This window comes from Candidatus Limnocylindrales bacterium (assembly GCA_035571835.1).
Taxonomy (GTDB): Bacteria; Desulfobacterota; Binatia; order UBA1149; family CAITLU01; genus DATNBU01.
This window is the reverse complement of the sequence record DATNBU010000026.1, coordinates 1-57671: the sequence shown is the minus strand read 5'-3', so window position 1 is coordinate 57671 and position 57671 is coordinate 1. Positions and strand designations below refer to the sequence as shown.

At 66.1% G+C, this 57671-nt stretch carries 45 protein-coding genes (1 of these 45 running past the window's edge); 18 read left to right on the top strand and 27 right to left on the bottom strand.

Going from position 1 to position 57671, the window contains the following annotated elements; genetic code table 11:
• The 5 genes from VN634_10715 to VN634_10695 form a co-directional block, all read right to left on the bottom strand.
• Positions 1-393, bottom strand: partial view of a hypothetical protein gene (locus VN634_10715; protein HXC51346.1) — the 5' portion only. 2769 nt of this gene lie to the left of the window's left edge; 393 of the gene's 3162 nt are visible here — the first part of the coding sequence; the start codon lies at positions 391-393; its stop codon lies off the left edge, out of view.
• 103 nt (positions 394-496) lie between these two features.
• A complete protein-coding gene (locus VN634_10710; GenBank protein ID HXC51345.1) occupies positions 497-1606 on the bottom strand; it encodes an S-(hydroxymethyl)glutathione dehydrogenase/class III alcohol dehydrogenase in 1110 nt (369 codons plus the stop codon).
• On the bottom strand, positions 1603-3738 hold the full coding sequence (locus tag VN634_10705; GenBank protein HXC51344.1) for a hypothetical protein: 2136 nt from the start codon (positions 3736-3738) through the stop codon (positions 1603-1605). The genes VN634_10710 and VN634_10705 overlap by 4 nt, the downstream gene beginning before the upstream one ends.
• A 2-nt stretch (positions 3739-3740) precedes the next feature.
• Positions 3741-4853: an acyl-CoA dehydrogenase family protein gene (locus VN634_10700; protein ID HXC51343.1), complete on the bottom strand. Its 1113-nt coding sequence runs from the start codon at positions 4851-4853 to the stop codon at positions 3741-3743.
• 59 nt (positions 4854-4912) lie between these two features.
• The gene (locus VN634_10695) at positions 4913-6130 is read right to left on the bottom strand and encodes an acyl-CoA dehydrogenase family protein (GenBank protein HXC51342.1); all 1218 of its coding nucleotides are present in this window, start codon (positions 6128-6130) and stop codon (positions 4913-4915) included.
• Positions 6131-6246: 116 nt separating this feature from the next.
• Here VN634_10695 and VN634_10690 point away from each other — a divergent pair, with 116 nt between their 5' ends.
• Both VN634_10690 and VN634_10685 read left to right on the top strand, forming a co-directional pair.
• Entirely contained in the window at positions 6247-7125 is an 879-nt protein-coding gene (locus VN634_10690; GenBank protein ID HXC51341.1) for a TIGR03620 family F420-dependent LLM class oxidoreductase, read from the top strand.
• A 46-nt stretch (positions 7126-7171) separates the two neighbouring features.
• Positions 7172-7891: a uracil-DNA glycosylase family protein gene (locus VN634_10685; protein HXC51340.1), complete on the top strand. Its 720-nt coding sequence runs from the start codon at positions 7172-7174 to the stop codon at positions 7889-7891.
• A 111-nt stretch (positions 7892-8002) separates the two neighbouring features.
• On the opposite strand, the gene VN634_10680 is transcribed toward VN634_10685, so the two are convergent.
• The 4 genes from VN634_10680 to rarD form a co-directional block, all read right to left on the bottom strand.
• Positions 8003-8704: an outer membrane beta-barrel protein gene (locus tag VN634_10680; protein ID HXC51339.1), complete on the bottom strand. Its 702-nt coding sequence runs from the start codon at positions 8702-8704 to the stop codon at positions 8003-8005.
• A gap of 596 nt (positions 8705-9300) precedes the next feature.
• Complete coding sequence (locus tag VN634_10675) at positions 9301-10074, bottom strand: hypothetical protein (GenBank protein ID HXC51338.1); 774 nt, start codon at positions 10072-10074, stop codon at positions 9301-9303.
• A gap of 111 nt (positions 10075-10185) precedes the next feature.
• On the bottom strand, positions 10186-10434 hold the full coding sequence (locus VN634_10670) for a hypothetical protein (protein ID HXC51337.1): 249 nt from the start codon (positions 10432-10434) through the stop codon (positions 10186-10188).
• Positions 10435-10561: 127 nt separating this feature from the next.
• The gene (rarD, locus tag VN634_10665; protein ID HXC51336.1) at positions 10562-11461 is read right to left on the bottom strand and encodes an EamA family transporter RarD; all 900 of its coding nucleotides are present in this window, start codon (positions 11459-11461) and stop codon (positions 10562-10564) included.
• 139 nt (positions 11462-11600) lie between these two features.
• Between rarD and VN634_10660 the strand changes: the two genes are divergently transcribed.
• From VN634_10660 to VN634_10650, 3 genes are all read left to right on the top strand, one after another.
• A complete protein-coding gene (locus tag VN634_10660; GenBank protein ID HXC51335.1) occupies positions 11601-12392 on the top strand; it encodes a hypothetical protein in 792 nt (263 codons plus the stop codon).
• Between the two features lie 30 nt (positions 12393-12422).
• A complete protein-coding gene (locus tag VN634_10655) occupies positions 12423-13451 on the top strand; it encodes a DUF2804 domain-containing protein (GenBank protein ID HXC51334.1) in 1029 nt (342 codons plus the stop codon).
• A gap of 79 nt (positions 13452-13530) precedes the next feature.
• Positions 13531-13896 carry a hypothetical protein gene (locus VN634_10650; protein ID HXC51333.1) on the top strand — a complete coding sequence of 122 codons (366 nt, stop codon included), beginning with the start codon at positions 13531-13533 and terminating at the stop codon, positions 13894-13896.
• A 51-nt stretch (positions 13897-13947) separates the two neighbouring features.
• Here VN634_10650 and VN634_10645 read toward each other — a convergent pair whose 3' ends face one another.
• Positions 13948-14328: a hypothetical protein gene (locus tag VN634_10645; protein HXC51332.1), complete on the bottom strand. Its 381-nt coding sequence runs from the start codon at positions 14326-14328 to the stop codon at positions 13948-13950.
• Positions 14329-14769: 441 nt separating this feature from the next.
• Between VN634_10645 and VN634_10640 the strand changes: the two genes are divergently transcribed.
• On the top strand, positions 14770-15948 hold the full coding sequence (locus VN634_10640) for an ATP-binding protein (protein HXC51331.1): 1179 nt from the start codon (positions 14770-14772) through the stop codon (positions 15946-15948).
• Here the strand turns inward: VN634_10640 and VN634_10635 are convergent.
• From VN634_10635 to VN634_10625, 3 genes are all read right to left on the bottom strand, one after another.
• A complete protein-coding gene (locus tag VN634_10635; GenBank protein HXC51330.1) occupies positions 15897-18188 on the bottom strand; it encodes a TonB-dependent receptor in 2292 nt (763 codons plus the stop codon). The genes VN634_10640 and VN634_10635 overlap by 52 nt on opposite strands.
• Entirely contained in the window at positions 18185-20425 is a 2241-nt protein-coding gene (locus tag VN634_10630; GenBank protein HXC51329.1) for a PQQ-dependent dehydrogenase, methanol/ethanol family, read from the bottom strand. The genes VN634_10635 and VN634_10630 overlap by 4 nt, the downstream gene beginning before the upstream one ends.
• An 88-nt stretch (positions 20426-20513) precedes the next feature.
• On the bottom strand, positions 20514-20807 hold the full coding sequence (locus tag VN634_10625) for a TMEM165/GDT1 family protein (protein HXC51328.1): 294 nt from the start codon (positions 20805-20807) through the stop codon (positions 20514-20516).
• 145 nt (positions 20808-20952) lie between these two features.
• Between VN634_10625 and VN634_10620 the strand changes: the two genes are divergently transcribed.
• Positions 20953-22386: a deoxyribodipyrimidine photo-lyase gene (locus VN634_10620; GenBank protein ID HXC51327.1), complete on the top strand. Its 1434-nt coding sequence runs from the start codon at positions 20953-20955 to the stop codon at positions 22384-22386.
• A 402-nt stretch (positions 22387-22788) separates the two neighbouring features.
• Here the strand turns inward: VN634_10620 and rmuC are convergent, their stop codons facing one another.
• From rmuC to VN634_10590, 6 genes are all read right to left on the bottom strand, one after another.
• Complete coding sequence (rmuC, locus tag VN634_10615) at positions 22789-24108, bottom strand: DNA recombination protein RmuC (GenBank protein ID HXC51326.1); 1320 nt, start codon at positions 24106-24108, stop codon at positions 22789-22791.
• Positions 24109-24169: 61 nt separating this feature from the next.
• Positions 24170-26005 carry a translational GTPase TypA gene (gene typA / locus VN634_10610; protein ID HXC51325.1) on the bottom strand — a complete coding sequence of 612 codons (1836 nt, stop codon included), beginning with the start codon at positions 26003-26005 and terminating at the stop codon, positions 24170-24172.
• A 236-nt stretch (positions 26006-26241) separates the two neighbouring features.
• Positions 26242-29523, bottom strand: coding sequence for a CusA/CzcA family heavy metal efflux RND transporter (locus VN634_10605; GenBank protein HXC51324.1), 3282 nt, complete (start codon positions 29521-29523; stop codon positions 26242-26244).
• Positions 29524-29534: 11 nt separating this feature from the next.
• Positions 29535-30494 (bottom strand): efflux RND transporter periplasmic adaptor subunit, encoded by a 960-nt coding sequence (locus VN634_10600; protein HXC51323.1) that lies wholly within the window; start codon positions 30492-30494, stop codon positions 29535-29537.
• Positions 30491-31780: a TolC family protein gene (locus VN634_10595; GenBank protein ID HXC51322.1), complete on the bottom strand. Its 1290-nt coding sequence runs from the start codon at positions 31778-31780 to the stop codon at positions 30491-30493. Before VN634_10595 ends, VN634_10600 begins: the two co-directional genes overlap by 4 nt.
• 209 nt (positions 31781-31989) lie before the next feature.
• Positions 31990-32397 carry a hypothetical protein gene (locus VN634_10590; GenBank protein HXC51321.1) on the bottom strand — a complete coding sequence of 136 codons (408 nt, stop codon included), beginning with the start codon at positions 32395-32397 and terminating at the stop codon, positions 31990-31992.
• Positions 32398-32518: 121 nt separating this feature from the next.
• Between VN634_10590 and VN634_10585 the strand changes: the two genes are divergently transcribed.
• Positions 32519-33763, top strand: a complete 1245-nt coding sequence (locus tag VN634_10585) for an LLM class flavin-dependent oxidoreductase (GenBank protein HXC51320.1) — start codon at positions 32519-32521, stop codon at positions 33761-33763.
• Positions 33764-33797: 34 nt separating this feature from the next.
• Here the strand turns inward: VN634_10585 and VN634_10580 are convergent, their stop codons facing one another.
• From VN634_10580 to VN634_10560, 5 genes are all read right to left on the bottom strand, one after another.
• On the bottom strand, positions 33798-35219 hold the full coding sequence (locus VN634_10580) for a DUF1566 domain-containing protein (protein ID HXC51319.1): 1422 nt from the start codon (positions 35217-35219) through the stop codon (positions 33798-33800).
• Positions 35220-35329: 110 nt separating this feature from the next.
• Entirely contained in the window at positions 35330-35674 is a 345-nt protein-coding gene (locus VN634_10575) for a DUF4267 domain-containing protein (GenBank protein ID HXC51318.1), read from the bottom strand.
• Between the two features lie 156 nt (positions 35675-35830).
• On the bottom strand, positions 35831-36805 hold the full coding sequence (locus VN634_10570) for a quinone oxidoreductase (GenBank protein HXC51317.1): 975 nt from the start codon (positions 36803-36805) through the stop codon (positions 35831-35833).
• A gap of 11 nt (positions 36806-36816) precedes the next feature.
• Positions 36817-37656 carry an SDR family oxidoreductase gene (locus VN634_10565; protein ID HXC51316.1) on the bottom strand — a complete coding sequence of 280 codons (840 nt, stop codon included), beginning with the start codon at positions 37654-37656 and terminating at the stop codon, positions 36817-36819.
• A gap of 151 nt (positions 37657-37807) precedes the next feature.
• A complete protein-coding gene (locus VN634_10560; protein HXC51315.1) occupies positions 37808-41119 on the bottom strand; it encodes a hypothetical protein in 3312 nt (1103 codons plus the stop codon).
• Positions 41120-41831: 712 nt separating this feature from the next.
• Here VN634_10560 and VN634_10555 point away from each other — a divergent pair.
• The 4 genes from VN634_10555 (at position 41832) to VN634_10540 (ending at position 46664) form a co-directional block, all read left to right on the top strand.
• A complete protein-coding gene (locus VN634_10555; GenBank protein HXC51314.1) occupies positions 41832-42593 on the top strand; it encodes a glucose 1-dehydrogenase in 762 nt (253 codons plus the stop codon).
• On the top strand, positions 42594-43259 hold the full coding sequence (locus tag VN634_10550; GenBank protein ID HXC51313.1) for an HAD family phosphatase: 666 nt from the start codon (positions 42594-42596) through the stop codon (positions 43257-43259).
• 91 nt (positions 43260-43350) lie between these two features.
• A complete protein-coding gene (locus VN634_10545; protein ID HXC51312.1) occupies positions 43351-44976 on the top strand; it encodes a pentapeptide repeat-containing protein in 1626 nt (541 codons plus the stop codon).
• A 269-nt stretch (positions 44977-45245) separates the two neighbouring features.
• Positions 45246-46664 (top strand): phospholipase D family protein, encoded by a 1419-nt coding sequence (locus tag VN634_10540; protein HXC51311.1) that lies wholly within the window; start codon positions 45246-45248, stop codon positions 46662-46664.
• A gap of 103 nt (positions 46665-46767) precedes the next feature.
• On the opposite strand, the gene VN634_10535 is transcribed toward VN634_10540, so the two are convergent.
• Complete coding sequence (locus VN634_10535; GenBank protein HXC51310.1) at positions 46768-47190, bottom strand: HIT family protein; 423 nt, start codon at positions 47188-47190, stop codon at positions 46768-46770.
• A gap of 161 nt (positions 47191-47351) precedes the next feature.
• Here VN634_10535 and VN634_10530 point away from each other — a divergent pair, with 161 nt between their 5' ends.
• On the top strand, positions 47352-48407 hold the full coding sequence (locus VN634_10530) for a hypothetical protein (GenBank protein HXC51309.1): 1056 nt from the start codon (positions 47352-47354) through the stop codon (positions 48405-48407).
• A gap of 4 nt (positions 48408-48411) precedes the next feature.
• Here VN634_10530 and VN634_10525 read toward each other — a convergent pair whose 3' ends face one another.
• Entirely contained in the window at positions 48412-49536 is a 1125-nt protein-coding gene (locus VN634_10525) for a hypothetical protein (protein ID HXC51308.1), read from the bottom strand.
• 143 nt (positions 49537-49679) lie between these two features.
• Between VN634_10525 and VN634_10520 the strand changes: the two genes are divergently transcribed.
• Entirely contained in the window at positions 49680-51614 is a 1935-nt protein-coding gene (locus VN634_10520; protein HXC51307.1) for a glucoamylase family protein, read from the top strand.
• A gap of 4 nt (positions 51615-51618) precedes the next feature.
• The gene (locus tag VN634_10515; protein HXC51306.1) at positions 51619-52773 is read left to right on the top strand and encodes an ABC transporter ATP-binding protein; all 1155 of its coding nucleotides are present in this window, start codon (positions 51619-51621) and stop codon (positions 52771-52773) included.
• Between the two features lie 31 nt (positions 52774-52804).
• Here the strand turns inward: VN634_10515 and VN634_10510 are convergent, their stop codons facing one another.
• Positions 52805-53299 (bottom strand): hypothetical protein, encoded by a 495-nt coding sequence (locus VN634_10510; GenBank protein HXC51305.1) that lies wholly within the window; start codon positions 53297-53299, stop codon positions 52805-52807.
• A gap of 112 nt (positions 53300-53411) precedes the next feature.
• Here VN634_10510 and VN634_10505 point away from each other — a divergent pair, with 112 nt between their 5' ends.
• The 3 genes from VN634_10505 to VN634_10495 form a co-directional block, all read left to right on the top strand.
• Complete coding sequence (locus tag VN634_10505) at positions 53412-53675, top strand: BolA family protein (protein ID HXC51304.1); 264 nt, start codon at positions 53412-53414, stop codon at positions 53673-53675.
• 10 nt (positions 53676-53685) lie between these two features.
• Complete coding sequence (locus VN634_10500) at positions 53686-55281, top strand: YdiU family protein (protein ID HXC51303.1); 1596 nt, start codon at positions 53686-53688, stop codon at positions 55279-55281.
• A 282-nt stretch (positions 55282-55563) separates the two neighbouring features.
• Positions 55564-57671 (top strand): hypothetical protein (locus VN634_10495; GenBank protein ID HXC51302.1); only part of this gene is annotated, 2108 nt, incomplete at its 3' end.

Genomic DNA, 57671 nt, shown 5'->3' with positions numbered 1-57671 from the left:
GCCGAAGACGATGTCGCGCGGCTCGTCGCCGACGGTGAGGCTGCGGGTCACGCGCGGCTCGCTGATATCGCTCAGGTCGACGATGCTGACGCTGTCGGACAGGTGGTTGACGACCCAGATCTCGGTGTTGGTGCGCGCTGCGACCGCAACCGGCTCGAGGCCGACCGGCACCGATGTCACGTGCGTCAGCCCGTCCACACCAATGTCGAAGATCTCGACCCGGTTATCCGGCGTGTTGCAGACGAACAGGCGGTTGCCGTCCGGAGACATCGCAAGCGGACGCACCTGCCCGCTCTCGAACGTCACGAAGGCGTGCGCCGGCGGACTGCCGACGACGAACACGCTGACCAATGCGGCAAGCCCCGCCGCTGCCGCAGCCTTGAGTCGATTCATGGTCTCCTCCCGTGCCGATCTGCACGGAGGTGCAGAAAGCCCGCGCACTATGCCTGCAAATACCCAGCCGACTCAAGGGGAGAATTGTGGGGCTAGTGTGGGACTAGAACGTGACGACGCTGCGGATCGACTCCCCGTGATGCATCAGGTCGAACGCCCGATTGATGTCCGCGAGCGGCATCGTGTGGGTGATCAGGTCGTCGATGTTGATGCGCCCGTCCATGTACCAGTCGACGATGCGCGGTACGTCGGTGCGACCCTTCGCGCCGCCGAACGCGGTTCCTTTCCAGACGCGGCCCGTCACGAGCTGGAACGGGCGCGTCGCGATCTCCTCACCCGCGCCCGCGACGCCGATGATGACGCTGGTTCCCCATCCCTTGTGGCAGCACTCGAGTGCCTGGCGCATCACCGCCACGCTGCCAATGCACTCGAAGCTGAAATCGGCGCCGCCCCGGGTCAGGCTGACGAGATACGGGACGAGATCGCCTTCGACTTCTTTCGGGTTCACGAAGTGTGTCATGCCGAACTTCTCGGCGAGCGCCTTGCGTGCGGGATTCACGTCGACGCCGACGATCATCGCGGCGCCGGCAAGCCTCGCTCCCTGCACGACGTTGAGCCCGATGCCGCCGAGACCGAACACGACGACGTTGTCGCCGGGACGGACTTTAGCCGTGTTGATCACCGCTCCGATACCGGTCGTGACGCCGCATCCGATGTAGCAGACCTTGTCGAACGGCGCGTCGCTGCGGATCTTCGCGAGCGAGATCTCCGGGACCACGGTGTAATTCGAGAACGTGGACGTGCCCATGTAATGCAGCAGCGGCTTTCCGCCGAGCGAGAACCGGCTGGTTCCGTCCGGCATGAGGCCGCGTCCCTGTGTTTCGCGGATCGACTGGCACAGGTTGGTCCTGCCGCTCGTGCAGTAATCGCACTGGCGGCATTCGGGAACGTACAGCGGGATCACGTGGTCGCCTTTGGCAAGGCTCGTCACTCCGGCGCCGACGTCGACGACGACACCCGCGCCTTCGTGCCCGAGGATGGCGGGGAAAAGTCCTTCCGGGTCCTTGCCGGAGAGTGTGTAGGCATCGGTGTGGCAGACGCCGGTCGCGCGAATCTCGACCAGTACTTCGCCGGCGCGCGGTCCTTCGAGATCGACTGTCTCGATCGCAAGCGGCTCACCGGCCGCATGAGCAACTGCTGCACGTACCTTCATGACATCTCCTCGGGAAGCGATGCGGTCGCAGTCCGGCCGCGGCGGGCGCGCGTGTCGCGCCACCAAAGCACGAGCACCGCGACGAATGTTGCGAGCGACAGCGCGTTCCACACTTTTTCGCGCGTGGTGCGCACGAAATCCAGCGTCACGCGGCTCTTGCCGGCCGGAATGTCGAACTGCACGCGGCGCGACGGCGTCATGCGGGTGCGAGTGGCGACGCCGTCGACGCGCGCGGTCCAGTTCGGATGCCAGTTGAGCGCCGCGGTGGCCGGCCGGACGCCTGACGTGCCTTCGACCGTGACATTCCACGAAAGGTGCTCGGGAAGTTTCTCCAGGCTTTCGGCATGCAGACCCGGACCGCGAAGCCATTCGCCGCCGCCGCGCAGTCGATAGACCGCGACGCCGACCGATTTTTCGTCCTCGTCGTCCTCGTGGTCTTGGCGCGTGCCGTGGCGACGGACATGGCGATCGTCGTGGCGACGGCCGTGCTTCGTGCTGCCTCGCCTGTGCGAGCTCTGGTCGTATTCGAAGACTTGCTCGAGCTCGGGCACGTCGGCGAGTCGCTGGCGCAGGTCGCGGTCGCTCAGGATGACGTACGACACGCCGGCCGCGCGCAGAATGCCGGCATTTCGTGACAGCCCTTTATCGAGGCGGTCGAGGTCGACGCGTCCGGAGTGACGCGATGCACGCGTGAGCTCGGCCTGGTCGCCTTGAAACGTGTACAGGCCAGTGTCGAGATTGAGAAAGCTGATCACGCTGCGCGCGCCGACCGCGCTCTGCGGCAGCAGCGTTCTCGGCACGGCGACGATGGCCGGCGGGTGCACGTTGCTGCGCAGCCATTCGACGAGCTTCAGGTACACGGTGTGATCGCGACGGCTGAGCTCGGACTCGGTTTTGACGAAGCGCCGCTGGTAGTTGAGCTCATCGCGGCCGGCGAGCAGCATCACAGCGAACACCGCAGGAGCCGCGAGCGCCCACCACCGGTACCTCGGCAGGTCGACGTACTTTGCAGCGGCGCTCTCGATGACGGCGAGAACCCGATCGGCCGCGAGTCCCGCGAACACCGCCTGAAGCAGGGCCGCGTACGGCAGCGCTCTCGGCCGCAGCAGGAGCTGGATGATCGATTCGAGCGGAGCAGGCATCCACGGCTGTTCGTTGGCGCCGCCGGCGAGCGCGGTCGTGAAAAAAAGCATGGCCGAGATCGAAAGCATCCGATTGCCGCGAAAGACCGCCCACGCGGCGGCCGCGATGGCCGGCAGCGCGAGCTCGCGGGCGCCGAACAATGTCCCCGCCAGAAGTCTCCAGAAACGATCGCGCTCGGTTCCCCACCCGACGCCTTGCCCCGACATCGAGTGCAGCTCGACACTCGGGAACAGCGAGTGTCCGGCGATCAGCAGCACCAGCGACGTGACCAGCGCGTAGCGCATCAGCGGACGAAGCGAGCGCGTCGTAAGCGCCAGCCAGGCTGCCGCCAGCCCTGCCGCACCGAGCGTGTACGCGCCGCTGATGAAGTGGCAGATGACGACGGCGGCCACCATCAGCACCGCGCGCCATGGCGCGCGCGAGCGATCCACCAGTACGGCCAGGAACTCCGGCCACGCCAGCGCGAAGCAGACGACGCCCGCACCCTGCAGCAGCAGACCGATCCCGAACATCCCCTGCACGCCGTAACCGAGCGGCGACGTGAAGATGAGACTGGCGAGCGCAGCGGCGGCCGCTCCGCGCCGTGCAATGCCGAGCCGCCTCGCGAGCAGCGCGGTTACGCCCGGCAGCAGCAGGATCGGAAGAACATAGTAGAACTTGAAGATCTGGTGGAGCGTCGCGACATGCGCCCATCCAGACAGCACGATCGATGTGATCCCGATCAGGAAGAAGTAGCCGTACGACTGGAACAGGAACAGCTGGGCGCCGAGGTACCACCACGGCGACAACCCGTCGACGTGGCCGCTCGGCAGGAACTGGTTCGTCATCACGAACGCGCGAAGCAGATGCCGTGGCGCATCGAGATTGATGATGCGGCCCGGACGAAACGCCGGCCATACCATCCACAGCGCCAGCGCGCTGAGCGCAAGCACGGCGGCAAGAAAGGCAGCTTTGGCGGTAGCGTCGCGGCTTCCGGAATGAAAGCCCATGCTTACCAGCCGGCCAGCGCGGCAGCGCGGGCGCGGTGGTAATGCGCATCGCCGAAGAATGCACGATCGAACATCGACCGGCGCAGCCACAGGTGCAGGTCGAACTCCCACGTAAAACCGATGCCGCCGTGCAGCTCGGTCGAATCGCGCGCGGCGCGATCGAACAGGTCGCTGGAAAACGCCTTGGCGAGCGCGGCGTGCCGCGGAGCCTGGTCGGGAATGCGGTCGAACGCGTGCGCAGCGTACCACCACAGCGACATCGACGGCTCGATCTCGACGGCAAGGTTGGCAAGCTGATGCTTGACCGCCTGGAAGGCACCGATCGGCTGCCCGAACTGCTCGCGCGTGAGCGCATATTCGCGCGCCATGTCGAGGCAGCGCCGCGCGCCGCCGTACGCGTCGGCGGCCAGCAGGATCAGCGCGGCGTCGCGCATCTTCTCGAACGTACGCCGCCCGCCGATGCGGCGCGCTTCGGCGCCGCGGTACTCGACCGACGACAGGCGACGGGTCAGGTCGTTTCCGGAAAGATCGCTCGCGACCACGGCCGGACGAGCGCGTTCGACGATCCACACGGCCACGTCGTCGCCGTCGCGCGCTGCCACCACGTGCAGATCCGCGAGGCTTCCGTACGGCACCTGCGACTTGGTCCCGCGAAGCTGGCCGGACTGCTTCACGCCGTCGCCGTTGTCGACGTCGACTTTTGCCGCGAGCTCGTCAGCATCCCAGCGGCCCCCGCTCTCGCCGACGGCAGCCGTCGCGAGAGCTTCGCCGGATGCGATACGCGGCAGCCAGCTTGCCGCCGCATCGGCGTCGTCTGCGTTGGCCAATGCAACGACTGCAGTTGCTGCACCGACGAACGGTCCCGGTGCCGCGGCATAACCGATCTGTTCGGAGACGAGCGCAAGGCTGAGCAGCTCGTCGCCCATTCCGCCGAGCGTTTCCGGCACGGCGAGCGCAAGCACTCCGAGATCGCAGAGGCCCTGCCACAGCGCCGCATCGTGGCCGTTCTCCGACTCCATCGCCGTGCGCACGCGTGTCGCGGGACACTCGTCTGCGAGATAGCGCCGCAGGGTTTCCGCCAGGGCTCGTTGTTCGTCGGTCAGTCCGAAATCCATGTCATCCTCTGATCTGGCGCCGGCCGCTTGCCGTCCCGCCGAAAGCGGCGCTGTACGGTTCAGCGTTTCTGTGATGCGTCGCGCGGCATGCCGAGGCCGCGTTCGGCGATGATGTTGCGCTGGATATTGGCCGTACCGCCGGCAATCAGGATCCCGAGCGACCACAGATACGCGTTGACGAACATTCCCATTGCCGGCGCTTCCGGCTCGCCCGGCGCGAGCGCGGCGCCTTCCGCACAGATGTCCATCGCAAGGCGCGCCATGTCGTAGGTGAGCTGCGTGCCGCAGAGCTTCGGCACCAGGCCGGCAACACCAGGCTCTTCGCCTTTTGCCTGCATCGTCAGCAGGCGCATCGAGTGGAACTCGGCCGCGACGAGGCGCGTTTCGACCTCGACGAGACGGCCGCGCAGAACCGGATCTTCGATCGCAGGCCTCCCACGGCGGTCGATCGCGCGCGCGAGCATGACCATGCCGTCGAGCGTGCGCCGGTTGATGTCGGTGTCGCCGATCAGCGCGCGCTCGTACTTGAGGGTCGAGCGGCTGACGATCCAGCCTTTGCCTCGCTCGCCGACCAGGCCGGTGCGCGGCACGCGCACGTTGTCGAAGAACACTTCGTTGAAGTCGGAATCGCCGGTGATCTGGCGCAGCGGGCGCACGGTGATACCGGGCGTCTTCATGTCGAGAAGAAGGTAGCTGATGCCGTCGTGCTTGGGAGCGTCGGGCTCGGTGCGCACGAGCGCGAACATCCAGTCGGCTTCCTGCGCATTCGACGTCCAGATCTTCTGGCCGTTGAGAACCCACTGGTCGCCGTCGAGCTCGGCCCGCGTTCGCAGCGATGCAAGGTCGCTTCCGGCGCCGGGCTCGGAGTAGCCCTGGCACCACAGGGTTTCGCCGAGAAGCGTGCTCTTTATGAAGCGGCGTTTCTGCTCATCGGTTCCGTGCTCGAGCAGCGTGAACACGAGCATCGACGGTCCCTGCCCGACCATCTCGCGCGGCGCACGCGCGCGCTTGAATTCCTCGCGGATGATGGCCGAGCGAAGCGGATCGAACGGCTTCTCGCCGCCGCCCCACTGGCGCGGGATGTTGCGGTAGAGATAACCGGCGGCGATGGCCTGTTCGCGAAACTCGGTGACGCGGGCCTCCGGGCGCGCGATGCGGCCGATCAGCTGGTCATTGCCGCCGTGGCGCGCACGGTCTTCGCCTGTCCAGTGCTCGTCGAGGAACGCGCGCACTTCGCCGCGGAACGCTTCGTACTCGGCGCTGTAACTGAGATCCATGGGTCCTCCGCCTGACTGACCCGCGCTGCTATCCGAGGCACCGGGCACCGGCAAGCGGGCAAAAGCTGTTGCCCCGGTTCCGTCGCCGTCATACTTCGGCCGCGGAGGGCTCCAGCATGGAGATCGGAAAACTCGGTGTCTGGTATTTCTTCGACGCAATGGCGGCCGAGGAAGCTGCGGCCGCCGCCAGGCGGATCGAAGCGCTCGGCTACGGCGCGCTGTGGATTCCCGAAGCGCTCGGTCGCGAGGCATTCGCGAGCGCATCGTTCCTGCTGTGCTCGACGTCAAAGCTCGTCGTCGCGACCGGCATTGCCAACATCTGGGCTCGCGACGCGATGACGATGGCGGCCGGCCGTGCGACGCTTGCCGAGCAGTCGGGCGGACGCTTCCTGCTCGGCATCGGAGTCTCCCACCGCCCGCTCGTCTCAGGAGTGCGCGGACACGACTATTCGAAGCCGCTCTCGATGATGCGCAGCTACCTCGACGCAATGGATCGTGCGCCGTATTCGGCCATACCGCCGACCCATGCGGCGCCAACCGTGATCGGCGCGCTGCATCCCCGCATGCTCGCGCTTGCGGCGGAACGGACCGCCGGTGCGCATCCGTATCTCGTTCCGCCCGAGCACACCGAATTCGCCCGGCGCACGATGGGCCCGGATGCGTGGCTGTGCGTCGAGCAGAAGGTGCTGCTGGAGACTGATCCCGAAAAGGCGCGAAGCGTCGCCCGGCACGCGATCGCGATGTACCTCGAGCTGCCGAATTACCGCACGAACCTCGAGCGCTTCGGCTACCACGACGAAGATTTCACGGCCGGCGGCAGCAACCGGCTCGTCGACGCGATCGTCGCGTGGGGCAACGAGGATCAGATCCGCGCGCGCATCAAGGCGCATCACGATGCCGGCGCCAATCACGTCTGCATCCAGCCGCTGCATCCGCTGGCGATGACCAGGCCCGACTGGAACGTGCTCGAAGCGCTCGCACCAGCCGCGAGCTGACCGGATGCCCGGCGCTGGCGCGAACGCGGCGGCAAAAAAACGCCTGATGACGGCCGCCGATCGCCTGTCGGCCGCGTGCGACGAGCTTCGCTTCGGCGAGCACGCGGCGTTCGTCTACAACCCGCTCTCGTATGCGCGCGCCGGATATGCGGCGTACGTGGATCGCTACGGCGGCGCGCCGAAGCAGGTGGTGCTCGTCGGCATGAATCCCGGGCCGTTCGGAATGGTGCAAACGGGAGTTCCGTTCGGACACGTCGGCCTGGTTCGCGACTGGATGGGAATCGACGTGCCGATCGGAAAACCCCTGCGCGAGCATCCGGCGCGACCGGTCACGGGATTCGCGTGCACGCGCTCGGAAGTCAGCGGCGCGCGTCTGTGGGGCTGGGCCCGCGAACGCTTCGTGCGACCCGAGGCGTTCTTCGCCGACTGGTTCGTGCTCAACTTCTGTCCGCTCGCGTTCGTCGAAAAGAGCGGCCGCAACCTTACTCCCGACCGGCTTCCGATGGCCGAGCGCACGCCGCTTCTCGAGGCGTGCGAGCGTGCACTCGCAGAAGCCGTCGAAGCGCTCCAGCCCCGGTGGATCATCGGCATCGGCGGTTTTGCCGGCGCGCGCGTCGCACCTCTCGCGCAGCGTCTTGGAATTCGAAGCGGCCAGATTCCGCATCCGAGCCCGGCAAGCCCTGCCGCCAATCGCGGCTGGAGCGAGGCGGCCGAGCATGCGCTCGCACGCTGCGGGATCGCGTTGCCGTCCTCCGGCACTTCCTGATGATGGCGCTCGAGTCTCCGGCACGATCTGCGGCCGGGAAATGACGAACAAAAAAAGGCCGGCCCCGTTTCCGGAGCCGGCCTTTTACCGTTCGCGACTGGAACGCGTCTCCTAGCGGAACGCGTACCCGATGCTGAGCGCTACGTTCAGGTGATCGTAGTGCTTGACGTCGCTCGTCAGCGGAAGCACGTAGGCCACTTCCGGCGTGATGTAGATGTTGTCGGTCGCGTAGAAGTCCGCGCCGATCCCGAAGCGCATTCCGAAGCCGTAGCCGTCGTCAACGCCGTGGCCGATGAGCGGAGGCCTGCCGTGGCCGCCTGCGCGAATCACCTCGTGATTGCGCTTGTTGTCCGCGCGAACCAGACCGCCGCCGACTTCAATGAACGGCTCCGCAAAACCTTCGATCGGGAACACTTTCAGGTTGGGCATCAGGGTCCACACGGCACGATCGATGTTCTGGTTGTGATTGTTGCCGCCGCTGTCGGCGTCGAACTGGATCACGTCCTCGAACAGCAGCTCGGCCGAGAGGTTCGGGTGGAAACGGTATCCGGCGCGAGCATTGACGCCCCATCCATACGTCTTGTTGATCTGGTGTGCTTCTTTCTCGAAGAACTGCGCACCATAGAGGCCGCCAACGGACAGATATGCGTAGGGTTGGAACTCTTCGACCGTAGCGGTCTCCGCGACAGCTGGCGCCGAACGCGGCATCTCTTCGGCCTGCTCTGCCTCTCCATACGCTCCGGCCATGGCCACAGACGCCGTGCCGCAGAACGCCACCGCGCAGAACAACGAACTCAAACTCTTCACTCTCATTGGAAGCTCTCCTTTGAACTTGTCTCGATTCGATTCGCTCGGTGGACGCTGCATGACGGTGGGCACGGACCCGCAGGGGGTTCCCCGTGGCCACGCCCCGTCGCATCCAACGTCGTCAACGTGAAAGAGTTTACCTTAGTACGGCTGCGAGTCACGCCCGAAGCCGAGATAAAAAACGCGAACGCGGGGGTCGCGCACATCGGCCGACCGCCGTCCGAGCGGCGGCGGGCCGCGTTCCGATGCTTTCCGACCCGGTCCGGTTGCCGGTCCCTGCAGAGCGGAAAATCACGAAAACAGGCCATTTTTTGCCGATTTCCGGCGTTCGGCGTCGTTCCGGCGCATCCCGGAGCAAACAGGGCCACAGTGAGCCGCGCCACCCCGGCCCCTATAGGGAAATTTCGACTTCGAGAGCGATCCGGCCTGGTCAAAAGATTCTGATTCGGCTGCCGGAGGCCGTTCCGGCTGTTCGGCATCTGCGGGATATACCCGCAGGCGGCCGGTCCCGGTGTGTCTTTTTGCAATATCCGCACCGCTCCGTTCGTGCATCCGACGCGACGCCGACCATCGGAAAACCTCACCGGCCTGTGCGTTCCACGTCATCCGGGATCTCCTGAAACATCGATGATCGCGGGACAAGACGGCGTGATTGTCGACGATTGATGCCACGTGGGTGTCAACAGGTCGTGCGGAAGACCGAGAAGCCGGCGTACCCTGGCCCATTGATTCGCGTCGGCGACGGTGTGCGCAAGGTCGAGAATACGCAGCTCGCTCGCACCCTGGCGGCGAAGCGCCGTGATCATGTCGGGTGTGGTGCGCGCCGCATAGCGAGTGCCCACAAATACGAACGCTTCGAGCGCATCGTCGGGCCGCGGATGGAAGCCCTCGGCTTCCCCGGCGTTTCGCGGAAGGAATTCTTCGACCAGCGCGTGCACGCGCGCAACTTCTTCGGTCTCGAGCAGCGCGCGCTCGCGCTCCTCGAGAGACAGCCGCAGGACCTCGATGAGCCACGGGCGCGGTCGCAGGGCAGCAAGCTCGCGGGCGAGCACGTCGACGTCTTTTTCCGCGCGTCGCGCGATCCGGTCACATTCGGTCTCGAACGACCCCGTATAGTGGCGATTTCGAAGATCCATTCTGCGAAGCAGCCTGGTCGCGAAAAATACACCGATGCGCCGGACCGATCCGAAGCGCAGCGCCGACTCCGGCAGGAACTCGGAATCGACGTGAAGAAGGTCGGCAATCCGGTTGATGTAGTGGAACGCGCCGAGCACGCACGCATACGTCAGTGCCGAATCGCCTGCTGCTTCACGGAGCGGATCGAGATCGGCTTCGCTCAGCAGCGCGGGAGCCTCGAATGAGCGGCGGACGAGCATCGTAAGTGCGTCTTCGAGCGGCGTCGCGCTCCTCGCGGTGCCATCGACCAGCTCCCGAACCCGACGACCATCTCCTCCTGCAGCCTGCAGGAACGCCGAATGGGCGTCTTCTCAATACACGCACTGGTTGATGCGCGAGACCATTGCGCCAATGAGCTCACGAACCTGGCGCGGCTCGTCGCCCATCCACATCGCCAGCTCCCACGACCGGATCATTCGCTGCATCGATGACGGACGCTGGCTGAACAGACGCACGATGTTGGCGACCATCGCGCTTCCGCCGACTTCGCGCATGTACGCGTGCGCAGCCGCGAGCGCCGGGCCGCCTTCCGAAGGAGAAAGGATTCGAATGAATGCCATCGCTGCCTCCGCCGATCGCGCCGTGGCGCGATCGACCCGGGCTGGGCCCCGGTTGCCTTTTCCCTACGCTCCGAGGCACGCGCGGTAAAATGGTTGCACGAATGCCTCCGCGGCAGCGCGGTAATCCCTATTCCGGAGGTGGCACCACGGCCGCCGCCCGATGCGCCACGATTCCTTCCACCGCGAACAGCGCCAGCGCCGCCCACACCAGCGAAAACCCGATCAGCCTCTCGTGCGAGAACGGCTCGTGAAAGACGAAGACGCCGATCGCGAGCTGGAGCGTCGGGGCGATGTACTGGAGGATTCCAATCCACAGCATGGGGATGCCCTGCGCCGCGGTCGCGAACATGAGCAGCGGCGCGGTGGTAACCGCGCCGGCGGCAAGCAGAAGCGCGTTGGTCTGCGCAGGGCGGTGCAGGAATGCCCCGTTGCCGGACCCTTCGTTCCATACAAGGAACGCGAGCGCCGGAAGCGCGAGCAGCCCGGTTTCGATCGTCAGGCCGTGCACCGAACCCAGCGGCGCGCGCTTCTTGACCAGTGCGTAGCAGGCAAACGTCGTCGCCAGCGTCAGCGAGATCCACGGGACATCGCCGTGTGATACCGCGATGTACAGCACGCCCGAAGCGGCCAGCACAACCGCTGCCCATTGTCCCGGCCGCAACTTCTCGCCGAGCACGAAAACGCCGAGCAGCACGCTGAGCAACGGATTGATGAAGTAGCCGAGGCTGGTCTCGACGATGAAGCCCGAGCTGACCGCCCACACGAACAGGCACCAGTTGGCACCGATCAGCATCGCCGCGACGGCGTACACGCCGAGTACTCCGCGCATGCGGATCGATTCGCGAAGCGACGCGGCCTGTCCCGACACCGCAACGTAACCGGCCAGCAGCACCGACGACCACAGCACGCGGTGGCTGATCACCTGCAGCACCGGCACGTCGCTGAGCAGCTTCCAGTACAACGGAAAGATTCCCCAGGACGCATACGCCCCGATGCCGTTCCAGAAACCCTTTCGAAGATCGCTCACGACGTCGCCACCTGGATCGCGCGCGCTTGTATCGGTCTTCAGTCGGGGAAGCACTCGCCGGTGCGCATCGCGCAGCATCCGTACACACGCTTCGCCCGCGGAGGTTCCGTCGCAGCGCCACCGGCGCTATACGTGGTCCATGTTGCGGCGGACTCTGCCTCTTGTCGTTGTGATGCTGCTCGCCGCCGCGGTTCCCGCTGTTTCCGCCGAAGACTCCGTACCGAAGTCCCAGCCATCCGGCTCGCTGAAAGACCTGCTGGCGCTTCCGGCCGACAACATCCGCGATGCTCTCGATTCGGAGTATCGCTCGGCCGATGACCGCCTGCGCGACGGGCCGGAAAAGACCGAGGCCATCCTGCGGGCGTCCGGCATCGCGCGCGGAATGCGGATCGTCGATCTCTCGGCGGGCGACGGTTACTTCGCACAGGTCCTGGCGCTCGCGGTGCGCCGCTTCGGCAAGGTCTGGGGCAACAACGATCCCGCGTCGATCGATCCGGCAACGGCCGAGGCATGGAAGAAGCGGCTGCACGGTGCGGGCGGCGCCGACGTCGCCGAGCTCGCCCTGCCCCTCGGCTCGCCGCTTCCGCCGTACGTCACGGGCATCGACATCGTCTTCGCACGCGGCACGTCGCACGACGCGGCCCGGCGCTCGATCGATCGTACAGCCGTCCATCGATCGGTGCTGGCAGCCTTGTCGCCGCGAGGCCGCTACGTCGTCGTCGATGCGCGCGCGAGCGGAGAGGATGCGCGCTCGGCCGCGCTCTGCCGCGCCGACGTCAAAACCGTCCGCAAGGAAATCGAGGACGCCGGCTTCCGGCTCGTCTCCGAAAGCGATGCCCTTCGCAATCGCTCCGACTCGACGTCGAAGAGTGCGTGCGCGGACGCCGCAGCCGACCGGTTCCTGCTCGTTTTCGAAAAGCCGGCGGCCTGAGACCGGGGCGGACAACATGGAGGACGGATCTTGCGAACCAGCGGCCGGCTGATCGATCGTAACGGGGACGTGCGTTTCGGCGTGTTCGAGGAGCCCGTCTCCGAGATCAACTATCGCGACTACGACCTGCGCTCGCCGATGGACCGGCGGCGCGGGCGGCTCGCACGGCATTTCGGCTTCCACCAGTTCCAGTTTCTCGGCGCACTTTCCGAAACGCTCGTGTTCGGTTGCGCACTCATCGACATCCGCACGGTCGGCCAGGCGTTCCTTTATTTTTACGAGCCTCTGACCAGGAAGCTCACCGAATGGAGCTTTCGCGCGCCGCTGGCGCTCGGAACGCACTTCGACCAGCGACCCGAAGACGGCAGCGCCATGTTCCGCAGCGGCGACAATCATTTCGCGATGACCGCGACCGCCGAGCCGCGCCAGCGACAGTTGTGGGTGCGCCTGGCGGCCGGCGTCGAAGTCGATGCCGTGTTCGACGAGCAGGAACCTCTCATCCAGCCAATGTGGATCTCGACGCGCGCGGGCGCGTCGGGCTTCGTGTTCGCCCGCAAGACGGCCGGCGCAAGAGTCACCGGGACGATCCGGTGGGACGGCCGCACGCTCGACCTCGGCGAGCACGAGGTCTTCGGGCACAACGACTGGAGCGCGGGTTACATGCGCCGCGAGACGTTCTGGAACTGGGGATGCCTTGCAGGACGGCTCCCCGACGGGCGTACGATCGGCATGAACGTTTCGTGCGGCGTCAATGAAACCGGCCACTCGGAAAACTGCTTCTGGGTCGACGGCCGGCTCCATCGACTCGGCGCCGTCTCGTTCGACTACGACCGCCGCGACCTGATGCACGCCTGGAGCCTGCACGACAGCGACGGACGGCTGGAGCTCGAGTTCACCCCCGAAGGGTCACACGTCGAGAAACTCAACGCACTGCTGCTCGCGTCGAATTTTCATCAGATGTTCGGCCGGTACCGCGGGCGGCTCGTGACGCAGACGGGGCAGACCGTCGATGTCCAAGGCTTGCTCGGGTACGCCGAGAAACACTATGCGAAATGGTGAGTCCTCCGTCGCGAAATCGCCGCGTGCAAGGCGGCCGGCTTTCGTTCAAGATCCCGAGGCGGGCAAGGAGGACGGGACGATGCGCTCTTCGATATCCATATATGTGCTTGCAGGGTTTCTGATTGCGGCGAGCGCGCCGCTCGCCGCTGCCCACTGCTGCCACGACTCCTCGATGCTCGGCGTCCAGCACCAGAGCCAGCTGCGCAGCGGCCTGCACGGAATGGGCGAAGGGCTGACCGACGATGCGATCGAAGCCGAGCCGCCGACCATCGACGACTCCCTCGACAACCGCGGCACCGCCAATCAAGGCATCGGCGGCTTCGGACAGATGCACGGTAATTCGATCGGAAATTATGGAGCCGGAAGTCTCGGACAGACCGGGCCCGGCGGCCTCGGCGCCATGAAGAACGGCGGCCTCGGCAACCAGCCCGTCCGCATTCACTGAGGCCGCGGGCGGTTTCTCCAGCCCTTAGTTCCCCCCGACTCTTCGTGCCGCTTACTCTTCGTCGTTTTCGTAGAAGACGTACTGAGTCGAGTAGTCGCTGACTTCGAAGTAGACCTTCTTTTCGCCGGGATCGATCCGGTAGTTCAGATTGCGGTCGTGATACCCGTAGCCGAAGCGGTACGGCCGGGCTTTCTCCCTCTTTCCGGTGGTCGCGATCGCGGTGCTCAGCTTGTCGATTTTGATGAAGCGCATGTAGATCTTGTCGCCGGCCAAAATATCGAGCACGCCGTTGGTTCCGGTCCAGTTCTGAATGGAACGACCGATCTGGTTCTGGCTTTCCTGCGTGCAGCCGCTCGCGAGAACCATCGCGACCAGCAGTGCCGCGACCCCCAGTACGTTGTCGCCGCTGCGTTTTCCTAAGCATCGAATCATGCGCGTCTCCTTTTGTCCGCCAAGGTCGCGCGCGGGAGGCGCGACTGTCTCACGGAGTCCTGTGCGACCGGTCCTAGCAGGAACCTGCGGGGAAGGTCACTGCAACGGAAATCCGCCGATGTGATCGCCGCCTCCAATCGGCTTCGCGCGGGCAGAGGACCTCTTGCGTGTCGCACAAAAGGTTCCCATGCTTTCGAGTACGCAGCAGGTGGGACGCGGGCCGGATCCCGCAGCGAGGATGCCTCCTCGCGGCGGCAGCCACATATCGACGGTTTCTGGCCAGGGAGTTTTTCGATGGGATCAGGTCGTGAGCCTGACCCGGGACGGTCCACGTCGAGGTCGGATGACCTTCGCGTCCGGCATCCCGGAATTTGGAGAAGCGTGGACAGCGTCGGCAACTTGGAGATGGAAGAGCGACCCGAAGAGTTCCGGACCTCGTCCATGGCCCGCGGCTTCGCGATGGCGGACGACGAGCTGCGAGATCTGCTCGGCATCGCGTTCGAATGCTTTCCGATCGGCGCAGCGATCATCGCGCTCGATGGCCGCTTTCTTCACGTCAACCCGACGTTCTGCGAGTTTCTCGGACGCACGGCCGATGAGCTGCAGCGCCACCAGCTCGCCGACTTCATCGACGCCGACGAACGCTCGTCGCTCGTCGACCTGACCGCGTCGATCCTCGATCGCGGAGTCGACAACTATCGCGAAACGCGCCGCTTCATCCGGCCCGACGGCCGTCGGGTGCGCCTCGACATGACCGGTGCCGTGCTCAAATCGCCGGCCGGGCACAAACGGGCGATCCTCGCGCTGGCCAATCAAGTCACCGAAGACATCGCCGAAGGCGCGGCCGACGCGCCGAATGCCGCGAACCTGCGGTCGGTCATTCCGACGGCGCTCGAGCTGATCGGCGAGCGCAAATCGCTGCGCGACGAGTTCGAATCGTTCTGCCGGACGATCTCGCAGGAGTTTCGCAATCCCCTTCGCGTGATCGAAGGCTACGCCGAAATCGTGCTCGAAGACTGCGGCGCCGCGCTCGACGACATGACCCGGCGTCATCTCCGGACGATCCGTGACCAGAGCCGGCGCCTTTCGGCGCTCGTCGAGACGACGCTCTCGCTTGCGCGCATCACGAGCCGCCCGCTTCGGCGCGAGCATCTCGACCTGAGCGCGATCGCGCTCGATGCGGTCGCGGTGGTTCGCGCCGAGCTGCACGAGCACGACGTCGACACGATCATCCAGCCGGATCTCACCGTGGATGCCGATGCCGGTCTGATCGGGCAGATGCTGCGCGAGCTCTTCCAGAATGCGTTTCGATTCTCGCGCGCCGCCGCCGCCCCGTGCGTCGAGTTCGGACAGGCCGAGGTCGACGGGTCGCCGGCGTTCTTCGTGCGCGACAACGGTTGCGGTTTCGACATGGCGCTCGCGTACAAGCTGTTCGTTCCGTTCGAAACGCTGCACGAGGGCAGCGAGGCCGCCGGAAGCGGAGTCGGCCTCGCCGAAGCCGAGCGCATCGTGCGCCGCCACGGCGGACAGATCTGGGCCGAAGCGGCGCCGGGGAAAGGCGCGACGTTCTATTTCACGATTCCCGAGCCGCCGGCGTCCGACTCTGCGCCGAACTCGTAACGCACGCCGCCGCTGATGATTCTCGGCGCGGCGATCGAGACCACGCCGTCGGCCGTGCGTCCGGACTCGATCGTTTCGTCGAACAGATTCTCCGCCGCCGCAAAAACCTCGAAGCCGTAGCCGATCCTGCGCGCGACGAATGCATCGACCGCCGCAAAGCGGCCGAGCACGCGCGTGTTCTCGTCGTCGTCGAACTGCTCGCCGACGATGCGGACCTGAAGCGATGCCCGCCACGGGCCTTTGCGGTCGTAGTCGAGCGCGATCGTGCCCTGGTGCTTTGGCACCTGCGGCAGATGGTTGCCGACCAGCGAATGGTCGTCGGGCGCGGAATGAACTTTTCCATCGCTCCACAGATACGCGAGCGAGGCCACCAGGCCATGGCCGAAATCGATCGAGGTTTCGGCTTCGGCGCCGAGGATGTGCGTGCTGCCGAGGTTGCGCCGCTGGCGGCACACCCCTCCGGCCGGAACGAAGCCGCACGGATCGACCACGCCGCCGCCGTCGCCGATCGTCACATTGAAGATCGGACCGTCGACTTCGTTCCAGAACAGCGTCGCCGACGAACGCCAGGGTCCGAGCTGGTGGTCGAAGCCGCCTTCGACCCCGAACAGCTTCTCGGCATCGAGCGATTCGTTGGCCTCGGTCACGTCGTTGCGCACGCGGAACGGGCGCACCTGCTCGTTGATCGTCGGCGCACGAAAGCCGCGGTAGATGGCCGAGCGCAGCGCGAGCCCCTCCATCACCAGATAGGAAAGACCGAGGCGCGGGCTGACGAGCGTTTCGGTCTGGTCGCCTAGCTTGCGATCGACGAGACTCGTCGACGTGTCGAGCGCATCTTCGCGGCGGAAGCCGTCGTAGCTCTGCCAGTAGTCGAAGCGCAGCGCCGCCGTGACGTCGAGTTTTTCGGTAACTTCGATGAGGTCTTCGACGAACACGCCGCCCATGCCCTGACTGGTGCCGCCGGCGCGGCGCCGCGTGAACGCGCCGTCCATGAAGCGCGCGAGCTCCTTGGACTTGCCGTCGACCCACAGCGAATCGATGCCGGCAACCAGATGATGGTCGCGCATCCCCAGCCACGGGCCGAGCCGGTTCGACCATACGACCGAGCCGCCGGCGCTCGTCGACGGAACGTCGAACTGGTTGCTTGCCGGAAGCTCGCTCGAGCGCGTCTGGTCGACTGCGGAGAACGTGCTCGAAAACGACTGCACCGTGCTGAACACGTCGGCGCTGACCTTGCCGGTCGAATGCGTGTCGATGTCGAGGCCGGTGCGGAAGAATCCGTTCTTGGTTTCGTTGTGCGTGTACGGCGTGCCGTTGTCGCGAAGGTCGTGGTATCCGCGCGCCATCACTCGCAGCCGCACGTCCGGCGAGACCTGGTGCTCGACGTGCAGCTCGCCGACGCCGTTGTCGCTGCCGCCCGCCACGTCGATCGGCCCGCGCGAGTCCTTGCGCACGAGCGGATAGTCGCCGCTTCGCAGCCAGCGGCCGCCGGCAAGGACGGAGGTTGCGCCGAAGCGGTGCGACATCCATCCCTCGGTGCGCCCGCTTCCGCGCTCGCCGCCTTCGGCAAGAAAACTTCCGCCGTCGTGATCCGCAGGCCGCGTGATCACGTTGATCACGCCACCCATCGCATAGTTTCCCCACAGGCTCGCGCCCGAGCCGCGCAGCACCTCGACGCGCTCGACCATCTCGTTCGGAATGCTGTCCCAGTGCACCCATCCGCCGAACGGGTCGTTCAGCGGAACGCCGTCGACGAGCACGAGCGCGCGGCTGGTGCCGCTCGGACCGATGCCCCGCAGCGACACTCCCTGCGTCGTCGGATGGGCGGCGCCGCTTCCGAGCCGGCGGAAAAGGCTGAACCCAGGAATGCGCCGCAGAAGGTCGTCGAGCGTGCGCGATGCCGATCGCCGGATCTCGCTCTCGCCGACTTCGGTGACGGCGGCCGACGGATCGGCGATCGGGATGCTCGAGCGCGTCGCGGTGATGCTGATCGGCGCGAGCGTCGGCGTAACCGCGGGCGTTGCGACGGGCGTTGCGTCGCGCGTTCCGATCGGCGTTGCGGCTGGCGTCGCATCGGGCGTTGCAGCGGGAATCGCCGCCGGCTCGGCCGCACCGGCAATGCCTCTGGTGACGACAACGGCCACGCTCGCGAGCAGCGTGAACATGACGAGCAGCACCGGGACAGCTCCGGTGTCGTCGCGTGAAAACCGGGACGGGCCCGGTTTTCGATCATGGCTCATCGCGCGGGCGACTTGTCGCGGATCGACTCGAGCCATTTCTTGATGAGCGCCGTGTCGTTCGCGGTAACCCATCGGCTGAGATTCGGCATGCCGTTGGAGACTTTGAGTCCCTGGCGCACGACAGCGTCGAACGCTTCGTACGGCAGCGGCGTGAAGCGCAGGTCCGGGATCGCCTTGACCGACGAGACTGCGGCCGAGCCGTGACAGTCGGCGCAGTTGCGATGGTAGAGACGCTCGCCGGCCGCAAGCTCACCATCCTTGTCGATCATGTCGACGACGGCCTTGGCCGTCAGCGGCGCCGAGTCGACCGGCAGCGACCATGTGATCACGCGGCCGACGCTCTCGTTGTTGGCCGGCGCCGCAGCTCCGCCGGCGAGCGCGAACGCGCCTCCCCAGCCCGCAACGACGGTCACGTACTGCTTGCCGTCGATCTGGTAGCTGATCGGTCCGGCGCCGACACCGGTTCCGGTGCGGCCTTCCCACAGCTCCTTGCCGGTCGACGCATTGAACGCGAGGAAGCGGCCGTCGGCTGTTCCCTGGAACACGAGATTGCCGCCGGTCGCCAGCGTGCCGCCGTTCCACGGCACCGCATACGGATGACGCCAGACTTCCTTCTGCCGAACCGGATCCCACGCGAGCAGGTGACCGGAGACGAGATCGGGCGTCAGCAGCGAGAACACGTTGAAGTCGGTGCCGGTGTTCCAGTTGCCGGGGTGATACTCGAAGTCGCTCCGCCGGCGATAGACCGCGGTGATCTCCTGCGCGGGAATGTAGACGAGGCCGGTCTTCGGGCTGAACGACATCGGCTGCCAGTTGTGCCCGCCGAACGGCGTGGGCTTGACGAACGCGAGCTCGTCCTTGAAGTCCTGGCCTTTGACTTCGATCGGCCTGCCGGTCGCGAGATCGACTTTTTCCGCCCACGTCGCCTCGACGTATTTCTCGGCGGAGATGAGCTTGCCGCTGGTGCGATCGACGACGTAGAAGAAACCGTTCTTCGGGGCCTGCATGATCACTTTGCGGATTTCGCCGCCGATCTTGAGGTCGGCAAGGATCATGTGCTGCGTGGCGGTAAAGTCCCACGTGTCGCCGGGCGTCGTCTGGTAGTGCCAGACGATCTCGCCGGTGTCCGGCTTGAGCGCGAGGATGCACGAAAGGTACAGGTTGTCGCCGCCGCCGGGGCTGCGAAGGTAGCGAACCCACGGCGAGCCGTTTCCGGTGCCGACGTAAAGAAGATCGAGGTCGGGATCGAACGCCATCGAATCCCACGCGGTTCCGCCGCCGCCGACTTCCCACCACTTGCCGCCCTTCCACGTCGGTGCAGCGGCTTCGAGCGCTTTCGATTCGAACTTTTCTTCGGGATTTCCGGGTACGGTGAACGTGCGCCACAGCATCGTGCCGTTGTTGGGATCGTATGCCGAGATGTAGCCGCGCACGCCGAGCTCGGCGCCGCCGTTGCCGATGATGACCTTGCCTTTGACGATGCGCGGAGCGCCCGTGATCGTGTACGGCCGCGTCTGGTCGACGGTGACTTTCTCCCACAGCAGCTTTCCGGTCTTCGCGTCGAGTGCGATCAGCCTGCCGTCGAGCGCGCCGACGAAGACTTTTCCTTCGTAGATTGCGACGCCGCGGTTGACCACGTCGCAGCACGCCTTGGGTCCCGTCTCGCCGGGCACCTTCGGATCGTAGCGCCAGAGCAGCGCGCCGTTGCGGGCGTCGACGGCAAAGACCACCGACCATGAGCCGGTAAAGAACAGCACGCCGTCGACCGCGAGCGGCGTAGCTTCGTGACCGCGCGGAAGGCCCGTCGAAAACGACCAGACCGGCTTGAGCTTGGCGACGTTGCCGTCGTTGATTTCGTCGAGCGGCGTATAGCGCTGCTCCGAGTACGTGCGCCCGTGCGTGATCCAGTCGCCGGCGTCGCTGCCGGCGGCCACGAGGGCCGCATCGTCGATCGTCGCGGTTCGCGCGAAAGCCGCCTGGGCCGCAGCCGACGGTGCGCTGATGGGACCGCGGACTCCCGACATGCCGAAGGCCAGCGACGCAGGCGTGCCGGTCGCGCCGGCAGGAGCGATGGCGGAGTGCGATGAGTTGGCCTGGCCGCTCGCGCCTTCGACGGCCGGTGCGGTGCTTCCGTCAGAATGGCCGACGGCGCCCGGAATGCCCTGGGCTCCGGCGATGCTTGCCAGTGCGAGTCCGCCGGCAACAGCCAGCACGGGCGCGAGAACGGATCGGCGCATGAAGGTCCTCCTGGGCCGCGGATACGAGGTCATCCGTCGCAGGCGTTCGCCTGCGGGTCGCGAGCGGCGCCGGATGGTAGTCAGCGCGTCATGCCCTTGCCAGCGTCCAGATGCCGATCACGATGAAGCCCGCACCCGCGATGCGGGTCAGCGTGCGGCCGTCGACGGTTCGCGAGATGAGCTCGCCGGCCATCACGCCGAGCGCGGATGCGAGCACGAGCGCAACAGCCGAGCCGGCAAAGACCGTCCACTTGTCGCCCGGGCTGCGCGCCGCGTACAGCATCGTTGCGAGCTGGGTCTTGTCGCCGAGCTCTGCGAAGAAGACCGTCGAAACGATCGTGAGGAACAGCTTCGTATCCATGCGTACGAAGGTACTGGTCACCCTTCGCGGTGCAAGCCGTGCGGTTCGCCCCCGCGCGGAAGATGTGTGCCCGCTGCAAGTCGTACCGTAGGGCGTCGGCGCGGAGGAGCGTGCTGCGGCACGACGCCGTTTGCGCCAAGTCACAGGCGCCCCTACGTTCCGCTGCGTGAAGGGTACGACGATTCTCTGGCTGCGCTCGGACCTTCGCCTTCATGACAACCCTGCGCTCGATGCTGCGGCCGGGCGCGGCGGAAGTGTGATCCCGCTTTTCGTCTGGTCTCCGGAGGAAGAAGAACCGTGGGCGCCCGGCGCCGCATCGCGCTGGTGGCTCGACAAGTCGCTGCGCGCTCTTGCCGCATCGCTGGAGGAGCACGGTTCGCGGCTCATCGTTCGCCGCGGCCCGGCTCTCGGCGTGCTTCGCTCGGTCGCGAGCGAATGCGCCGCCGATGCCGTGTTCTGGAACGATCGCTACGAACCTGCAGTTCTTGCACGCGATGCGCGCGTCGAGCGGGCTCTTCGTGGTGATCGAATCGAGGTGCAGCGCTTCGAATCGGCCCTGCTTCGCAAACCCGCCGACAGCGCGAAAACGGACCGCACGCCGTACCGGGTCTTCACGCCATTCTGGCGATCGCTGCTTGCGCGCGTACGCATCGAGCAGCCGCGCGATCCGCCCGGCACGATTCCGGCGCCGTCGTCATGGCCCGGCGGTGAGTCCATCGATTCGCTCGCGCTCGAGCCCGACGTCGACTGGACGCAAGGAATGCGGGCACGATGGACGCCCGGCGAAGCAGGCGCACGAGCGGTGCTGCAGAGTTTTGTCGAAAGCGCACTCGCACAGTATCCGTCCGCGCGCGACCAACCCGACATCGCCGGAACCTCGCGGCTGTCGTCACACCTGCATTTCGGCGAGATCAGCGTGCGCGAAGTCTGGAGTACTGTGCAGAAGTCGGCGCACGGGTCGGACGCCGCGGCGGAAGCGTGGCTGCGGCAGATCGGCTGGCGCGAGTTCGGCCATCACCTGCTCTTTCATTTTCCGCAGACGACCGCTGCTCCGCTGCGGACGGAGTTCTCGCGTCTGCGCTGGACGGACGATCCGCAGCGGCTTCGGGCGTGGCAGCGCGGAGCCACGGGCTACCCGATCGTCGACGCCGGCATGCGCGAGCTTTGGACGACCGGCTGGATGCACAATCGCGTGCGCATGATCTCCGCGTCGTTCCTCGTCAAGGATCTCGCCGTAGCGTGGCAGCACGGTGCGCGCTGGTTCTGGGACACGCTCGTCGACGCGGACCTTGCCAACAATACTCTCGGCTGGCAGTGGGTGGCGGGCTGCGGCGCGGACGCGGCGCCGTTCTTCCGGATCTTCAACCCCGTGGTGCAGAGCCGGCGTTTCGACCCGGACGGCGAGTATCTGCGGCGCTGGCTGCCCGAGCTTTCGCGGCTCGACGCGAAGTGGATCCACGAGCCGTCGTCCGCACCGCCCCTCGTGCTCGCTGCCGCAGGCGTTCGCATCGGCGAGACGTACCCGGAACCGATCGTCGCGCACGACCGGGCCAGGCGCCTGGCGCTCGACGCTTATGAGGAGATGATGCGCGAATCCTAGCGCCCGTACTCACCTCTCCACACGTCGCCGCGGAGTCGCATGAGCGGGCGGCCGCCGGAACACCCGGGTGGCGAGCGAGTTGTGGCAAATGCGGGTGATATCGCGCGCGAAACCGACCCGATGCGGTGCTCTCTTTCATCTTCGCTACTGTCTGAACCCCTCGACTCGCTGTAACGTCGCTCCTGCTCGACGCGAATCGATCGCAAGAGCAACAGGAGATTCGAGTCATGGACGCATCAAAGAAAAATCCGGAAAGCGGTTTCGCGCGCGGCGCGCTTCTCTGGTTGGTGGGTATCCCGCTGCCGCTCATCCTTCTGCTGTGGCTTTTCGGCTTCCATATGTAGAAGCCCGCAATAGACGCAGCGGTGCAGCTCGCGACGTCGTAGTCCCGCGACTTACGCGTCAGCCGTCGGTTCCCTGACCTGCGAGCGGCGCAGCCGCGGCCGGCATCGCCGGCTCCAGAAGCACCTCTTCTGCGTCCGCAACCTCCGCCGGCGACGAATCGGCGGTGCCGAGCACAGCGGCAGCCTTCTCATCCGACAGCGATTCGACATCGCCCAGCCGCTTCTGCATCACACGCGTGCGCACGCCGGTCTCGTCAATGGTGCGTGTCGCGGTTTCGAGTTGCGATTTCACCTTCGAGAGCACTCCGCCGAACTTCTGGAACTCGGTCTTTACGGCAGCGAGCACCTGCCAGACCTCGCTCGCGCGCTTTTCGATCGCGAGCGTGCGAAAGCCCATGCGCAGGCTCGACAGCGTGGCGGCGAGCGTCGTCGGGCCGGTCGCGACCACGCGGAATTTCTGGTGCAGCTCCTCGGAGAGGCCGGGATGGCGGACGACCTCGGCGAAGAGGCCTTCGGTCGGAAGAAACAGAATGCCGAAGTCGGTCGTGTGCGGCGGGTCGAGGTACTTGTCGCGGATGTCCTGCGCGCACTTGCGGACGGCCCGCGCGAGATCCGCCGACGCGCGCTCGGCGCCTTCGCGATCGCCTGCATCGGACGCATCGACAAGGCGTGCGTAGTCTTCCATCGGGAATTTCGAATCGATCGGCAGATGCACGATGCCGCTGTCGCCGGTTCCGGGCAGACGCACGGCAAACTCCACGACGTCGCGCGAGCCGCGCCGCGTCGCAACGTTGCGGTCGAACTGTTCGGGAATCAGCACCTGCTCGAGCAGCGCGCCGAGCTGCACCTCGCCCCACGTGCCGCGTGCCTTCACATTCGACAGGACCTTCTTGAGATCGCCGACGCCGGACGCGAGCGTCTGCATTTCGCCGAGGCCCTTGTGGACGGCTTCGAGCTGGACGCTGACGGTGCGGAACGATTCGCCGAGCCGCTTCTCGAGCGTGTCGTGAAGCTTCTCGTCGACGGTGCGGCGCATCTCGTCGAGCCTGGCCTCGTTGCCGGTCTGAAGATCCCGCAGCCGCTGGTCAACGCTGTCCCGCAGCAGACCCGTCACGCGCGCGAGCTCTTCACGAAGCGCGGCGGCCGAGCGCGCGTCTTCCTCGCGCAGCGCAGCCGCTGACCGCGCGTTCTCCTCGCGAAGCTCGCGAGCGGCGCGGGCGGCTTCCTCGCGGCCGAGACGCATCTCGCCCTGAAGCACTCCCTCGAGATTGGAGATTTCCGATGCTGCGTCCCCGCCGCTGCGCATCAGCAGGAACACGGTGAGGATGGCCGAAACCGTGGATGCGAACAGTACCGCGATGGCGAGTGAGTCGATCATGCGTGCCTCCGGTCATCCCCAAACCCGGCCGCCGGTCTGTCGCACTCCCCTCGCGGACGGCTCAGGCTTCTTCTTCCTGCTTCTTCTTCGGCCGGTCGTTCTGCCTCAGCATGCGCTTGCGAAGGCGGATCGACTTCGGCGTCACTTCGACCAGCTCATCGTCCGCGATCCATTCGACGGCCGCCTCGAGCCCCATCGGACGGGCGGGAGTGATCACGACCGCTTCGTCGTGGCCGCTCGCGCGCATGTTCGTCAGCTTCTTCTCGCGGACGATGTTGATGTCGAGGTCATTGTCGCGCGAATATTCGCCTATGACCATGCCTTCGTAAACTTTCGTGCCCGGCGAAATGAACATGACGCCGCGCTCCTGCAGATGGAAGACCGAGTACGGCGTCGCGACCCCTTCCCGGTCGGCCACGAGCGCGCCGTTGGTCCGGGCCTCGATGGTCCCGGTCCACGGGATCCAGCCGTCGAACAGCGCGTTCATGATGCCGGTGCCGCGGGTTTCGGTCAGGAACCGCGAGCGCAGGCCGATCAGGCCGCGCGACGGAACCTTGAACTCCATGCGCATGCGCCCGGTGCCGGCCGGCAGCATCTTGGTCATCTTGCCCTTGCGCAGCGCGAGCAGCTGCGTGACGACGCCGATGTAGTCCTCGGCCACGTCGATGACGAGCAGCTCCATCGGCTCGTGACGCACGCCGTCGATCACGCGGGTGACGACGGTCGGCCGGGAAACCTGCATTTCGTAGCCTTCGCGCCGCATGGTCTCGATCAGGATGCCGAGCTGGAGCTCGCCGCGGCCGGTCACCTTGATCGAATCGGGCGAGTCGGTGTCCTCGATGCGCATGCTGACGTTGCGGCGCTGCTCCTGGTAGAGCCGCTCGCGCAGCTTGCGCGACGTGACGTGCTCGCCTTCTCTTCCGGCCCACGGCCCGTTGTTGGCGCTGAAGATCATCGAGATCGTCGGCTCATCGACGCGGATCGGCGGCAGTGCAATCGGGTTCTCGCGCTCGCCGATCGTGTCTCCGATCAGGATGTCCTCGATGCCGGCCACGGCGACGATGTCGCCGGCCAGGCATTCCTCGGACTCGCTGCGCTGGAAGCCCTTCCACGAATAGAGCTGCGTGATCTTGACGAGCCGGTTCGGCTGGCCGTCGCGGCACAGCGAGAACATCTGGCCCTTGGTGAGCTTGCCGTTCTTGATGCGGCCGATGGCAAGCCGGCCGACGTACTCGTTGTAGTCGAGGTTGTTGCACTGGAACTGGACGGGCGCGTCGGGGTCGCCCTGAGGCCCGGGCAGCGCCGCGACGATGGTGTCGAACAGGGCTTTCAGGTTGGTCGCCGGCTCCGCGAGATTGGTCGTCGCCGTGCCGACGCGTGCGTTCGTATAGATGACCGGGAACTCGAGCTGGCTCTCGTGCGCATCGAGGTCGATGAAAAGATCGTAGACCTCGTTCAGCACTTCCTGGATGCGCGCGTCGGCGCGGTCGATCTTGTTGATGCAGACGATCGGCACGAGCCCGAGCGAAAGCGCCTTCTGCAGCACGAAGCGGGTCTGCGGAAGCGGGCCCTCCGATGCGTCGACGAGCAGCATCACGCCGTCAACCATCGCGAGCGTGCGCTCGACTTCGCCGCCGAAGTCGGCGTGGCCCGGCGTGTCGACGATGTTGATGCGGACGTTGTGGTAGACGACCGCCGTGTTCTTGGCGAGGATCGTGATGCCGCGCTCGCGCTCGAGCGCGTTCGAGTCCATCACGCGTTCGACCACGTGCTGGTTGGCCCGGAACAGGCCGCTCTGGTGAAGCATGGCGTCGACGAGCGTCGTCTTGCCGTGGTCGACGTGGGCGATGATCGCGACGTTGCGCAGGTCGTCGCGGCGCGGAGCTGAGCTGATCATGCTGCTGGGGTCCTCGGAATCTGTCGAAATGAGCTGGGGATCGGGCTGCGCCATATTTGCTGTCATTGCAGTCGTCGGGTTGCCGGACGACTGCCTCCATTCGGTCAATTGCATGACCTCGGATAGCTTCCGGCGTCAGCGGGTCGCGGACCATAGCACGGACGCAGGACGGAGCCAGCGCGTCGTCCGCCCGCGATGCCGCGCGAAAAGTCGTATGCGCAGCGATGCTTTACCGATCATCCTCGAACACGCTCGCGCACGCGCATCAGCGAGTACAGCACCGGCAGCACGAACAGCGTCAGGATCGTGCTCGATACGAGGCCGCCGATCACGACGGTCGCAAGCGGACGCTGGACCTCGGCTCCCGTGCCCGTCGCAAGCGCCATCGGCACGAAGCCGAGAGATGCGACGAGCGCCGTCATCAGCACCGGACGCAGTCGCGTCATCGCTCCGCGAATGATGGCGTCTTCCATCACGGGGGCTTGCACGGACGCCTGCACGGCAGGCTGCGCGGCACCCTTCTCGAGCAGCTGATCGATGAACGTGACCATGACGAGACCATTGAGAACGGCGACGCCGGACAGCGCGATGAAACCGACCGCCGCAGAAATCGAGAACGGCATCGCGCGCAGCCACAGTCCGACGATCCCTCCGCAGATCGCCAGCGGTACACCGGAGAAGACCATCGCCGCCAGGCGCGCACTGCCGAACGTCCAGTACAGAAGCAGGCAGATCACGAGGAAGCAGGCCGGAACCACGACCATGAGACGCGCCTTGGCTTCGACCAGGTTCTCGTACTGTCCGCCCCACTCCAGCCAGGTTCCGGGCGGAAGCGAAACTTCCGCCGCAATCCGGCGCCTGGCTTCCTCGACGAACGAACCGAGATCGCGCTCGCGGACGTTGCTCTGGACGACGATGCGTCGCTTGCCGTTCTCGCGGCTGACCTGATTCAGTCCCTCGGCGATGTGGACGTCCGCAACGGCCGACAGCGGCAGGTAGTCGAGGTGCGGCGGCAGATCCTCGAGCACGGCTTCGAGCGCTCCGCCGGACGAGCGCTGCTCGTGAAGGATCGGCACCGGCAGGCGCTCGAGCAGGCTGACGTCGCTGCGAAGCTGTTCCGGCAGCCGCACGACGATGTCGAACCGGCGATCGCCTTCGAACAGCTGCCCCGCTACGCGCCCGCCGACGCCCACCGAAACCACATCTTCGACATCCGAGACCGAAAGGCCATAACGCGACAGCGCACTTCGGTTCACGACGACGCTCGCTGCCGGAGCACCTTCGACCTGTTCGACGCGCACTTCCGCAGCCCCGTCGATCGAATCCAGCACGCCGGCGATTTTTGCGGCGACCGGCTGGAGGCTCGCAAACTCGTCGCCGAACACCTTGACCGCGAGATCGCCTCGCACTCCCGCCAGCAATTCGTTGAAGCGCATCTCGATCGGCTGCGTGAATTCGTATCCGCTGCCCGGAAGCTCGCCCACTGCTTCTTCCATGCGCGCGCGCACGTCTTCCTTCGTATCGCCGGGCCTTGGCCACTCGTTTCGGGGTTTCAGCACGACGAAGGTATCCGACAGGTACGGCGGCATCGGATCCGATGCCATTTCGGCGGTTCCGGTGCGTGAGAAGACGAATGCGACCTCGGGCAGCGTTTCGAGGCGCCGTTCGATGTCGCGCTGCATGATCGTGGCTTCGCTGAGACTGGTGCCCGGAATGCGAAAGGCCTGGATCACCACGTCGAGCTCCGCGAGCGTCGGCGCGAACTCCTGGCCGAGCCCGCGGAACAGCACGAGACAGACGCCGAACAGAAGGACTGCAGATGCCACGACGGCGCCGCGCGCCCGCAGCGCCACGCGAAGCGCGGGCTCGTAGGCCCGCTTGGCGAGCGCAACCACGCGGCTCTCGGATTCGCGCACGCGCCCGGTGATCACGAGGGCAACCATGGCCGGCACGAACGTCATCGACAGCACGAACGCCGACAGCAGCGCGCAGATGACGGTGAGCGCCATCGGCCGGAACATCTTTCCTTCGATCCCGGTCAGCGCCAGCACCGGAACGTAGACCGTCACGATGATGGCCGCGCCGAACGCAGCGGCAGTAAGAACCTCTTTGCTCGCCGCCAGCACGAGAGGAAGCCGCTCTTCGCGATCGAGCGGACGGCCGAGCACCTGCTGGCGTTCGCCGAGACGCCGCAGCGCGTTCTCCACGATGATGACGGCACCGTCGACGATCAGCCCGAAATCGATCGCACCGAGGCTCATGAGGTTGCCGCTGATCCTGCCTTCGACCATCGCGACCGACGTCAGCAGCATCGACAGCGGGATGGCGGCCGCCGTGATGCAGGCAGCGCGAAAATTCCCGAGCGTCAGCAGCAGGATCACGATGACCAGAAGCGCGCCTTCGAACAGGTTTCTCGCAACCGTGCCGATCGTCGCATCGACCAGTGACGTGCGGTCGAGGACAGTCGTCGCATGGATGTCGGGAGGAAGCGTGCGGTTGATCTCGCCGATGCGGCGATCGACAGCCGCTGCGACCGTGCGGCTGTTCGCACCGACCAGCATCAGCGCGGTGCCGAGCACGACCTCTTCGCCATTTTCGGTGGCGGTACCCGTGCGCAGCTCCTTGCCGATCCGTACGCTGGCGACTTCCTTCAGCCGCACGGGAGCACCGCGGCTGACCACGAGCGGGATCTGCTCGAGGTCGGCAACGGTCGTCAGCTGCCCGGCAGTGCGCACCGTGACGGACTCGCCGTTGTGCTCGATGTAGCCGGCGCCGGAGCTGCGATTGTTCTTCTCGATGCGCTCGATGACGTCTTCGAACGTCAGTCCGTGCGCGGTCATGCGCTGCAGGTCCGGCTCGACGTGGTACTGCTTGACGTAGCCGCCGATCGAATCGATTCCGGCGACTCCGCGAACGTTCTTGAGCTGGGGACGGATGAGCCAGTCCTGCACGGTGCGGAGATACGCGAGCAGCTCGGTTTCGCTCACCAGCCGCTCGCCTTCCGGCGTGAGATAGGAACCGTCGGCGCGCCAGCCCGGACCGCCGTGGGCATGCTCGGCTCCCTCGCCGCGAGGATGATCGAACTTGACCGTCCACATGTAGATCTCGCCGAGACCGGTGGTGATCGGCCCCATCAATGGCTCGACGCCCGGCGGCAGTGCGTCCCTCGCCGCCGCGAGACGCTCGCTGACCTGCTGGCGGGCAAAGTACAGATCGACGCCGTCGTCGAAGACGGCGGTGACCTGCGCGAACCCGTTTCGCGAGAACGAGCGCGTCTGGACGAGACCGGGAACGCCGGCCATCGCCGTCTCGAGCGGATAGGCGACCTGTTTTTCCACTTCCACAGGCGACAGCGCCGGGGCGACGGCGTTGACCTGCACCTGGCGGTTGGTGATGTCGGGCACCGCATCGATCGGCAGACGCAGCAGCGACCACGCTCCGACCATCGCGGCCGCAAGCGTCATCGTCACGACGAACACGCGATGCGTGATCGAAAAGGCGAGCACGCGCTCAAGCATCGGAGCCGCCTTCAGTCCTCATGACCGCCTTCCGTTTTGAGAAGCTCCGCCTTGACGAGGAACGAACGCTCGCTCGCGACGCGGTCGCCGGCGGCAAGACCCGATCGGACTTCGACCGTGGACCGCCCGCTGCTGCCGAGCTCGACCGTACGCACCTCGAAGCGCTCGCCGGCGACGACGAACACGGCCGGCTTTCCTGCGACGGTCTGCACGGCGCGACGAGGCACCACGATCGCCGCATCGACGGGATTTTCGATCGTCGCCGTCACGAACAGGCCCGGACGCCATTCTCCGTTCGGATTCGCGACGACGACCCGTGCCGTCACCATGCGCGTTTCTTCTTCGACGATCGGCGAGACGTACGAGACGCGCGATTCGATCTCCGGTCCGCCGCGGCTCGCCGCGATCCGTACCGGCCGCCCGACACGGACGAGATCGAGCACCTGCGGATAAGCGCTGATGAGCACCCACACCGTGGACAGATCGGCAATGATGTAGGCCGGCTTGTCGGGCGATGCGGTCTCTCCCGCAACGATGTGCCGGTCGATGACCGTCCCCGCGAACGCTGCGCGAAGCTCGAACGGCGAGAGATTGTCGCTTTCGACGACGGCCAGCACCTCGCCCGCCTTGACGTCGTCGCCTACGGACTTGCGCACTTCACGAACCAGGCCGGAAAAGCGCGGCGCGATATGCGCAAGCCGGTCCCCGTTCGGCCGCACCTCGGCCGGAAGCTCGACCGCGACGTCCACGATTCCCGGGCCTGCGGAAACGATGGTGACACCCGAGTGAATGAATTCCTCGACGGTGAATACGTGCTGGCCGGCGTGGTGCTCGTCTTCGGCGGGCTCGTCCGCGAACGCGACCGGAGGAAGAGACGCAACGGCAATCGCAAGAAGGCTCGAGAACGCGCCGATCGCTGCAGCAATCCGGCGGCTGCTGGTCGCAGTCGCAGCAACGCGATGGCGTCTCATCGCACACCCGCAGCGTCGGCGTGCGCGAGCTCGATCGCCGCGAGCCGCTCGACGTCGGCCGCAGCCAGATGCGCCGCTTCGAGAACACCGACATATTCGGTCTCGAGCTCGAAGACCGTGCGCTCAGCTTCGAGCACGTCGATCCTGCGAACCGCACCCTGCCGGAACGCCGAGCGCGCGTTCTCGCGAGCCGCGCGCGCGGCCGGAAGCGTGGAGCCCGCCAGACGTTCGGCGTTCTCGCGCGCGGCCGTGCATCGCCGGTACGCCTCGTGGATCGCTGCGAGCGCCCCGGCCGATGCGGCCGCGGCCTCGTGTTCGGCTTTCGAAAGCCGCGCGCGCGCTGCTGCAACCGAATCGCGGTTCCTGTCGAACAGCGGCAGCGGAACGCTCACCTCGAAGACCAGTGCGTTATCGGAATTGTCGCTGAAATGCCGCGCGCCGATTCCCGCCGTCACGTCGGGAACGCTGCCGGCCTCTTCGAGCCCGAGCGTCGCGCGGCGTTCTTCCCGTTCGCTGGTCCAGCGGGCTACGTCCGGCGATGACGGGACCAGTCGTGCGAGCTCGTTCTCGGCCGGCAGGCGCGGCAGGTCTTCGAGTTTGCCGGTCGCTCTCGTGAAGGCTGCGGCCTCGCCGCGCCACGTGGCAGCAAGCGAGTCGCGCGCCGCACGAAGCTCCGACTCGGATTGCGCAAGCTCGAGCCCCGCCCGTTCGAGAGTGAGCCGCGCACGCGAAAGCTCGAATGGCGAGCTGGCGCCGGCCGATACGCTGCGAGTCGCGGCGTTGACCTCCTCGGTCGCGACACGCCGGCGCTCGCGCACGAGATCGATCCGCGCCTGCGCGGCAAGCACCGTGATGAATGCGCGGCGCACGCGCGACAGTACGTCGAGCCGCTTCGCCTCGAAGTCCCAGCGCGCAAGATCGCGACCGATCTCGGCGACGCGCGCGCGCTTCGATCTTTTCCCTCCGAGCTCGATCAGCTGCGACAGCAGCAGCGTGGTCTCGGTATCGTCGAAGCCGCTGCGATCCCCGGAGACGCCGATGTTTTCGACCTCGGTCTGAACGACGGGGTTCGGACGGCGCGCGGCCTGGCCGGCAAGTGCTTCGCGCGCACGGATCTCGTCGGATGCCGCCGCAAGCTCCGGGCTCTGGCGAAGCGCTGCCGCATAGGCGTCGTCGAGTGAAATCGTGCCGGTCGGTTTGCCGTGTGACGGCATACCGCCCGCAATCGCTGTCACGCACGCCAGCTCGAACAACAGCATGGTCGAAAGAAGGACACGGAAAATCATGCGTCAGCTCCCGGATCGGCATCGCAGCTGCCGGGTCCCACAATGAGGCAGCCGCGAGGCTGCCGATCAGATGAACAGCCGCGAGGCTGCCGATCGAATGATCAGCCGCGAGCCTGCCGATCAGAAGAACAGCCGCGAGGCTGCCGTTCAGTTGAACGAGCCGCGAGGCTGCCGAGGTCGAATCGGATTACGGATGGAAGCGGACGGTCTCAGATCAGGAGAACAATCGAACGGCGGGACGCGGTGCTGCTGAGATCTCTCGCGATCGAATCGCGAAGAAGCGTCGACAAGCGGATCACGTTTGCGCCGGCAACGGGATTCGCGGCCGCGATGATGCAGCGCGCAGGCGACGCGGCATCTCCGCGGTCGCTCTTCTTCTGGAGAGCAGCCTTCAGCGCAACGGGAGTGTCCGTGCAGCCGCGGCAGTCGTCGAAAGCGCGCAGCTCGGCCGAATCGGAGTGTACCGGCGGGCAGCATACATCGAGCGATGACTCGATCGCGAGGTGACCGTCGTTGCCAATGCAGAACACGGCAGCCGCACTCGGGCCGCATGCAACGAGCAGATAGAAAAGCGCAACCGATCGGACGAAGGCCTGGCGGATCCGGCGGCGCGACATGAGCCCCGTCTAGCAGGCTTGCCGCGGGTTGTCATCATGCCGGCGCGTCCGCTGGAAGAACGCTTCGACCGATCGTGCCCCCGCTTTGGTCGCCGCGCCGGGCGATGCTACAGACGCCGACATGCGATTCGGCGTGTTCTACGAGCTTCAGCTACCGAAACCCTGGGACGCCACGAGCGAGCACCGACTCGTGCACGAGGCGCTTGCGCAGGTCGAGCTGGCCGACCGGCTCGGCTACGACTACGCGTGGTGCGTCGAGCATCATTTCCTCGACGAGTACTCGCACTGTTCGTCTCCCGAAGTCTTCCTTGCGGCGGCGGCGGCGCGCACGAAGAACATCCGTCTCGGTCACGGCATCCGCCAGGTGATCCCGAACTACAACCATCCCGCGCGCACCGCAGAAGGCCTCGGGATGCTCGACCTGGTCTCCAACGGCCGCGTCGAGTTCGGAATCGGCGAAGGCGCAACGCGGCTCGAGCTCGGGGGCTTCAAGATCCCGGCGAAGGAAAAGCGCGCGCTCGCGCTCGAAGCCGCAGCCGAGATTGCCGACATGATGGTCATGGAGCCGTACCCCGGCTTCGAAGGCGTCTCGTTCTCGATGCCTTGCCGCAACGTTCTGCCCAAGCCGCTGCAGAAACCGCATCCTCCGATGTGGATGGCCTGCACGAACCGCGACACGATTCGAGTCGCTGCGAAGAACGGCGTCGGCGCGCTCGCATTCGCTTTCGTCGATCCCGACGAGGCGCGCACGTGGAGCAAGCTCTACTACGACATCATCCGCAGCGATGAGTGCGTGCCGATCGGGCACAGCGTCAACGCCAACCTTGCGATGGTCTCGGCTTTCTCGGTGCACCACGATCGCGCGGAAGCGATCCGGCGCGGACAGGAAGGGTTCGATTTCTTCTTCTACGCGATCAACGCGCTGGTTGCGCAGGACGCGCTGCCAGGACGCTCGCGGCTCTGGGAATCGTTTCGGGAGATGCGTGGCACCCGCACGGACGACCTCGTCGCGTCCGCTGCAGATCCCGCCTATCGCGGCGCAGGAATCGGCACGCCCGACGACATGCGCGCGCACCTTCACGAATTCGAAGACGCGGGCGTCGACCAGGTGATCTTCCTGCAGCAGGCCGGTCACAACCGTCATGAGATGATCTGCGAGTCGCTCGAACTGTTCGCCGGCGAAGTGCTCGACGAGTTCCGCAGCGAGTCCGGCGCGCGCCAGGCGCGCAAGATGCAGGAGCTTGCGCCCTGGATCGACAAGGCGCTCGCGCGACGCCGAAAACGCGAGCCGCTACGCGACGACGAGATCCCCGTCGTGGGTGCCTCGCGCGCACGCGCCGAGGTCAACCGACCAGAATCGCACTGACTACGGAGCGCCGCCGAGTTCCCGCCGGGCGAGCTCAGTTCCCGCCCGTGACCGCGCGCACACCGATCGTGTCGGCCTTGATCGCGTAGTTGGCTGCTTTGGTGATGTCGGTACGAAGTGCAAATTCCCGGTTGCCGAGGAAGGTCGTCGACGACCACAGCTGACCCGAGGCCGGCGCGCAGCTGCACTGGGTATTCGAACACCCGTTCTCGCAGTCGGCGTTGAAGAACGCGTCATACACACCGGACGTTGCGCTGCCGAAATGAAACAGCGACGCGAGCTCGTTAAAATTCGGCCGGCGCCAGTTCGTAACGCCTGCAAAGGTCGACTCGTTGAGCGCATCGACGTGGTCCTGCGCCCCGCTAAAGTTGAACGTGTCGTCGCGATCGTGAACCGATCCGTCGTCGGCCAGGACCTCCCAGACGAGGCCCGTCGTTTCGTCTCCGATCGTGCCGTCCTGGAAATTCGCGAACGATCGCGAGACTCCGCGCTGGAGCTCACCGTCCTGACCAGTGCCGATGCAAGGGATCGTCAGGCCCGTATCGCCGTAGCATTCGGTCTGGCCGGTGACGAGCGGCGCGGTGCGCGTAAGACAGGTCAGGCTGACCTGCTGTCCTACCGATTTGCGCAGGATCGCGAGCGCGTCGGGAGCGGTGATGCTGTCGCTCGCGTTCACGTCGGCGCAACTATTGGCGAATGCGGGGTTGTTCTCGACGTCGGCGGTCGAATAGCCGCCGCGAACGGCGCGCGCCGTGTAGTTCGCGAGAGACTTCGCCTGCAAGATCGGATCGCCGAATCGTACCTGCAGCGCCCATGCATTCGACGGTCCGGGCGCGTACGACGTGGAGGACCACTCGTACTGCGGCGACGGAATACATGCACAATTCGGGATCGCGCAGCCCGGCGCGCAGTCGTGCTGGAAATAAGGGACGGGGTAGCCGGGATCGTGCTGGCCGAAATCGCCGAGGCTCATCAGTTCGAAGATGTTCGGCACACGCCAGTCCGAGTGACCGGCGAACATCGTGACGTTGAGCTGGGCGATCTTGAGGAACGCGCCGAGCCAGTTGACCTTGTTTTCCTGATCGTGGATGCCGCCGCCGTCGTCGGACTGCTCCCACTGAAGACCGGTGTTGCGGTCGGTGACGGTGCCGTCCCCGTTGTCGATGAATGCGCGCGACGCGCCTTTCTGAAACTCGCCGTCCTGGCCGGTGCCTTCGCAGCTTATCGGGTCGCCCGCGTCGTCGTAGCACGTGTCCTGCCCGGTGGTGAAAACCCCGTGCTGCGAGCCGCAGTTCGTCGGGACCGTCAGCCCTACGCTCAGCTGGAGCGCGATGAGCGCGTCGCCGGCCAGAATGGCCTTGTTCCCATTGAGATCGCCGCAAAGGTACGCCTGGGCCGGACTGGCCGTCGTCAGCCACAGCGCGGTCGCGACAACTGCAAAACTACGAATCGCCATACATCACTCCCTGTCTGACTCATCCCGGTTCGGATCGTGATCGCAGACAGGCGATGTGACAGTTGCGCGAAGCCAACGCCAGCTTTCTTGCGACGGGGAGCGGCTCCGGATCACACCTCTCGACTGAGCCGCCATAGCGAGAGACTGGTGACAACGAGCAATACGAAAATGGCAGCATGCCGGACGAGCTCATGGCTCGGTCCGATCCTCGACACGATGACAAACGCATCCAGGAGCGGCAGCGTGGTTGCCAGCATGAACAGCAGCGCAAGGGGCTTGATCATCCGTTGCGTGATGAAGCCAATGGATAACGCGCCGAGAAAGGCATTCCTCGCCCCGTAGACGCGGACGAAGGTCGTCTCGGTATCGGTGTGCATTGGCAGCCCAAAGCTTGCGGACGCCGATACAGGATCGAGAATGGCGCGCGCTCCGAGCAGAAGGATGGCAATGCTCACGAGAGCGGCCAACCATGCGGTCGGAGATCGCAGGTAACTGGCAGCAGGAATGGTCTGTGGCATGGCTCCAGTTGCCCAGAGCTGGCGCCGCATCACAATCGAATTCGCTGCAAGCGCAGTTGCGTGCCGCGCAACCGCCGGCCTGCCGCGGCTCCGTCAGGGCAGCAGCACCGTTGCGCCCGTGGTTTTCCGGGCTTCGAGGTCGCGATGTGCGGCGGCGGCTTCGGACAGCGGATAGCGCTGGTTCACTTCGACCTTGATGACGCCTTTGCCGACGAGCTCGAAAAGCTCGGCGGCTCCGGCCGCAAGCTCGCCCGGATCACGGGTGTAATGCATCAGCGTCGGACGCGTGATGAACAGCGAACCGGCCTGCGAAAGCGTGGCGAGGTTGACCGGCGGCGGCGGACCCGAAGCATTGCCGAAGCTCACCATCAGGCCGAGCGGGCGAAGACAATCGATCGAGCCGTCGAACGTCGCCTTGCCGACGCCGTCATAGACGACCGGTACGCCCTCGCCCTTCGTGATCTCCTGTACGCGACGGGTAAAATTTTCGGTGGAGTAATCGATCACGTGCGCGCAGCCGTGCTCGCGCGCGCTCTTCGCCTTGGCCTCGCTTCCGGCGGTTCCGATCACCGTCGCACCGAGATGATTCGCCCACTGGCACGCCAGAGTGCCGACGCCGCCGGCGGCCGCGTGGAACAGGATCGTGTCGCCCGCCTTTACGCGGTACGTGCGGCGCAGCAGGAACCACGCGGTCAGGCCCTTCAGCATCAGCGCAGCGGCCGCTTCGTCGCTGACCGCATCCGGGATCGCGACCGCGCGATCCGCCGGAACGTTGGCGACCTCCGCATACGCGCCGAGCGGTCCGGTTCCATAAGCGACGCGATCGCCGATTTTCCAGCGCGTGACGTCCTGTCCGACCTCTTCGACGACACCGGCAGCTTCGAGGCCGAGGCCCGATGGAAGCGCCAGCGGATAGAGCCCGCTGCGGTGATACGTATCGATGTAGTTGAGCCCGACCGCACGATGGCGGATGCGCACCCATCCCGGCATCGGGCTGCCGGGGTCGGACTCCTCGAAGCGAAGCACTTCGGGGCCGCCGTGCTCGTGAATGCGAATTGCGCGCGCCATTGCGTGTGTCCTCAGCGCCCGGCCTTGGCGCGCAGCTTGCCCAGATATTTCTCCTTGGCTGCACGGCCCTGGTACTGGAGCAGCGGCCTCAGCAGCCGCGGCAGCTGCGGGACGAGATATCCGGCGGTCGCCAGATAACCGGATATCTGCGGACACACGCGTTCGAGCGCGCCGTCGTGCGCGCAGTCGAGCACGAGCGCCGCGACTTCGGCAGCCGAGCTCATCGGCTGCGAGAAAACGATGTCCGGAACTTCCTCGACATCGTGCAGAAGGAAACCGGTTTCGACCGGACCGGGCGAGACCGCCGACACGGTGATGCCGGTCGATTCGAGCTCCTCGGCGAGCGCGAACGTGAACGCGCGCAGGCCGAACTTGGTTGCGGAGTACGTGGCCTCGTACGGAAGCGGAATGCGGCCGGCGATCGACGCGACGTTGACGATGGCGGCCTTGCCCGATCGTCGAAGATACGGAAGCGCGAGCCGCGACAGCACCACCGGCGCGCGAAGATTGACGTCGATGATCTTTGCGAGCTCGGCGCTCGGCGCTTCCTCGACCGGCCCGCGAAAGTTGTATCCGGCGTTGTTGACGAGCACGTGGATCGCGCCGAACTTTGCCTGCGCGGCTTCGAGCAGCAGCGCGCACGCCGAGCTGTCGGACACGTCGGTCGGCACGGCCATCGCCACGCCGCCTTCGGCGGCGATCTCCGAAGCGAGATGCTCGAGCGTCGCCGCGCTGCGTGCCGCCAGCACCACGCTGGCTCCCTCGGCGGCGAACTGGCGTGCGGCCGATTCGCCGATCCCGCTCGATGCACCGGTGACGATGACGGTCTTGCCTTCGAATCTTCTGGCCATGATTTCCTCCTGCGGACGAAGCTCAGCAGTCCGTTGAAGGCGAGCAAACGCAGCGCGGCGGCCGGAAGCAAGTTCCGGCCGCCGCAGCTGCCTCGGTGAGGCGGATCGGGAGCCCGCCGGCCGGAGAAATTCCGGCCGGCGGGCGCATTCGTCAGGGTGTGTTCGGAACGTTTACGGTCGACGCGCCGGTGCGACGGATCCTCGACGGGCCTCCGAAGCCGGACGCATCGTTGATCGTGGAGGAGCTCGCATTCGGCGGAGCGCAGAACGCCGCCACCAGCTGCGGGTTGTCGGCCGTTCCACCGCCTTGCGCGTAACCGTTGTTGTAGAAGCAGTCCTGCGGGCGAGGCTCGCACACTCCGGCACCGACGATGTCGTCGGCCGTACCCGGGAGCGCGTCCGCACCATCCTCGCAGTTTTTCGAAACCGGCACGTTCGCCGTATCGATGCACTCGCTGTCGGCGGAACACGCGAGGTTGCGCTTGTCCGGACTGCCCATCGTGCAACGGCGCGAACAGACACCGCCTGTCCCGCAGAATGCGTCGTTCGGACATGTCGCGCCCTGATGGGTCGTGCCAGCGATGCAGATCGCCGTCGGCGAGCACGTTCCATACTCGAGCGAGCAGGGCTCGGTCGTATGGCCTTCACCCGTGCAGCGGTACTTGACCGGGCCGGCGGCGCACAGTCCGTCCTCGTTGTCGGCGACGTCGCACGTGACACCGGGCGCCGGCTGACAGACGCCGTCGCCGCTTCCGAACGACGTGTTGCACTCCGAGTTCGACGTGCACGGCTCGCCGATCAGGCTCGCGTTGCCCGCCGTGCATTCCTTGCAATGCTCGGTCGTCGCGCACGGATCTCCGTCGCGGCCGCCGCCGGTGCATTTTCCTTCCGGCATGCACAGCGGCACACAGAAACCGCCCGGACAGGCGTCTGCGCAGACGCCGCCGATGCCGCAATCCGAATTCAGGTTGCACCCCGTTCCGAGGGCGACCGTGCCGGCCGTGCACTGCTTCGGATTGCCCGTGCAGCTGCCGCCTTCGCAATCCGCGTTGTCGTCGCACGGCAGGCCTGCGTCGGTTCCGAGAACGCACGTCGAGTACGAGCCGAAACCGCCGTTGAGCGTGACGCAGCCTTTGCCGGCGTTTACGCCGCCACTGCAGGCGGCCGCGCAGCCGTTGGGCTGCGTCGGCACCCCGACGATCACGCAGTCCGTGTTGTCCGAGCAGACGCTGCTCGGTTTGCCCTGGCACTGGCCCGACGAGCAAGGTCCGTCGTCCTCATCCGCAGGACACGGGCAGTCGTAGTTGCGCCATGTCGTGTTGGTGCAAGGCGCGCCAGCCGGATGCTGGACCGCGCCGGTCGTGACCGTTCCGAAATTCTGTTGCACGCCCGCGCCCGAAACGTTGCCGCCGTTCGGCAGGCAGTCGTGCGACACCGGTCCGAGCGGCGATTCGTAGTCGAGCCGGCAGAGGCCGCCGGCGTTCGAGCCGTTCCAGCAGCGCAGCTCGAGCGAGCAGTATCCGCCCGCGCATTCGTCATCGGTCTCGAGGCATGCGGTGTCGCCGCCACCGGTGCAGTCTTCGGCGACCAGGCAAGGCGCATCGCTCACGTTGCAGCGGCCGTGGCAGTAGTCGCCGGCATCGTCCCCACCGACGCACAGGCCTGCGCAGACCGGACACGGCACGGTGTTGGTGTTGCCGTAGCGGATCAGTGAGCGCGTCGCGTAGTTGAGCGCGGTCTCACCGGAGACGATGTCCTTGGTCCCGGTGATGTCGGTCTTGTACTCGAGCATGATGCAGACGCCGATTTCCGCCGATACCTGCGGCAGCGGCGACCCTTCGGTCATCTTGTTGCAGGTGATCGTGTCGTCGCAGCGGCCGAGGCAGCTCTGGCCTTTTTCGCAATCGGTCTGGCGCAGGCACGGCACGGCGGGCATGAGCGGATTGCCGGTCAAGTCGTCGAAACACTGCGACTGGCACGCGTTCTGGTTGGTCGGGTTGGTGTTGATGCCGTTTCCGCAGAACGTCCCGGGGTTCAGGCTGTTGGTGTCGCACTTGAAGCAGTCGCTGTTCTCGGGCTCGTCGTCGCCGTCTCCGCGCTCGTCACAGGTTTCGGTTCCGCTCAGATCGTCGCTGCAGCGAGGCGCCATGTTGCCGTAGACGTTGCAGACCGACTGTGCGGTCGAGCCTGTGCAGGTGGCCTGCGTGAACTGGCTGCAGTCGCAGCCGGTGAGCTCGGTCAGGTATCCGAAGCCGTCGTTGTGCGTGGCATCGTGGGACGAGCCTTTCCAGCCCGCATCGCTGTCCGTGTGCGCGGCATCGCCGTCGACGATGAAGCGCTCGCGCACCTTGTTGTCGCACGTGCACTCGAACAGGTCGCCGGGCGGGAAGCACGAACCGGCTCCGCATGCGGCATCCGCATCGCCATCGCATTCCTCGCCGACGCCGGTGTGCTCTTCGCGCGTCGCGGTAACGATTCCGTCTCCGCAATACGGCGCGGCCGAAGCCGGGTGCGTCGCGTTGAGCATGCCGATGACAGAGTACACGTGGTGGTTCTTGTCATGCTCGGCAGTCGCGACCTCGCGGACCATCGCCTCGAGGCAATTCTGCGCATCCTCGACCGTCGTCGGAGTGGCGCCGGAGGCAGCGCAAAGGCCGTCGAGCGAAGCGATGTCGGCGTTCGTGCACGACTTGGCAATCGTGTCGCTGAGCTTGTCGATGACTTTCTGGATGGCCGGAATCGTCTCCTCGGTATCGTCGAGCGCGCACGACCAGGCTGTCTCGGGATCGCTCAGCCGCCGAAGGTCACGGCACTTGGCCGTAGCGGTGTACGCTTTCAACAGCGTTTTCTGCACGGACTTGTCGATTGCAGCCACGCACTCGGCGGCATGTTCGGTGAGTCCCGAGGATTCATCGAGGTCGGCGTAGATGGCCTCGTGGATCGGCTCGGCCGTAAGATCGACGAGCGCCAGCATGCAGTCTGCCAGGTCCGTCATGTGGGTCATCGTGTGTCCGAGGATGGACTCGCAGTACGGACCCGGCCAGTCGAGGTCGGACAGGTCGAAGCCATCGCAGGCCTCTGCGTTGCCGCTGTTCGGCGGTGACGCCAGGTGCTGCGCCGGACAATTGAGGCTGGTCACGCAGGCGACATCCGACGTGCACTCGCTGCTGCACGCCTTGGTGACCGACTTGGAGAACTTGGCCCGCGCCTTGTTGATCGCGTCGATGCCGTCCTGCGACAGCGTGGCGCACGCGGTGGGATTGGGAACTTCTCCCGAAATGTCGTCGGCATGACATGCGGCCTTGGTCTTCAGGATCGAGTTCTGGAGCTTGGCATAACTCTTGGCGAGCGTTGCAGAGCACTTCTTCTCGGTGTCCGAGAGCGAGGCGCCCGCAGGAGTGACGTACGCAACCCCACAGGCAGCAAACACGACGGCCGCAAGGCCGAAGCCGGAAACTCTCATGATTCCTCCTCCCGACCCCGGCAGCCTTTGTAAAAGTGGATCCGCCCCGACCGTGCCATGCGAACGGCGGGTTGGAGCGGGAGAGAACGCGAAAAAGGCAGCGAGGCTGATTCGTTGTACGTTGCGTGTTCGAGTTGGGTCAAGGCCACAACCCGCCGAATCCGTGCAGCGTTCGCGGCAGGTTGACCGCTGCGGTTCCGATGAGCACATGCGCGCCGGTCGGCAAACGTTGCGTACGGCTGTGTGTTCTGGATCGGCTACGAACTGCCACCGCACGTCCATTGGAAGGCGCCGGACCTCCCGGGACCGCGATAACCTTGCGACAAAGTGGATAGCTCTACTTATCACGATGCGATAAGCGTCACCGCGGCTTGAGGAAACGAACGATCGTTAGGGCGCCGTTCGACCCGCGCGCCAAGGTTACTAGAGGATGTCGCCGGGCGTGCAGCGCTGGTCGTGCGACGGGCGCGCGAGATGCTCGGTCGAGTCAGGCGTCAAATGACGCCCTGCATCCTGAGCCGGTGCCTGCGGCGACATGCCGAAGCGACGCGGCGATATTTTTTTTGCAGAGGATGCCGGCGGGCGGCGCTCCTCGTTCACTTCGAAGCTCGCCGCACCGCACGCGGCGGAACGCCGCGGGATGGCCTCCGCATCGCGGCGAACCTACTCTCGCGCGATGTCCGGGATTTCCCTGGGCCTGCAGGAAAGAAAGATGGCATCACAAGCACTCGACCTGTCGGGCAAGGTCGCGATTGTAACCGGCGGTGGACGCGGCCTCGGACGCGCGATCGCGCTCGGCCTCGCCAAGGCGGGCGCCGACGTTACGGTCTGCGGGCGCAAGCTCGATAGCTGCGAAGATGCGGCTCGCGAGATTCGCGGACTCGGCCGCCGCGCATTGCCGCTGTCGTGTCACATGGGGCGCAGCGACGAGATCGAAACCGTGGTTTCGCGAACGCTCGCCGAGCTCGGGCGCATCGACATCGTCGTGAACAACGCGGCCACCAGCCCGGCGGCGCGCCCGCTGATCGCCGGCACGCCGGAGCTGTTCGACAAGGTCTATGCGATCAACGTGCGAGGCCCTCTTCACCTCGCATGCCTCGCCGCAGCCTGGATGGCGGATCACGGCGGCGGAGCGATCCTCAACGTGATTTCCGTCGGCGCGCTGCGTCCCGGTGCAACCATCGGTCTGTACTGCTCGAGCAAGTCCGCGCTCCAGGCTCTGACGCGCGTGATGGCCCAGGAGTGGGCTCCGCTCGGCGTACGCGTGAATGCTCTTGCGCCCGGGCCCGTCGCTACCGACATGGTGCGCGCGGTCGAAGGAACCGACTTTCACCGGATGATGATCGACGCGACGTCGATGAAGCGCATCGCGTCACCCGAAGAGATCGTCGGCAGCGTCCTCTATCTCGTAAGCGACGCGTCCAGCTACACGACCGGATCGACGCTCGTCGTCGACGGCGGGATGAATACCTGAATGACAACGAGCCTTCCGCCGCGCATCGATGCCGTGCTTTTCGATTTCGGCGGCGTCTTCACCGAATCGCCGTTCGAAGCAGCGAAGAATTTCGCCGGCACGATCGGCGTCGACCCGGCCGTGATGCTGCACACGGTCTTCGGCCCGTACGATCGCGATTCGGATCATCCGTGGCACCGCCTCGAGCGCGGCGAGATGGGGCTCGTCGACGCTCGCGAGCAGATTCTCGAGCTCGGTCGTGAGCACGGCTTCGACGCGGATCTTTTCCGCGTGCTCGCCGCGCTCGGACGTTCGACCGGTCCGCGCGAAAGTTTTCTCGAACGCGCGCGCGCTCTGCGCCAACGAGGCATCGCGAGCGCGATCGTCACCAACAACGTGCGGGAGTTCCGCGATGCGTGGCGCGCGCTGATTCCGGTGGACGAGCTCTTCGACCTCGTCGTCGACTCGTGCGAGGTGGGCTATCGCAAGCCCGACCCGCGCATTTTCCAGAAGGCGCTCGAGATGCTCGGCGGCGTTCCTCCCCAGCATGCGATTTTCCTCGACGACTTCGAAGGCAACGTCAAAGCCGCACGCGAGCTCGGCGTGCACGGCATTCACGTCGAGCCGGATCCGGCGCGGGCACTCGCGGAGTACGACAACCTCCTCAAGCTTCACAAAGGCATCTGAACTGGCCGGGAACCTCGGGGCCACCAAGGACATAAGATCACTCTTCTGTCCCGCGTTCCGGTCACCTATAGTGCGGCTGGAGGAGGGCCCCATGACTCAACGGCTGACGGGAACCCTGTCGCGACTGCTCGCCGTCGCGTTCGTTACCGGCGCAGCGCCGGCCCACGCGGAGAAGCACGACGTCTGCGTCGTCGCCAAGTCCGCGGCCGTTGCCGACGCGTTCAACTGCGTCGTCAAGCGCCGCAATGCGGAGATTCGAAGCGGCAGTGCAGCCGATCTGACGGGGTGCCAGACGAAACTCGAGAGGGACTTTACCGAAGCCGAGGGCGCCGGCGACTGTCTGGTCGTCGGAGATATCGCGACCGCATGGTCGCTCGTCACGGAGGCCGAGGACACGCTGCTCGACGAGCGGGGCCTCGCGTCGGTCGATACGCCCGGCGAGCGCGCGTGCCTGGTGGGCCAGAACCGCGCCGTCGCACGGTACGTTCACTGCCTCAATCGTCCCGCCAACAGCATTCTTTCGCGCTGGCAGTACGCGACGGGCGGCGGGGTCGCCGACGAGCGCTGCTACTACCGGTACCTGTACGCTCTCGCAGACGTCGTCGAGGGCGGAGAATGCGTCGTCAGCGACGGGCTTCCGCTTCCCAGCGAGGAGCCGGGGCCGCCGAGCCAGGTCTTCCGGTACATGGCAGGCACGAACCTGAGCGGTGCATCGATCGTCTTCACCAATCCGTACCCTGTCTATTCCTCTTCGCCGATTTATTTCCGTTACGCCTACATGCCGTACTCAGACTTCCGTGGCGCGGTGCTGCCTTACTTCTATCTGAAAGGCGCGATTCTTACCGGCGCGGACTTCACCAACGCGGACATGCAGTACGCGTACTTCAAGGATGCGGACCTTACTGGCGCGGTCTTTACCGGAGCCAGCGTGTTCGCCGCGTCGTTCGGCGGGGCGAACCTTACCGGCGTGGATCTGTCGGGAGTGGACCTGACGCCGATCCGGCTCGATGCACCGACAGCGGCCTGCCCGTCGGCGCTTCCGTCTCCGTGGGTTTGCCGCAACAACTACATGCTCGGTCCGGGTCTCGAGCTTTCGGGGACAGTGACTGGCGCCGACTTCTCCGGCGTCGATCTCGAGAATGCCAGTCTCATCAGCACCATTTTTGATGACGTCGATCTCGCCGGCGCCGACCTTTCGGGCTCTTATCTGCTTGAGACGCAGTTTACCGGCACCACCTCGCTCGTCGGAGTCGATCTTTCCAATGCATATCTCCGGCGCATCGACCTGAGCGGCATGGATCTGACCGGTGTAAGCTTTACCAATGCGCAGTTCTATGCGGTCTGGGAAGGGTTTGACGGGGTGCGCGCCGTCGGGCTCATCCACTGTCCTCTTACGCTGCCGGCGAGCCTCGCGTGCATCGCGAACAACATCGTCGGTCTGAACATCGATGCCAGCGGCGCCAATCTTGCCGGCGCGAATCTTAGTGGAATGGACCTGCGCGGAGCGTGGCTGAAGAACGCCAATCTTGCCGGCGCCAACCTGTCTTCGACCGACCTTCTGACCACGTGCTTCGGTGGCGCCGACCTGACGGGCGTCGACTGGACCGGGGCAAGGTGCCCGGACGCGTCGATGAGCGCGGCCAACGGCAATACATGCTGCGGGCACGAATCGTCCATCATCAGCTATTGCGGTACGTCGGCGGCGTGCGGGCCGTAGGCGCCGCACGGCAGGGGCGGACGGCTCACGCTGCGATCGCGCTTCTTGCGCTCGTCGCGTGGGCCGACGTTTGTCCGGCGACCTCCCGATTGGTTCTGGGAGAAGAGGCGGCGCCTCCTATCCTCCTTCAGCAGTACGCTGTCTTCCAAACCGACGGTCAGAGGATCGACGACGCGATCCGGGAGGCGAAAAAGTCGGAGACCGAGAAGGCGCAGGAGGCGGAGCGGGAGTCGATCCTCCACGCCGTAAGGGACGCGAAAAGAATGCCGATGCTGGATGCGGAGATCGCCGCGCATCCCGGGCAGAGCGGGGCGTACGTGCTCGATTCGAGCGAAGAGGCGCTGATCTCGAGGGCGTGGCTGACGGACAACGCGGTCGAGTCGATCGATGTCCAGTACTTCATCTGGAGCACCGACAACATCGGGACGCTGGCGGCCGAGGCGCTGCTCAGGGCCGCCGAGCGCGGAGTGATGGTACGCGTGCTGGTGGACGACTTCCTCATCGATGCGCCGCTCAGGCAGCTCGTCGCGCTCACGTCGCACCCGCGGATCGAGATCCGCATCTACAATCCAAATACGACCGTAGGCGTGGGAACGGGAAGACGCCTCTGGAACGCCGCCAGCGACCTGCGCGGCTTCAACCAGCGCATGCACGACAAGACCTGCATCGTGGACGGCAAGGTCGCGATCACCGGCGGGCGCAACATGGCGGCCGAGTACTACGATTACCACCACGACTACAATTTCCGCGACCGCGACGTGCTCGTCGCCGGCAAAGTCGTCGGCGACATGCACGCTAGCTTCGAGCGTTTCTGGAACAGCCCTCTCGCCGTGAACGTCGAGTCCCTGCACGACTCCACCACCGACGACGCCGGTCCGCTCACCGAGGACGAAATCCGCCGCGTCACCGAAGAGCTGCACCACTACGCGCGGCTCCCGGAGAACTTCGCCCCGGACGTGCGCGCAGCCATCGAGTCGGCGCCGTCGGCTTTTGCGCGCATGGCGCGCGAGGCCGCCTGGGGCCGCGTCGATTTTCTCAGCGACATGCCGGGGAAGAACAACGGTGCGCGCGGCCTCGAGGGCGGCGGCACGAGCACGGCCGCGCTCGCCGCCCTCGTCGCGTCGGCGAAAGAACGCGTCGTCATCCAGTCGCCCTACCTCATCCTGTCCGACCGCGCCCTCGAGCTGTTCCGCGCGGCCATCGCCCGCGGCGTCGAGGTGCGCATCAACACGAACTCGCTCGCGGCCACCGACAACATGCAGGCCTTCGCCGGCTACCGGAACCAGCGCGCCGAGCTGCTCGCGATGGGGCTGCGCATTTTCGAGTACCGTCCCGATGCGAAGACGCAGACCGAAGCGCGCGCCCGCGAGCTCGTGCAGGATCTTCCCGCGGCGGACAATCCCGACACCATGTTCGGGCTCCACGCGAAGACGATGGTCGTGGACTCGAGCATCGCCTGCATCGGCACCTTCAACCTCGATCCGCGCTCGGAGAATCTCAACACGGAAGTGGCCGTCGTCATTTACGACGAGCCGCTCGCGCGCAGGCTGGAGGCGGCCATCGAGAACGACATGGCGCCGGGCAACAGCTGGAACGCCGCGACCGACGATCCGGACTCGGTCGTGCCCATCGCCAAGCGCAGCCGGGTCTGGTTCTGGCAGTGGCTGCCGATCCGGCCGCTGCTTTAGTTCGGATGGCAGCACGGACGGATTCCGGCAGCACCGGCGAGTAGGCAATCGAGTTGCTGTCGCTAGCCGAGTCTTCCCAGACCCGCGAATGGAGCGCCCGCTCCTAGCCGAGGTACGCGCGCATCTTCCCGAGCAGCTCCTCGGCAATCGACGGCTGCAGCTTGCGCGGCGTCCAGCCGACGCCGAGTCCGGAATCGACCAGGCGCGGAATGATGTGGAAGTGCACGTGGAAGACCGCCTGGTGCGCGGAGGCCCCATTGTTCTGCAGGACGTTGTATTCCGCGGCGCCGCTCGCGTGGAGCACCGCGCGGCACAGACGGGGAAGCACGCGGCCGACGGCCGCCGCCGCCTCGTCGCTGAGCTCGTGCAGAAATGCGCAGCGTTCCTTCGGAATCACCAGCGTATGGCCGAGCGAGACCGGATTGACGTCGAGGAACGAGAGCACGTGATTGTCCTCGTAGACGCGGTGGCACGGAATCTCGCCCGCCAGAATGCTGTCGAAGATCGTTTTCTGCTGACCGGGCATCTTCGCTCTCCTTTTATCTCGTTTCGACGATCTCGCAGCGACTCGGTGGCGGCCTCGCGGCTGGTCACGCCCATACGACGATCGGGTTTCTGCAGAGACGAGTTTGCACGCCGCCGCGCGCGGGCTCAAAACGAATCTCCGTGCAAAAAGGAGACCCAGGCATGCGCAGGACTTCCATCGTGCGCACCGTGCGCAGCAGCCCGGCCGCGCGCAGAATCGGCATTTCCTCGCCGATCGCCGTGGCACTTGCAGCCATGTGGCTCTCGTCGTGCTCGACACAGGCTTATCTGTCGGGCGGCGGGGCCGGTCCCGTTCTCGGCGCGCCGGTCAAGATGCGGGCCGGCAGCGTCCGTGCCGATCTGGCTGTGATCGGCGATGCGACGCAGATTCTGTCGGAAGCCGCGTCCGACAGTTTCGCGGCCGCAAAGATGACCTGCCCGAAATCGGGCGCCGCGTGCGCAACCGTCGATCTTCACGCCATCATCGGCGGTGCATCGTCCTCGTTCAGCCACGCGTCACCGCCGCTGCGGGTCATCGAGCTCGTGGCACGCTACACCCCGCCCGGCGGCGCGACGCCGGTCTCGACGGTATCGTATCAGCGCACGATCGCCGCGCCCGGAAACCTCTCGACCGCGACCTGGATGCGCATCTCCGATGCGCTGACGACCGACCTCGCAGCCGATTTCTCGTTCCGCTCGCGCAAATCGGGCATCGTCGTGCGGCTCCCGTCATGGGCGACGTTGCAGACGTCGCTTCCAAGAGTCTCCTCACCGGCTGCCTTTCACGTCGCGACGACCAGCGACGGCCGCTCGGACGACGACGCGATCGGCGCTGTCGGCAACCGCGAGGTTCGTCTCGCACGGCGCGCCACCGACTACATCACCGAGATGCTGACCGACGATCTGCGCGGCGCGGGGCAGACGATCGTGCCCGCCAAGGACGGGCGCCTCGTCGGCAGCGAGCTCGAAAAGTTCTGGATCACGTCGTCAGGCGGGATGGGCGGATGGCGCACGACCGCCGAGGTCGAGCTCGCGCTCGAGGTCGGTCCGCCGCCGGGCGTGAAACGAAAAAAGGCCGAGACGCACAAGTGCTCGGCGACCGTCCACACGTCGAATGCGCCGACCGAGCCCGAGCTCGCGCACGTGCTCGAAAAATGCCTCGCCGACCTCGCGCGGTCGATTCGCAACGACTCGGCGTGGTCGATGAAAGCGAGCTGACGCGCTACGCTTGCGTGCGGACGTCGAGCGTGACGGCGACCGCTTCGCCGTCCGGTCCTTCCTCGGCGAGCGCATGGCCGAGCGCTCCCGGCAGCGGCCCGCCCAGCGGCGGAAACAGTCGCGCCGCGCGCGGCCATTCGTCGAGCACCTCGTCCCTTCTTGTCGTGTCCAGCCGGTCGCTCGCGGCGAGCACGTCGCGAACGCTGCGGCGGCGCATCAGCGAAAAATTGAGCTGGCAGACCGCGCCGGCTTCCACGAACGCCATGAGCGACGTCGCGCCGCCGTCGTGCTGGACGAGCCGCGCGTCGAGCGCGGAGCGAATCAGTCCCGGAACGCGCGCGACATCGATGCGTTCGGGATCATCCGGCGCCGACGCGATGATCAGCATGGAATCGATGCTGCGCCCGCGCTTCATCGCACGCTGCCGGAGTCTCTCGGCGCCGGCAGCGCTCGTCAGCAGATAGGCCTCGACCGGCGATCCGTCGGGATGGCGCGCATCGAAGATGCGCGCATCGAGAACATCGCCGGCAGAACCGCCCGCAACGTCCGAGCGCGACGCCTGTCCGCTCTGCGTGATCGCGATCTGCGCAGGGTAACGCCTCGCCGACAGCACGCCGAGCTCCTGCCAGCGGCTGCGGATGCGCGCGATCGCGGGCTCGAGCGTGCTGCGCTGCGCGCGCAGCACAGGCCATGAAAGCGGTGTGTACGGCTGCCAGAGATGCGCGCGGTGCGCGTCATGCTCGATGCCCTCGCGTACGATCGTCGACGATCCGGCCATCACCGCATCGACGGTTCCGTACTGCAGCGCGAGACGGTACGCGTCGAACGGGTTGCTCGCCGAGATCGGCCAGCTTCCTCCGACTCCGGCGACGTCGAAACACCAGTCGTGGATTTCGCCCATGTCGCGCGCGAAGCCCGCGGCGTCGAGACGAGGAGACCAGCGGCGTGCGGCAGGGCGCAGCACCATCATGCCGATGATCGCCGCCCGCGAGGTCGATCGCGGGTCTTCGACGAGACCGAATCCGTCATCAGGATGCAGTGCGGCAATTTTGTTGCCAAGCGGCAGCGACAGCGCAATCCGCCGTGAATCTTCGACAATCACGCGCGAACGAAGTCCGGATACAGGCACCACAGGCTCTTAGCGCGGCCCGCGGCACGACGAAACACGTGCGGATTGTCCATTGCGGCACGCGCGCCCCTGTGTCACGAAGACTGTGGGGGTTTTCCTGTCGCGGGGAACACGCGGCGCACCGACGATCTACCGGACGGTAGATGACGTGCGAAGCGGGCGGCAAGACGACAATGGGACGCGGAAGAACATCGCTCAGCGGTGCACTGACCATTGCATCGACACTGATGTTCGCGGCTGCTGCGATCGGCGCCGACGACGCACCGGTTCACCCTGCTGCCGCTGAGCTTGCTGCAGACACAAGAGTTGAGCTGGCTGCAAATGCTCCCGCACAGCTTGTGGCAGATGCTCCCGCTGATCTTGCTGCAAATGCTCCCGCGCAGCTTGCCGCAGATGCTCCGGCTGAGCTGGCTGCGAATGCTCCCGCACAGCTTGCGGCAACCGTACCCGCCGAGCCGTCGCCGTCTTCGACTGCTCCGGCAGCCGAGGCTTCACCTACGTCCACTGCGCCGGCCGCCGAACTGTCTTCGACTGTGCCGGCACCCGCGCAGCCGCCGGCGACTTTGCCTGCAGGCGATGCACAGCCGGCGAGCGCGCTTCCGACGACGACCGTGCCTGCGCCACCGGTGCCCGAAGCTCACGACAAACTCGTCGTCAACGCGCCGTCGCTGCTGACGTCCGTCGTCGCGCCCAAAAAGCAGCAGTGGGAAGCGGAGCACGGCGGCTTTACCGCTTCGCGCCTGGCGATTGCGCGCCGGCTGAACGCCCTCCCGGATCGCCTGCTCGTCGATCGCAAAACGCTTCCCCGTGACACCGAAGACTTCCTGTGGCGCGTCGCGCGCGACACATGGACGGGACTCGATGCGCTGACCGATCGCGAGAACGGACTGATCATCGACAACATCGCCGTGGTCGGCGACCTCGTTCCGCCGCTCAAACTGAAGATCGGCGATTACACGAACATCACCAACATCGGCCTGCAGATCGCGTCGATCACCGCGGCACGCGGGCTCGGGCTGGTGCCCGACAGCGAAGCGCGCGCCGCCGTCTCGCGCATCCTCGACACGCTCGCGACGCTCAAACGCTTCGACGGCTACTTCTTCAACTACTACGACACGACGAGCCTCGAGCCGACCAGCAGCTTCCTTTCGTTCGTCGATACCTCATGGCTCGTCGCGGGCCTGATGATCGCGCGACAGGGGTTCCCGGATCTCGAGCGCCCGATCAACGAGATCCTCGAGCCGATCGACCTGCACTGGTTCTACGACGACGCGACCGGGCTGATGTCGCACGGCTACTACGTCAACCTCGGCACGCTGTCGGCCTACGAGTACGGCACCTTCTACACCGAAGCGCGGCTCGGAAGCCTGATCGCGATCGGCAAGGGCGATGCGCCGGTCTCTCACTGGTACGCGATGCGGCGGGCCTCGCAGCCGGGCTGCATGGAAGGCGAATGTCCGGTGCTGCACAAGCTCGAGTACCGCGGCAGCCGCGGCGAAGACGTTACGGTGCAGTCCTACCGGTGGCGGTCCTATCAGTACGTGCCGTCGTGGGGCGGGAGCATGTTCGAAGCGCTGATGCCGCGCCTGGTGGTCGACGAGTCCCGCTACGCTCCGCGCAGCCTCGGCCCGAACGGCCATGCCCACGCGCTGCTGCAGAAGCTCTATGCGACCGAAGCCCTGGGCTTCCCGGTCTGGGGCATGTCGCCGTGCATCTCGCCGGACACCGGCCGCTACAGGGAGTTCGGCGTCCGGGCTCTCGGCAACCACGGATACGACGAGACAGTCGTCACTCCGCACGCCGCCGCGCTGGCGCTGGCCGTCACTCCGGACGATGCTGCCGACAACCTCATGGAAATGGCGCGACGATACGACGTGTACGGCCCGTTCGGTTTCTACGATTCGGTGGATCCGGCCACCGGACAGGTTGCCTACCATCAGCTCGCGCTCGACCAGCTGATGCTGTTTCTTTCGGTTGCCAACCACCTCTCGGGTGGCGAGATCCCTGCGCTCTTCGCGAACGATCCGTGGGTAGAGGACGCGCTTCCGCTTCTCGCCGAGGAACGCTTCTTCAACTGATGCCGTGGCGGAAGTTCGCGCCGAGCATCTCGTTCGTGAGTTCGTACCGGGAGTGCGTGCGCTCGACGACGTGACGCTTTCGGTCGCCGACGGCGAGCTCGTCGTGCTGGTGGGACCGTCGGGGTGCGGCAAATCGACGCTGCTCAGGATCATCGCCGGTCTCGAGACGGCCGATTCCGGAACGGTGTCGATCGCCGGGCGCGACGTCTCTCACCTGACTCCGCCGGAGCGCAACGTCGCGATGGTGTTCCAGGACTATGCGCTCTACCCGCACATGACCGTGCGCGGCAACCTCGAGTTTCCGCTGCGCGTGCGCGGTGATGCGGCCACCGAGCGAACCCGCAAGGTCGCGGGTATTTCCAGCATGCTCGGGCTCGATGCGCTGCTCGAGCGGCTGCCGAAAGAGCTTTCGGGCGGACAGCGCCAGCGCGTCGCAATGGGCCGCGCGCTCATTCGCGAGCCGGCCGTTTCGCTGCTGGACGAGCCGCTTTCGAACCTCGATGCGAGGCTGCGAAGCGAAGTTCGCGCCGAGATCGCCGAGCTGCAGCAGCGCACGCAGACGACGATGATCTACGTGACGCACGATCAGGTCGAAGCCATGACGCTCGGTCACCGCGTCGCCGTGCTCGACCGCGGCGTGCTGCAGCAGGCTGCGCCGCCGGCCGAGCTCTACGACCGTCCGCTCAACGCGTTCGTCGCCGGCTTCATCGGCAATCCGCCGATGAATCTGCTGCGCGCCGCCGCAGCGGACGGCGTCGCTTCCGTCACCGGCACGGGCGAGCACATCCGCATCGACCACTCGACGCGCCTCGCACAGAAAGACGGCGGCGGTCGCGATCTGCCGGGTCGGCTTGCATGGATCGGAGTGCGTCCCGAAGCGCTGTCGCTCGCGCCGCATCGTGGCGACGCGGCAACCGGTGCGAACGGCACGCTGGCCGCCGAGGTCGAGCACGTCGAGCTTCTCGGCCATGAGACGCTCGTGCACGCCAGGCTCGGGAGCTCGCGCGAGCCGCACGCCGGTACGCAAGCTCCGGAGAATGCACCGAGGATGATCGCGCGCGTACCGGGAACGCACCGGCTGCAGGCGGGCGAGCGTCTCTCGCTGCTGGTGGATCCGGAAGCGGTCTACGCGTTCGACGAACGCGGCAACGCCCTCTGACGGGCTGCGCGTTCGGCGGAGCTGTCGCGGTCTATTGCTGTTCTTCGCCTTCGGCGGCGCGCTGCGCGGCCTTGTTCGCGCGGCTGTCCTCGTCGCGATCTTCCGGGTTCATGCGCTTGCGATCCGGACCTGCGTATTCGTCATCATCGCGGGCGTCTTTCTTGCCACGCCCTTCGGGTTTGCCGTGAAGACCGGCATTGGGCGGCGCGAAGCGGATCTTGTTGGGATTGCTGTTGCCCTTGTACGGATCGGTATCGAGCGACGTTCCGTACGGATCGCGGCCGCGGCCGCCGCCGTAGATCGGGTCGGGTTTGAACGCCCCGCTCTCGCTGGCCTTGCCGCCGAGACGGGCGAGCTCGGTCGACGCGGTTTCCGAAGCTGCCGACGCAGTGACGCTCCCGCCGCCGGGCACCGTCATGCTGGCGAGCGCGCTCGACGACCACGCGGCGACTGCGATTGCACCCGCGACCATCGACGATCCGGCAATGGTACGCGCCCGCGCGTGTCGATCGACATTCCTCTTCATCCGATGCTCCTTGCCTGCCGCGCACCTGCGCCTTGCGCAGACCGTCCGAAGGTACCATCACGCGGCGGCCTGTCCAGTTTGCGACCGCTTTTCGGGCGGGCGACAAGACAGCATGTCTTCGCATCCCACCGATTTTACCGGCTCGGTTACCGACGCACTGCGCGACGCGATCCGCAAGGAGATTCCCGACGCGGAGGTCCAGGTGGCCGGCGGCGGCGGACATTTCACGATCGACGTCGTCTCCCCGGCATTCGCAGGCAAGAACATGCTGCAGAGCCAGCGGCTCGTCTACGCAGCCATCGCCCATCTGATGTCGGGCGACATGGCCCCTGTCCATGCCATCGACAGCCTGACCACCCGGGTGCCGTCCTCCTGATGCCGGCCGCGTGACGACTGCGTCGGCCATCGCGCCGCTTTTCGAGCACGCGCGTTTCGACAATCGCTTCGTGCGCGAGCTGCCCGGCGATCCCGAGTCGCGCAACTTCCGCCGCCAGGTTCACGCGGCGTGCTGGTCGCCGGCCGAGCCGACGCCGGTCGCCGCGCCTCGCCTGCTCGCGCATGCGGCGGAAGTCGCCGCGCTCCTCGATCTCGACGAAGAGGCGGTTCATTCCGAGGCTTTCGCGAACGTCTTCGGCGGCAACACGCTTGCCGAAGGCATGACGGCGTATGCGGCATGCTACGGCGGACACCAGTTCGGGAGCTGGGCCGGACAGCTCGGCGACGGCCGTGCGATCGCGCTCGGAGAATACGTCAACTCGCGCGGCCAGCGCTGGGAGCTTCAGCTGAAGGGCGCAGGACCGACTCCGTACTCGCGAACCGCCGACGGGCGCGCCGTGCTGCGCTCGTCGATCCGCGAGTTTCTGTGCAGCGAGGCGATGCACCATCTCGGCGTCCCGACGACGCGTGCGCTCAGCCTCGTCGCAACCGGCGAGTCGGTTGTCCGCGACATGCTCTACGACGGACATCCGCGCCCGGAGCCCGGCGCGATTGTCTGCCGCGTGTCGCCGTCGTTCCTTCGTTTCGGCAACTTCGAGATCCTTGCGGCGCGCGGCGACAGCGCGCTGCTCGAACGCCTCGTCGACTTCACGATCGCCCGCGACTTTCCGGAGCTCAGCGGCGACGTGCACGCCAGGCGGGTAGACTGGTTCCATGCGGTCTGCGAGCGCACGGCGGTCATGGTCGCCCACTGGATGCGCGTCGGGTTCGTGCACGGCGTGATGAACACCGACAACATGTCGATCCTCGGGCTGACGATCGACTACGGCCCGTACGGATGGATCGACAACTACGACCCCGACTGGACGCCGAACACCACCGATGCGGCGACGCATCGCTACGCGTTCGGGCGCCAGCCGTCGGTGGCGCTCTGGAACCTCGCGTGCCTCGCGAACGCGCTCGCCGCAGTGTTTCCATCGATCGACGACCTCAAGGCCGGACTCGAGGTCTACAAGCGCGTCTACATGGAAACGTCGAGCGCGATGACGCTCGCGAAGTTCGGTCTTCGCAGCGCGCGGCCGGAAGACGAGCTTCTGGTCGACGACGCGATGAAGCTTCTTTACGACAGCGAAATGGACATGACGTCGTTCTTTCGCGACCTCGCACTGGTCACGCCGGGGATGCAGTCGCCGTCCGTCGACGTGCTGGCCGACGCGTTCTACGACGAAGCGCTGCGCTCGAAATCTGCACCGGCCTGGTCGGACTGGCTCGCCCGCTATGCAGCGCGGGTCTCGTCGGAAAACGCGGATCCCGACCAGCGCCGCAGCGCGATGTTTGCGGTCAATCCGCGCTACGTGCTGCGCAACTATCTCGCGCAGCAGGTCATCGACCGCGCCGAGGCCGGCGACCCGTCCGGCATCGGCGAGCTTCTCGACGTGATGCGAAGCCCTTACGTCGAAAAGCCCGGGCTCGAAGCGTTCGCTGCCAAACGTCCGGACTGGGCCAGGACGAAGGTCGGCTGCTCGATGCTTTCGTGCAGCTCGTAGCGCGCTCGGCGAAACATTCGCCTCAGTCATTGATGCGGAAATAAGCGCCGGTGTAGCGCGACCCGGTGCAGTACCGGGTCGATTTTTCCTACGAGACGATAAGACATTTGCGGGCGCTGACGGCAGCAGAGAGGGCGCGTCTACGGTCCGCGGTCGGGAAATCACTCCACGACCAGCCGGCCGCGGTCGTCGTGTGGTCGGGGTTACAGCGGGCCAATCCGGAAACTTTTCAGGCACCGCTTCTCGCGTCGACGCGGACGGCCACGTATGTTCGCAGGCATCATGCGATTTCGGCTGCTCACGTCGCTTCTGGCCCCGCTCCTGGTCTGTCTGTCGCTGACTGCGCCGGCGCACGCGCAGTGCGGCCCGAGCGGCACTGTCTGCGCCGACGACAACAACCCGTGCACGACGGATCTGTGCAACGACGCCGGCACGTGCGTACACGCCGCCGGTAACGCCGGCGCGTTCTGCCGGTTCGGAACTGCGAGCTCGTGCGCACCGCGCACGGTTCCGGCCGGAGCGCTTCCTATTCCAGTCGCGATTTCGAAATGGTGGTTTCAATCGCATTACTGCGGCGCGAACTCGCATGTGCGGCTCTATCCATCCGGCCAGCAGAGCGGCGAGACGGTCTACAACAGCGCCTCCTGCGCCGGGTGGCACACCTACATGGACTATCCGGCCAGCGCTTCGATGCTGCGTGGAATTCTCGACGGCCTTCGCCTCGGGACGTACACGAGCCCGTCGACCGAAGCCGCGGTCACGCAGTTCAATTTCACGGGCGGCGCGATCACGACGGCGTTTACCAAAATGGTGTCGCTCTACAACGCCAGGAAGGACGCGAGCGGCACGTGGACGTTCCTGCTTCCGGTCTACGATGCGTTCGACTGCTCAATTCCGAGTGGACCGGTCAAGATCGTCGGCTTCGCGACCGCGACCATCACTTCCGTCTCCACCACGCAGTCGACGATCGATGCGAACGTCGAGTGCAGCTTCACACCCGTCGGCGAAACCGGTGGAGAGAATTACCTGACCCTCGTCTCGCCGTGCACGAGCTGCGACGTCGCCGAGTCGTGCGACGGAACGTCGGCGACTTGTCCGGCCGACGTCAAAGTCGCCGCCGGCACGTCGTGTCCTTCGGACAGCCAGATCTGTACGGACGACGTCTGCGACGGTGCGGGAACCTGCTCTCATCCTGCGGGCAATGCGGGCACGGTCTGCCGGTCGTCGACAGGCATCTGCGACAGCGCGGAAGCCTGCGACGGAAGCTCATCGACGTGTCCGGCCGACAGCCTTGCCGCGACGTCCGTCGTCTGCCGGAGCGCGGTCGATGTCTGCGACGCTGCCGAAGCCTGTACCGGCGCGAGTGCCACCTGCCCGGCCGATGGATTTGTTGCGACGGCTGCAGTCTGCCGGGCGTCGGCCGCTTCCTGCGACGCCGAGGAACGCTGCACGGGAAGCGGCAGCGCCTGTCCTGCCGATGCGTTCGCGGCAAGCACCACGGTCTGCCGCAGCTCGACCGGAATCTGCGACGTACAGGAAACCTGCAGTGGAGGGTCGACGACGTGCCCGGCCGACGGATTCGCGCCGGCCGCAACGATCTGCCGCAGCCCGGCCGGAGCCTGCGACGATGCGGAGAGCTGTACCGGCAACGCAGCGCTTTGCCCCGAAGACTCGTTCGCCGATGCGGCGACCGTGTGCCGGCAGGCGGCGGGAGTCTGCGACGTGCGCGAAACCTGCAGCGGCGTCGGTCCTGCCTGTCCGGCGGATGCACTCGTGTCATCTTCGACCGTCTGCCGCGGCTCCGCAGGAATCTGCGACAGCGAAGAGCGATGCAGCGGTGCGGCCGTCGATTGCCCGGCCGACGCGCATGTTGCGACCGGCACGATCTGCCGCGCGAGCGCCGGCGTGTGCGATCCGGCAGAAGCCTGCTCCGGAACCGGCAGCACCTGTCCCGCCAATGCCTTCGCGTCTTCTACTGCAGTCTGCCGCGGCGCAGGCGCCACCTGCGATCTCCAGGAAACCTGTTCCGGCTCCGGTCCCGCCTGCCCTTCGGATGCCAAGCAGCCGGCCGGCACGGCTTGTGCGACCGACAACGAACCATGCACGAGCGACGTGTGCGACAATTCCGGCCTCTGCACGCATGCGACCAACAGCGCTGCCTGTAACGACGGCCTCTTCTGCAACGGGTCCGACACATGCTCGCAGGGCACGTGCAGCCTGCACTCGGGCGATCCCTGTCCGGGACCGGATGGCGACGGCAACTGCGCCGAATCCTGCGACGAGACGGCCAATGGATGCGCGGCCAGTGATCCCGACGGTACGCTGTGCAACGACGGCGATCCGTCGACGGTTCTCGATCAATGTGGAGGCGGGCTCTGCAACGGGACGTT

Bases quoted from the DNA above. Each gene is read 5' to 3' on its own strand.
- VN634_10585 (HXC51320.1), top strand. From the start codon at position 32,519: ATGCGATTCGGCGTGTTCTACGAGCTTCAGCTACCGAAACCCTGGGAC.
- VN634_10535 (HXC51310.1), bottom strand. From the start codon at position 47,190: ATGCCCGGTCAGCAGAAAACGATCTTCGACAGCATTCTGGCGGGCGAG.
- VN634_10675 (HXC51338.1), bottom strand. From the start codon at position 10,074: ATGCTCGTCCGCCGCTCATTCGAGGCTCCCGCGCTGCTGAGCGAAGCC.
- VN634_10530 (HXC51309.1), top strand. From the start codon at position 47,352: ATGCGCAGGACTTCCATCGTGCGCACCGTGCGCAGCAGCCCGGCCGCG.
- VN634_10640 (HXC51331.1), top strand. From the start codon at position 14,770: ATGGCCCGCGGCTTCGCGATGGCGGACGACGAGCTGCGAGATCTGCTC.
- VN634_10700 (HXC51343.1), bottom strand. From the start codon at position 4,853: ATGGATTTCGGACTGACCGACGAACAACGAGCCCTGGCGGAAACCCTG.
- VN634_10705 (HXC51344.1), bottom strand. From the start codon at position 3,738: ATGGGCTTTCATTCCGGAAGCCGCGACGCTACCGCCAAAGCTGCCTTT.
- VN634_10540 (HXC51311.1), top strand. From the start codon at position 45,246: ATGCTGGATGCGGAGATCGCCGCGCATCCCGGGCAGAGCGGGGCGTAC.
- VN634_10670 (HXC51337.1), bottom strand. From the start codon at position 10,434: ATGGCATTCATTCGAATCCTTTCTCCTTCGGAAGGCGGCCCGGCGCTC.
- VN634_10600 (HXC51323.1), bottom strand. From the start codon at position 30,494: ATGAGACGCCATCGCGTTGCTGCGACTGCGACCAGCAGCCGCCGGATT.
- VN634_10605 (HXC51324.1), bottom strand. From the start codon at position 29,523: ATGCTTGAGCGCGTGCTCGCCTTTTCGATCACGCATCGCGTGTTCGTC.
- VN634_10595 (HXC51322.1), bottom strand. From the start codon at position 31,780: ATGATTTTCCGTGTCCTTCTTTCGACCATGCTGTTGTTCGAGCTGGCG.
- VN634_10690 (HXC51341.1), top strand. From the start codon at position 6,247: ATGGAGATCGGAAAACTCGGTGTCTGGTATTTCTTCGACGCAATGGCG.
- VN634_10560 (HXC51315.1), bottom strand. From the start codon at position 41,119: ATGAGAGTTTCCGGCTTCGGCCTTGCGGCCGTCGTGTTTGCTGCCTGT.
- VN634_10630 (HXC51329.1), bottom strand. From the start codon at position 20,425: ATGCGCCGATCCGTTCTCGCGCCCGTGCTGGCTGTTGCCGGCGGACTC.
- VN634_10635 (HXC51330.1), bottom strand. From the start codon at position 18,188: ATGAGCCATGATCGAAAACCGGGCCCGTCCCGGTTTTCACGCGACGAC.
- VN634_10545 (HXC51312.1), top strand. From the start codon at position 43,351: ATGACTCAACGGCTGACGGGAACCCTGTCGCGACTGCTCGCCGTCGCG.
- VN634_10590 (HXC51321.1), bottom strand. From the start codon at position 32,397: ATGTCGCGCCGCCGGATCCGCCAGGCCTTCGTCCGATCGGTTGCGCTT.
- VN634_10565 (HXC51316.1), bottom strand. From the start codon at position 37,656: ATGGCCAGAAGATTCGAAGGCAAGACCGTCATCGTCACCGGTGCATCG.
- VN634_10550 (HXC51313.1), top strand. From the start codon at position 42,594: ATGACAACGAGCCTTCCGCCGCGCATCGATGCCGTGCTTTTCGATTTC.
- typA (HXC51325.1), bottom strand. From the start codon at position 26,005: ATGATCAGCTCAGCTCCGCGCCGCGACGACCTGCGCAACGTCGCGATC.
- VN634_10685 (HXC51340.1), top strand. From the start codon at position 7,172: ATGACGGCCGCCGATCGCCTGTCGGCCGCGTGCGACGAGCTTCGCTTC.
- VN634_10645 (HXC51332.1), bottom strand. From the start codon at position 14,328: ATGATTCGATGCTTAGGAAAACGCAGCGGCGACAACGTACTGGGGGTC.
- VN634_10660 (HXC51335.1), top strand. From the start codon at position 11,601: ATGTTGCGGCGGACTCTGCCTCTTGTCGTTGTGATGCTGCTCGCCGCC.
- VN634_10520 (HXC51307.1), top strand. From the start codon at position 49,680: ATGACGTGCGAAGCGGGCGGCAAGACGACAATGGGACGCGGAAGAACA.
- VN634_10505 (HXC51304.1), top strand. From the start codon at position 53,412: ATGTCTTCGCATCCCACCGATTTTACCGGCTCGGTTACCGACGCACTG.
- VN634_10510 (HXC51305.1), bottom strand. From the start codon at position 53,299: ATGAAGAGGAATGTCGATCGACACGCGCGGGCGCGTACCATTGCCGGA.
- VN634_10650 (HXC51333.1), top strand. From the start codon at position 13,531: ATGCGCTCTTCGATATCCATATATGTGCTTGCAGGGTTTCTGATTGCG.
- VN634_10580 (HXC51319.1), bottom strand. From the start codon at position 35,219: ATGGCGATTCGTAGTTTTGCAGTTGTCGCGACCGCGCTGTGGCTGACG.
- rmuC (HXC51326.1), bottom strand. From the start codon at position 24,108: ATGATCGACTCACTCGCCATCGCGGTACTGTTCGCATCCACGGTTTCG.
- VN634_10710 (HXC51345.1), bottom strand. From the start codon at position 1,606: ATGAAGGTACGTGCAGCAGTTGCTCATGCGGCCGGTGAGCCGCTTGCG.
- VN634_10680 (HXC51339.1), bottom strand. From the start codon at position 8,704: ATGAGAGTGAAGAGTTTGAGTTCGTTGTTCTGCGCGGTGGCGTTCTGC.
- VN634_10570 (HXC51317.1), bottom strand. From the start codon at position 36,805: ATGGCGCGCGCAATTCGCATTCACGAGCACGGCGGCCCCGAAGTGCTT.
- VN634_10555 (HXC51314.1), top strand. From the start codon at position 41,832: ATGGCATCACAAGCACTCGACCTGTCGGGCAAGGTCGCGATTGTAACC.
- VN634_10695 (HXC51342.1), bottom strand. From the start codon at position 6,130: ATGGATCTCAGTTACAGCGCCGAGTACGAAGCGTTCCGCGGCGAAGTG.